Here is a 56,254-nt window from a genome sequence, read left to right on the forward strand (position 1 = left end):
TGTTCAGCATGCTGTTCTCGCCCGGCATCATCCCGACGTACCTCGTGGTCAAAGGCGCCGGGCTGCTGGACAGCATCTGGGCCCTGATCGTGCCGACGATGGTGAGCGCGTTCAACGTGATCGTGCTGCGGGCGTTCTTCATGAACCTGCCGAACGAGATCACCGAGAGCGCCCGGATCGACGGCGCGGGTGAGCTGAAGACCTTCGTCCATATCGTGCTGCCGCTGTCCAAGGCGGTGCTGTCGGTGATCGGGTTGTTCTACGCCGTGGCGTACTGGAACGCGTTCTTCTCCGCGCTGCTGTACCTGAACGACAGCAAGCTGTGGCCGTTGCAACTGGTGCTGCGGACGTACGTCATCAACGACACCCAGCTGGGCAGCGCGGAGCTCGGCACCGAACTGCTCCCACCGCAGGCGTCGATCCAGATGGCGATCCTGGTCGTCTCGATCGTGCCGATCCTGATCATCTACCCGTTCCTGCAGCGGCACTTCGCGAAGGGCGTGCTGACCGGCGCCGTGAAGGGATGATCGCAACGGCGTGACGGATGCGTCACGAACGGTCGCCCTGAGCACGGCCAGGGGTTGCCCAGGGCAAACGCCAGGGTTGCGCCTGGGCAAATCCTGAGCAGACGGCAGGTACCGTCGACAGGTATGGGGACGCAGGCGCTGGAGCGGGTGGGACTGGGTGGGGAGAACGAGAACCGGCGATCGGGGACAGGCCCGGTCGTCTGGCGGGTGGTGCGGGAAGCGGTCCTGCTGGCGACCTTGTTTCTCGTCTACAGCGCCGGACGCCAGATCGCGGCCAAACACACCGGCTCCGCGTTCGACCATGCACGCGACGTACTCGCCGTCCAGAACTGGCTGCACCTGCCGAACGAGGCCTCCATCCAGCACGCGGCGCTGAAGCTTCCGCACCTGGTCGAGGGCGCGAATCTGTACTACGCGTCCGTGCACGCACCACTGACGGCCGCCGTACTGCTCTGGCTGAGCATCTGGCGGCCGAAGGCGTACTCCCACGTCCGCTGGACGATCGTGGCCCTGACCGGCCTCGCGCTGGCCGGGCACATGATCTTCCCGCTGGCACCGCCGCGGATGATGCCCGGGTTCGTCGACACCGGGCTCGCGTTCGGTCAGTCCGTGTACGGCGTGGAGCGGTCCGGCGGGATGGCGAACCAGTTCGCCGCGATGCCGAGCCTGCACGTCGGGTGGGCCGCGCTGATCGCGCTCTCGATGATCCTGATCACCCGGACGAAGTGGCGCTGGCTCTGGCTCGCGCACCCGATCATCACGTTCGCGGTGGTCGTGGTGACCGCGAACCACTACTGGCTCGACGGCATCGTCGTCCTGCTCCTGCTCGCCGTCACGCTGCCGCTGCTGCTCCGCCCCGGCCTGCACGACGACAGGCCGAGGGCCCGTAATTCGATTCCCCCACGGCGGGTGCTCAAGTAACGTGGCTGGGCTTCCCCCACCGTTTGCCGGAGGTTCCGCATGCCCCCCGATTCGTCCGACACCCTCCAGGCCGAGAAGGACTACCTGAAGACCTCGCGCGCCGCGCTCGCGCTGATGCGGGAGAAGACCGGCGCGCTGGAGATCCACAGCGCCGACCGGGTCAACGAGGAGTTCCTGAAGGCCGCGATCTGGCGGCGGATGAAGGAACTCGAGGACGACCCTGAGGTGCCGCTGTTCTTCGGCCGGCTGGACTACCTCGAGCCGACCGACGAGACGTTCCACATCGGCCGCCGGCATGTGAACGACGAGCTCGGCGAGCCACTGGTGGTGGACTGGCGGGCGGACATCTCGGTGCCGTTCTACCGGGCCAGCAAGACCGAGCCGATGGGGGTCGGCATCCGGCGGCGATTCGGCTTCACGCATGGCGAGATGACCGCGTTCGAGGACGAGGACCTGACCTCCTCCGCGGCCGCCGAGCAGCACAGCAACATCCTGGACGCCGAGATCGAGCGTCCGCGCTCCGGCCCGATGCGCGACATCGTGGCCACGATCCAGCCGGAGCAGGACGTGATCGTCCGGGCCGGGGTCGAAGACACCATCTGCGTCCAGGGAGCGCCCGGGACCGGGAAGACCGCGGTCGGGCTGCACCGGGCGGCGTACCTGCTCTATGCGTACCGCGATCAGCTCAGCCGGTCCGGTGTGCTCGTGGTCGGGCCGAACGCGAGCTTCCTGCGCTACATCGGCGACGTACTGCCCGCACTGGGCGAGATCGAGGCGAAGCAGACCACCGTCGAGGAGTTGGTCGGACGGGTGCGCGTGGCCGGGCCGGGTCCCGCGGCGGTCGACGTACTCAAGGGCGATGTGCGGATGGCGGAGGTGCTGCACCGGGCGGTGTGGTCGCAGGTGCAGCTGCCGAGGGAGGCGCTGGTCGTGCCGCGCGGCGCGCACCGCTGGCGGGTGGCGACGTACCAGGCGGAGGAGTTGGTCAACGAGCTCCGCACGCGTGGAGTCCGGTACGGCGCCGGCCGGGCGATGCTGCCGCAGCGGCTGGCCCACGCCGTGCTGCTGCGGATGGAGGCGGCGGGCGACTCCCCCGACGACCGGGTGCAGGACGCGGTCGCACGTAGCCGTCCGGTCAAGCAGTACGCCGAGACACTCTGGCCGGCTGTGGACCCAGCCAAGCTGCTCTTCCGGCTCTTCACCGACCCGGCACTGCTGGCCGAGCACGCCGACGGCATCCTGACTCAGGAGGAGCAGGAGCTGCTCCTCTGGGAGAAGGCACCCCGCTCGGCCGGTGCGGCGAAGTGGTCGGTGGCGGACGCCACTCTGATCGACGAGGTGGCCGATCTGGTCGACCGTACGCCGTCACTCGGCCACGTGGTGCTGGACGAGGCGCAGGACCTGTCGGCGATGCAACTGCGGGCCGTCGGGCGTCGCTGCTCGACCGGATCGATGACTGTCCTCGGCGACATCGCGCAGGGCACCACTCCGTGGGCCACACCGTCCTGGGACGAGGCACTGAAGCACCTGGGCAAGTCCGGCGCCCACACCGAGGAACTGACCGCCGGCTTCCGCGTCCCCGGTCAGGTGATCGAGTACGCCGCCCGCCTGCTCCCGTCGATCGCGCCACACCTCACGCCGCCGACAGCCGTACGACGTGCGCGCGGTGAGCTCACCATCACCCGCGTGCCGGACAGTCTGGCCGCGGCCATGGACACAGTCGCCGATGTGTCGACCCGGCTCGGTTCGATCGGTCTGATCGTGCCGGATGCGCTGGTGCCGGCCACCCGCAAGGCCCTGCTGGCTTTGCAGATCCCGTTCTCCGTGCTCGGCGACGAGGACGATGCCGACGCGCATCTGGACGTCGTACCGGCGTCACTGGCCAAGGGTCTCGAGTTCGACCACGTGGTCCTGGTCGAACCGGCCGGCATCGTTGCCGGCGAGGCCGACGAGCGCACCGGTCTGCGCCGCCTCTACGTCTGCCTCACCCGTGCGGTCACCTCATTGGCCGTACTGCACAGCCAGGACATGCCGGCAGTCCTAGAAACCGCGGGAGCCGCCTGAGCGCCTCGACGAGCGCCGGGAGGACCCGCCACCGCTCGAGCGCGTGCGGGACGACCAGGAGCTGCGACGACGCCGGCTACTGGAATCGCTGGACCAGCTGTCGCTGTCAGAAGAGCCCGAGGACGCCGACCAGGAGCTGACCGAGCTCCCGACGTCGGAGCTCCACCTTCCTAGGCGAGCACCCGGACGACGAGAGCGCCAGCGTGCCCGCATCCGGTCCCTCGTCCGGCGGGCGTCGTCGTCGGGGAACCACCACTGGCGCTCGTCGCCCTGCGACCAATAGCCGTCGATGTACGCCGACATCTTCTCCCCGACCATCCAGTACGGCCGCAGGTTGCCGCTCCACTGTTCGACCATCCGGACCTGCGGCTCCTGCCCGGCCACGGCCCGCTCCTTGCAGGCCGCACAGACCTGGACCTCGCGGACCGCTCCACGCTCCGGCTGCCACTCGACGGACGCCGTACTCGGGCCGTGCCGCGGGTCGAAGAAACAAGGCGGTGTCGGCTCCGGGATCGACTTGCCCGCGCGCACCGCGTCCAGACACACCAGTCCGTACCGCGCCGAGCCGAGCAGCGTCGTCACGGCCTGGACATCGTCATCACCCTCGGCCTCGTCCAGCCGGTGCCGCGCCTTCTCGACCGCGTCCAGCACATCCTTGGACAGCTTGGACTGCTGCGGGTCGGACGTGGTCGGCAGGTCGGACACCTGCTGCGACAGCGCGATGATCTCCTCGTTCAGCAGCGGCTTGGTGAGTTCCAGGTGCTCCTTCTCGTCCTTGCGGCGAGCCCGGCGGGCCCCGAGTGCCGACAGCCCCCACCAGAGCCCGGCCAGTCCGGCCGCTCCACCGGCGTACGGCGCTGCGTCGATGTAGAACGGCTTGTCGACCTGCTGAGCCCGCTCGATGAACTTGGCCAGCATGTCCTCGTAGTCCGGCGCGCAGCAGTCGACGGCCTGGTTCACCGCGTCTTCCACGTGGTACGTCGGCCCGTGGTCAGCCCGCTGTACGGCGTGGAACCCACGGCCGTCAGACTCCGACGACGCGTCCACCAGGACGGCGTACACACCTTCGACACCGACGCGGTCGTACAGCTGGTCCGCGATCTCCTCGCCCTCCCAGGCCAGGTTCACGGAAAAGCCGCTCTCCGAGATGTTGATCTTCTCCGCCGGGATGACAGCGATCCGGATCGGTGCCGCGGCACTCTTGGCCGCCGCGTCGAGCTGCGACGCCTCAGCCGGCGACAGCTCCCTCACGTCCGGGTCGACCCAGATGCCGGTGTCGCCGAGGTGACCGGCCACGGTGCTCATGTAGCCGTCAGGGTCCTCGGCCGCGTGCGCGGGTAGCGCGGGCAGGACCGAGGCAGCGACCAGCGCGAACGCTCCCAGCAGACGTTTCATCGTGAGTCTCCCGAGAGGCGGTCCCGGCAGGCGGCACAGACCGGGACCTCGCGGGACCGGCCACCGGGTGGCTTGTACATCCAGTCCGTCACAGAGATCCCGTGACCTGGGTCGAAGAAGCAGAGTGCTCGCCAGGGCGGCGCGATCTTCCCAGCGATCCGCGCTTGTGCGCAGGCCAGCCGCCAGCGGCCGTAGCCGACCGTGGCACGCACCCCACGCAGCTGTTCGTCGTCGGGCTTGCCGTCGACCACGCGGCCGGCGGCGGCGTACGCGTCCATCGCGGCCTGCACGTCTGCGGTGGTCGCTGTGCCGTCTCCATGGCCATCCAGACGCACGTCCGCCGCATCCAGTTCCTCCCCGAAGCGGGTGACGTCCTCCCGCGCCAGCCGTCTACGCTCCTCCACCGTGTCCGCCTCGTCCGGCAGGACGTCGTACGACGGCCGGTACAACGCGGGGCCTTCGTCCTTGCCCGGCCGGGACCTCCACCAGCGCAGTGCGAAGCCACCGGCGATCAGTACGACGAGGACGATGACCGACGGCCAGAGCCAGCCGGGCGGACCACTCGGCGCCTTGGGTGCGCCGAGCTGGTCCAGCACTCCGTTGAGCGTGCCGACCGGATCGGACCGGCTGTGCTTGCCCAGTTCGTCGGTCAGGATGCTCGCGATCGGGGTGTCGACGCCGACCGCGCTCCCCCAGGTGATCAGCCCGCCGAACACGATCACGTAGATCCCGTCCGCCGACTGCTTGTCGACGACCGAGTCCAGGAACGCCCGGGCCGAGTCCTGCTTGTCCCGTCGGCCGTCGTTGAGCGCCTCCGCCGGGAGTACGGCGATCCGGATGGCCGGGCTGTGGTCCTTGACCCGCTCGGCCAGCTTCGCGGCCTCGTCATCCGGGACCAGTGCGCGCTGCGACGAATCGACGTACACGGGTGATGTGCGCCAGCCTTCGACGACCGCTGCGGGGTCACTGGAGCCCGACACTGTGGACGTGAGCAGCAGGAGGGCGGCCAGAAAACGCATGGCCGCTATCCTGCTCTATCCCGGGTGCGAACCGTCAGTCGGTCGCGGTGACCGGGACGCAGTCCTCTTCGGGCTCCAGGTGCTCGATCTCCTCCAGCTCCGGGTCGCGCCGCAGGGTGAACACCAGGCCGAGCACGATCAGCGTCAGTACGGCGGACAGTGGCGGCAGGAAACGCAGACCGGCCATGTCGATGACCAGACCGCCGACTACCGCGGCCAGTCCGGCACCCAGGTAGATCGCAGAGGCGTTGAGCGAGATCAGCAGGCCGCCACCGAGCTCCAGCAACAGGTTCTGGATCGGCGGGTTGAACGCCCAGGTGAACAGGCCCAGGACGAACAGAGCCGCTGCGGCTCCACCGATCGAGTTCGCGGTGAGGTCGAGTGTGGCGACGACGGCGATGATGCCGACCAGCAGCACGATCAGCGTGCGGATGCTGCCGAACCGATCCGTGGCCCGGCCACCGATCACGTTGCCCAGTACGCCGCCGACGCCGTACAGGAGCAGCAGGATGCTGGTGGCGTTGCCGGCCAGGCCCGCGGTCTCCTTCAGGAACGGGACGATGTAGATGTAGACGCTCAGGGCGGCCAGCACGGCCAGGATCGTGATGGCCAGTACGGTCTGCACGCGCCGGTCGGTGACACCGGCGAACCGCTCGCGGAGTCCGACCTGTGGGGGCGCGTCGACCTTCGGGAGTGCGGCACGCTCGACGATGGCGACCAGTACGGCGACGACAGTGATGAGGGCGAAGACACCCTTGTAGCCGAGTGTCGGGCCCAGGAAACTGCCGGTCGGCACTCCGAGGACCAGAGCGAAGGTGAGGCCGCCGAACACGATGGCGACGGCTCTGCCGCGCTCCTCCGGTGGCAGCAGACCGGTGGCGAACAGAGTGGCGGCCGGCGTGTACATGGCGGCGCCGAACGCGGCCACCACCCGGCCGACGATCAGCACGGGGTAGTTGGTGGCGACGGTGGCGATCAGGTTGCCCAGCGCGGCCAGGACGAGCGCGGCGATGAGCAGAGTACGGCGCTCCCACCGGCCGGTCAGCGTGGACAGGATCGGCGCACCTACGGCGTACGCGAGGGAGAACGCGGTGGCGAGCTGGCCAGCGGCGGTCAGGGAGACATGAAGCTCGGAACTGACGTCAGGCAGCACACCGGACACGACGTACGCGCTGGTGCCGACCGCGAACGCGCCGGCGCCGAGCAGGTAGATCCGTGCGGACATCGAGGACCTTCCGGACGAGGGTTTCTTATTTCGACCGATATCGTACTACGAAGATCATCGAACTTCGATGGGCGTCGTATCATGGACACATGACGAGGAAGGCGCTCCCGCAGCCGGAGCGCGACGAGATCCGGGTCGAGTCGGTCCTGCAGGCCCTCGGCGAGCCGGTGCGGCTGCAGATCATCCGCGCCCTCGCGGACGCCCCCGAAGGCATCGCCTGCGGCGAGATCGAGCTCCCGGTCACCGCCTCCACCCGCGCCCACCACCTGCGCATCCTGCGCGAGGCCGGCGTCCTGTCCACCCACACCGAAGGCACCCGCCGCATCAGCACCCTCCGCCGCGAAGACCTCGAGACCCTCTACCCCGGCCTCCTGACCGGCATCCTCACCGCCCGCCGCTAACCACCGGCGGCTGCGCCGGCCACGCCGGCAGCTCCGTCGAGCCGGACCGGGTCGCCCCGGCCGTCGCCTCCTACTCGACGGGCGGCGGCTCCTCTCACCACCTCTCGCACGCCAGAGCGGGGCCTTCCGCGGACTGGGACTGGGCTGGAAACGTGAGGTCTTGGTGGGGAGATCGAGCGTTTGCTGTGGAGGTGGGGCTGGCAGACTGTGGCAGTGGTGGAGCTTCGTGGGCGGTGGAACGAGCTGGTGCCCGGCTCGGCATCGTTGGCGGACGAGCTGGTCGGCAGGTACGTCGAGCGCACCCGCCGCGCCTATCGCGACCAGTACCTCGAGATCGTCCTGACCGCCCTCGACTCACTCATCCAACTGTCCACCGACCCCACCTCGGTCCGCCTGGCCGCCTGGTTCCACCGCGCCGTCCACGAACCCGGCGGCACCCCGGCCGAGGACGCCGAGGCCTCCGCCCGCCTGGCCGAGCACCTCCTCCCGAGGTACGGCGTACCGCCGATCCGCATCGCCGAAGTCGCCCGCCTGATCCGCCTCACCGGCGACCTCGTCGCTCCCCCGCCCGACTCCTACGCGCCACCCCGCCGCGACGCGAACGGCGACGTACTGCTCGACGCCGTCAACGCGGTCCTCGCCTCCGACCCCAGCCGGTACGCCGTCCACACCGCAGAGGTACGACGAGACGCCGGCGACCGGAAGGTTGCGCTGGAACGGCGGTACGACGAGGTCCGCGAACTCCTCGACGGCCACCTCTACCGGACTCAACTGGCCAGGCAACGCCTCGGCCCGGTCGCCCGCGTCAACCTCGAGACAGAGCTGGCCGGACTCGACAGCGAGCTACCCGCACCGTGGCGTGGCTGGCAACAAGCAGCACTCACCGCCACAGCCACCTTCACCGCAGTCGGAGCCGCGGTCGCCTCCATCGCCGCATCGGGCGCGTCCTGGCAAGTCCCGGCCGCAAAGGACGAGGCCGGCTGGCCCCCCGTCGTACTGGCCGTGGTCGCGTTCTTCAGCGCACCAGTGCTGTTCCGCTGCGCCCGCAGCGTCAGCCAGCGCTCACGCCTCACCGCAGGCGCAATCCTGGCGGCCGCCGTGACCGGTCTGCTTGTCGCCTGGGCCCGAGTCCCCAGCATCAACCCGGCCGTCGGTGTCGGCCTCAGGGTGCCCCTGCTCATCTCCGCTCTGATCCTGCTGCTCGTGGCCGGCACGGCAGCACTTGTCGCTTCGCTCCTCCGCACTCGGACAGCCCGCTTCCTGCCCCCGCGCAACCTCGGACAGCAGCTCGCGTGGCTCGCCGTACCAGGGGTGATCGCACTCATCCTCCTGCTGATCATCCAGCCGCTGGCACGCAACTACGTGATGACCTCCAACGAGCGAGTGGACGGTCCGCGCGAGCCAGCCGGCCAGGCGTCAGCGTCCACCCTCGACGGTTCCGTCGCCTGGGTCAGCAAGTCGCTGCTCGGGTCCGGCGCGGAGGAGGCGATCGGCACCAGGTACGGCATCGCCATCCCACGGCAGAGCGGCGTGGTCGAGATGCTGGACGCCGCCACCGGGGAACTGCGCTGGCGCTACAGCCGCTCCGACTCCGACGAGAAGCCCAACATCACGGCGACCGGGAACGGCGACTACGTGCTCGCCGAGTTCGCCGACATCGGCTACCTCCTGCTCGACGCAAACACCGGTCGCCGCAAGGCCACCTGGCCCGGGGGCACCCGCGACCACCTGATCCAGCAGTCCGAACCGCTGCTGACCGGCGAGCACGTCGCCCGGGGCTCTGACAAGCTCCACGGTGTCGACCCGGACGGCCACCAGCGCTGGACGTTCGAGCCGGGCAACTGCACCGACATCGGCGCGGTCGCGACCATGGACACTGTCGTCGCGTTCCTCGGCCACAGCTGCGGCAACGAGAGTGACGAGATGACCGGCTTCGATCTGAAGTCCGGCAAGAAGCTGTGGTCCAAGCCGTCGACCGACATGTACCGGCGTCCGGTGGTCGTCGCCGGACTGGTCGTCGTCGCCGAGCCCGCCGGGGACTCCGACGTACCCGAGGCTCTGACTGCCATCGACCCACGCTCCGGCGAAATCAAGTGGCGCTGGCCGGTGCCACGGACCTGGGCCTGCCGGACGCTCCTCAACCCAGCCGGCCGGTACCTGGTCGTCGTGGACTGCCCCGGCCCGAGCACGCAGGAGAACCGCAGGACCGTCGTCACCGCCATCGACGCCGGCACCGGGGAGACCGCCTGGCAGATGACCGCACCGGTCAGCCCGAGGGTGAAGGTCACCGTCACCGCGGACGCCCGGGTGATCTCCCTCGGCCGCGGCGTGGGCGGCTGTCAGGCCAACGTGATCAGCCGGCTCGGCTTCCGTCAGGTCCGCCTCCCGACCGGCATCTCCTGCAGCCGCGACGCCCGCGCCATCGGCAACCTCGTCCTCACCTCAGGCAACAACACCGTCATCGCCCTGCGCTGACCGGCTAGCGGGCGAGTTGGGCTTGGGCGGACGCGAGGAGCTCGACTACGCGGACTCCGAAGGCGACGTCGACCGGGTGCGACTCTCCTGACTCCGCGGCTTGGACCAGCTCCTCGACTGCCACCTGGTACACCTCCACCGGTGGTGTGTACCTCTCCGGCATGACCGCCGTACTGGACTCTCCCCAGACGGCTGTTTCGAAGCTGGAGCCGGACGGTGGGGCGGACAGCGTCAGGCTGGCGGTGCTCGTCGCGCCGGATTCGTGCGTGACGACCAGATGGACCAGCCCGCCCGCGCCGCCGACAGCACTCAGCTCGACGATCGGCCCGAGCAGTGCGCTCAGGTTGGACAGTGCGTGCGGTCCGACGTCCCAGAGCGCGCCGCGCTCCTCACGCCGCCACGGCGACTCGGCGTTCGGGTCCATCGCCGCCAGCATGCGGGCCCAGCCGCCCTTCCAGCCTTCCTGAGCCTGCACCTCGGCGAAGAACTGCCGCATGATCGGATCGAAACGGCCGGTGAAGAACACCAGAGTCGCGATCCCCTCGTCGGCCGCTTCGCCAGCGAGCGCCCGGGCGTCGTCGAGCGAGTCGGCCACCGGCTTGTCCAGCAGCAGATGCTTGCCGACGGCAGCGGCCTCGAGCGCCATCGACACCTGCACCTTCGGCGGTACGGCGAACGCGACCGCATCCACTGTCTCCAGTAACTCCGCGTAGTCGCCGTACGCCGGAACCTCCAGCTCGGCCGCGAACTCGGCGGTTTTCGCCGCGTCCCGGCCCCAGACGCCGGCCAGTTCGGCCCCGGAGGCGGCTCGCAGCCCTGGTCCGTGCGCCAGACGAGCCCAGGGACCGGTGCCGACGAGACCGAACCGCATAGTGTCCTCCCGAACCGGAAATGTGACCTGCACCGCAATTTCATCGGTGAGATTCGATGCCTGACGCACCCATCGAAGCGGTCAGGTGACGAGCCGATATCGCTTTGGCCACGACCCTATCCGGGAACCCCGGATCGGTCGGCCGAGGCCTCCACCGAGTGCGAGACTCCTTAGCCATGGACCTGCGCGACCAGTGGAATCGCCTGCTGCCGCACGCGCAGCCGTTGGGCGACGATCTGCTGGCTCGTTACGCAGAGCAACACCGTCATTATCATGACCAGAGGCACCTGACCGAGGTGCTGCAGACCGTCGACATCCTGGCCGGCGCCGCGGATGACCCGGACACGGTCCGGCTCGCGGCGTGGTTCCATGACGCGATCTACGACCCGCAGGCCGACCCCGGCGAGAACGAGGAGGTCTCGGCCCAGCTGGCCGAGCTCGAACTGGCCGCGTACGGCGTCGACGCCGAGCGGGTCGAGGAGGTCGGCCGGCTGATCCGGCTCACCGCCAAGCACGACTGCGAGCCGGACGACGCCAACGGCGCCGTCCTGTGCGACGCCGACCTGCGCATCCTGAGCATGTCGCCGCAGCGGTACGACGAGTACGCCGAGGGCATCCGGCAGGAGTACGGGCACATCGGCGACCGGGACTTCGCCCGCGGCCGGATGTCGTTCCTGCAGAGCCTGGCCGAGACCCGGCTGTACGCGACCGACCGCGGCCACACCGACTGGGAGCAGACTGCCCGGGAGAACCTCCATCGGGAGGTCGAGTCGTTGGGCCCTAAGGCGGCCCGGCCGATCGGCGGGTTGATCCCGATCGTGTACTTCGGTGCTGCCCTCGGAGTCATCGTCGCCGCCTCGGTCCTGCTCGGCCGTGGCCTGGGCGCGGCCGCCAAGTGGCCGGCCGGTCCGGACGACGTCACCGGCTTCCCGGTCTGGACACCGATCGCGGGTACGGCGCTCGCCGCCGGACTGTCGTGTGCATGGTTCCGGCGGACGCAGCAGCGTTTCGTCACTGTCCCGGCTCTGGTCTTCGGAGTGGTCGGGGTGATCGCCGTCGGCATCTGCTGGTGGCGTTGGCCCGCCGCACAGCCCGGTGCGGCGATGTCGGAGCGCTGGCCGTACCTGATGCTCGCGTCCGCCGCGCTGGTGGTCGCCGGTGCGCTGCTGGCCTTGGCGAGACGTCTGCGGCGTGCGCCGCCGTACTCACAAGCTCCACCGCGACTGCTCGGCATCGGTGCGACCGTGGTGTGTGGCGCGATGCTGGCCTGGATCGTGGTGTCGGCCGGCGAGCCGTTCGTGCAGGCCCGGCTGGAGACCGCCAACACGGTCAGCACGACGACTACGACCAAGCCCGACCAGATGCCGGTGCAGCTCGACGGAACCCTCGCCTGGAGCCGTGAGGTCCCGGCAGCCGGTGCCATCGCCGGTACGGCGGGCGGCATCGCCGAACTGCGGCCGGACGGCGTGGTCATGTCCGACGCCACCACTGGCCAGATCCGGTGGCGGTACTCGCGGGCCGACGTCAACGACGCCGCCTCCAGCGGTTCCAAGGGGCTCCTGATCTCCGGCGACGGGCGGATCATCGCCGCGCATCTCCCGTACGCCGGCAACCGTGCACCGGCGGGCATCGACCTGCCGACATACGCCGTACTCGACGCGGTCAGCGGAGAGGTGCTCACCGAGGTCCACACAGACGGCGTGGCTCTCGCGGTCGACGCGAACCAGTTGCTGGTGGCGGAGGGGAACTACGTCGTGGCCCACGGCGTGAGCGGTCCGACGCACTGGCGCTCGCAACTGCGGTGCAACGTGACGCAGGGCGAGCTCATCGGCGACCTGGCTGTGGTCGTGGACGCGTGCGGTGGGAACGGTGCCGTCGTACGCGGACTGGACCTGAAGGACGGCGACCAGCGGTGGGAGGTCGACCTGGGTCTCCGGTTCGACCTGAGTGCCGAGCTGGACCCGACCACCTGGGTCGGCGACCTGGTCGCCGTACCGGACACGCGTGAGGTCTCCGGACTGATCTGGACCGGCGCTGCGGGCGGCACGCTCTTCCAATGGTCCGTCGACGTCGGCGAGGGCCGCGTCATCTGGACGACTCCAGTACCCGGTACGCCGCGGCCTCGGCTCGGGCCGGCCTCGTGCGACGCACAGCTCGCCGCCACCCATGCGTCGCTGGTGCTGATCACCTGCCGGAACGCGACCGACCCCGGCCAGCCTCAGACGTACGACGTGTCCGCGGTGAGCCCGGCGGACGGCACACCGCAGTGGCACCACCTCCTGCAGGTCCCGCCCAGGCTGCAGCAGCCGGAGTACCCGCTTGACGGCTTCGGACTGCTCCCGGACGGGCGTGTCGTCACGCTGATGCCGCAGCCGAACGGCAGTTGCTCCCCCGTCCTGATCGGCACCACCGGCGTCCAGCCCCGCCCGATCCTGGCGGGCCCCACCGCAACCTCGGTCGCCGCCTCCGAAGAGGTCACCTGCAACAAACCAGCCGTCACCGTAGCCGGCGCCCGCCCCGCCTTCTCCGACGGCACCCGCCTCTTCGCCCTCAACTAAACCCCCCGGGAATTCTGTTGCCCGGGGCAGCGTTCCTGTCTACCGTGACGCACATGTTCCGCGTGGTTTTCGAGTACGACCTGTCAGGCACCGGCCTGACGGGCGCTCCCACGTGGGCTGCGTCAGTCGATTCAGCAGCCTTTACCGGCGCGCGAAGCCGACCCTCCTCCTGCTGAGCAGGACCCGCGGAGGAGGGTGGACCGCTCACCGGCCCCCTCCCGTGCGGTGACAGCTGCGGGAGGCCTGCCGGAGGGTCCTGGCTCTTCGAATCTTCTGACCAGCAAAGGAAAACTCATGGCCAAGAGCCAGTTCGTGCGGACCAAGCCGCACCTCAACATCGGAACGATGGGTCACGTCGACCACGGCAAGACCACTCTGACCGCCGCGATCACCAAGGTGCTCGCCGAGCGCGACCCGGCCGTCAACCGGTTCGTCGCGTTCGACGGCATCGACCGGGCGCCGGAGGAGGTCGCGCGCGGGATCACGATCAACATCTCGCACGTCGAGTACGAGACCGCGACCCGGCACTACGCGCACGTCGACATGCCCGGGCACGCCGACTACGTGAAGAACATGATCACCGGCGCCGCTCAGGTGGACGCCGCGATCCTGGTCGTCTCCGCGCAGGACGGCGCCATGCCGCAGACGCGTGAGCACGTGCTGCTCGCGCGCCGGGTGGGCGTGCCGTACCTGGTGGTCGCGCTGAACAAGGCGGACACCGTCGACGACCCCGAGCTGCTCGACCTGGTCGAGCTGGAGGTCCGTGAACTCCTGTCGGAGTACGGCTTCCCGGGCGACGACGTACCGGTCGTGCGTGTCTCCGGACTGCGGGCGCTGGAAGGCGACCCGCGCTGGACCGCCGCGATCGGTGAGCTGCTGGACGCGGTGGACACCTATGTCCCGGTGCCGGACCGTGAGCTGGGCGAGCCGTTCCTGATGCCGATCGAGAACGTCCTCACCATCAGCGGCCGCGGCACCGTGGTCACCGGTGCGGTCGAGCGCGGTTCGCTGAAGCTCGGCGACCCGGTCGAGGTGGTTGGCCTCGGTCCGACAGTCACCAGTACGGCGATCGGTCTCGAGACGTTCGGCAAGTCGCTGGAGTCCGCGGACGCGGGCGACAACGCGGCTGTGCTGCTGCGTGGCATCAAGCGCGACGAGGTCCGTCGCGGCCAGGTCGTAGCCCTGCCGGGCACAGTGCACCCGCACCGGAAGTTCCGGGCAACCCTGCACGCCCTGTCCACAGCCGAAGGCGGCCGCCACAGCCCCTTCGGAGCGGACTACCGCCCGCAGTTCTACTTCCGCACGACGGATGTCTCCGGCGGTATCGACCTGGGCGAAATCACCCTCGTCATGCCAGGCGACACCATCGACCTGACGGTAGAACTGGAGAAGCCCATCGCCATGAACACCGGCCTAGGCTTCGCAGTCCGAGAAGGCGGCCACACCGTAGCCGCCGGCACAGTCACAGAACTCCTCGACTGACCAACGGCCCCCAACCGCACAACGGTTGGGGGCCGTTCTGCTTGTTTGGGGTCAGGGGCGTTTGCGGTGGCGGAGGCCGGCTGTGGTTAGGCGACGGACTAGTTCTCGGCTGGAGACTGGGACTGCGCCGGCGGCGATCAGGGCGTCGTACTGGTCGCTGGGGACGTCGTAGTGGTCTCGGTCGAAGCCTCGAGCGGGGATGCCGGCGGCTTTGGCGAAGGCGTGGAGTTCTTCGTAGGACTCGTCGCTGACGAGGTGGGACCAGACGCGATTCCACGCCGGCCAGGCCGGCGGGTCGATGAGGATCATTCGCGCGGATCCCCGGCGTCGAGGTCAGGATCGTTCTGGTGGCCGCGAGCGTCTTGGGCGTCCAAGAGGTTGCGCCAGGATCGGACGAAACCGGAGTTCACGTAGGCCTTGGTCCAGGAGCCGTCTTGGCGGACCGAGGAGCCGACGTGAAAGCGCCGTACGCCGGACTGGTGGAGCCACGGGACGTGCTCGGGACGGAGTGAGCCGCCGGCCATCATCACCCCGGCGATCGCGGGGTCTTCCTTGGCGAGCTTGCACAGGTCGTCGAGGCCGTGCGTGACGCCGAGAGCTGATCCGGCCGTGAGTACGCAGTCCAACCCGGGCAGCGATCGCAACGCGCGCCACGCCTGAGCTTGCTCCAGTACGGCGTCAATCGCGCGATGGAAGGTCCACGGCGTACTGGCGAAGGTGCTTGCCAACGCCGCCGCAGACTCGACGTCCACCTGGTTGTCCGGGGTCAGGAAGCCCAGCACGAATCCGTCCGCGCCGGCCGCCAGGTAGGACTGCGCCGACGCGGTCAGACGGTTGAGTTCGGCGCCGTTGGTCACGAAGGAGTCGGACAGACGCAACATCACCCGCAGCGGGAGATCGGTCGACCGCCGGATCGCGCTGACCGTGGACACCGACGGGGACAATCCATCGGCCTCCATCGACGCGCACAGCTCCAGCCGGTCCGCCCCACCCTCCTGCGCCGCCTCCGCATCCGCCGGATGCAGCGCGATCACCTCCAGCAACGAACCCATGCACGCCATCATCCCGCACACAACAGAACGCGCGGAGATGGACACGGACAACGCCATCCAACTGCTGCGCCGGCAGGTCGGGGAGTCGGATCACGTACCGACGGACGGGTGGTCCCGCAGTGACGCCGACGCCCGGCCGCCCGATCCACGCCTGACGCCCCGGGCGGGAGCGCACCACCACCCGTTCGTCGGTACATCCAGAAAGGTGTTGCACTCCCGGGGAGCCTTCTGTATCGTTTTTCTAGAACGATCTAGAAGAACGATACAGAAGACTGTCACGAGGCAGTCCACGACCAAGAGGCGGAGAGATGGCGGGAGTCACGCTGAAGACGGTGGCCAAGGCCGTTGGCGTATCACCGTCGACTGTGTCCAACGCGTACAACAAGCCCGACCAGCTGTCCGTCGCCCTGCGCGAGCGGATCCTGGACACCGCCCGGGAGCTGGGGTACTCCGGCCCCGACGCGTCTGCGCGGGCTCTGCGCAGTGGGAAGGCCGGAGCGGTCGGGGTGCTGTTCACCGACAAGCTCGCCTACGCGTTCTCGGACCCGTACGCGGTCGGCTTCCTGGCCGGTCTGGCCGAGGTCGCCGAGGAGTTCAGCACCAGCCTGCTGCTGATGCCGCTCAGCTCGACCGACATCGCGGGCGGCAGCAACGCAGTGCAGCAGGCGGCCATCGACGCGGCGGCGATCTTCTGCGTGCCCGGCGGCCACCCGGCCCTGGACATCCTTGCGAACCGCGGCATCCCAGCCGTGTCCACCGACCGAGGCGACCACCCGGATCTGTCCTGGGTCGCGATCGACGAGGTGGAAGCGGCCGCCCAGCTGGGCGAGCACCTGGCCCGGCTCGGACACCGCGACGTGGTCGTGCTGGTCGACAACGCCGAGGCGGCCGGCGGCAATCCGGTCGAGCTCAGCGTGGACGAGGTCGGCTACACCGACTGCGAGCTGCGGATCCAGGGCCTGCAGAAGGCGATGCCCGATGCCAGGCTGCGGATCGTCTCCGGCGGTCACAACGCGTTCAGTTCCGGCCGCACGGGCGCCGAATGGGTGCTCGACTCACAGGACCGGCCGACCGCGATAGTCGGACTGAGTGACGTCCAAGCGCTCGGCGCACTGGAGGCGATGAGGGTACGCGGACTGGTCCCCGGCCGGGACCTGACGCTGGCCGGATTCGACGACATCCCGGCGGCCGATGCGGCTGGACTGACCACGGTCCACCAACCGATCCGGGAGAAAGGCCGTGCGGTCGGCAGGATCCTGCTGGACCCGGCGGTCACCGAGCGACAGCTCCTGATGCCGACAGAGCTGATCGTCCGCGCCAGTAGCGGACCAGCCCCGAAGGCCTGACAACCACACATCACCACCCAGGACCCACAAGGGTTCCCGGGCCGATACCGCACGACTTCCGACGGCCGCCCGGCCGCCGGCCGACCCAACACGCTCTCAGGAAGGGAGCAGAACCATGACGTACTTCGTCGCCGGTAACACCGCAGTCGAGAACGCCCGCGCCTTGGCGCAGTCGGCACTCCCGAACGCTCCCCAGCAGCCGTACGACGAGCCGGTCGCACGCCACCGCATCACGGTCCGGATCAGCGCAGTACTTCGATCCGCCGCCCAGCGCCAGCTCGGTCTCGCGGAGCGCCTCGACCCGAGTCCCACCTGCCCCACCACCGGCTGAGCCCGGTTGCAGGTGGACACCGAACCCCACGCCCGGCACCGGGCGTGGGGTTTTGTCGGTGCGGTCTGGCACTCTGTAGGGCGATGAGTGAGCCAGGGGTGTTGCTGACCGCCCGTGCCATGGTCCTGCATGACCTGGCCGCGCGGGGGTTCGACGACGCGGTGATGGTGTCGGTGCTCGAGGACGCCGTGGCCGGCCGCCAGTGGTGGCTGGACCAGTGGCCGGACGGCGCCGAGCACATCGCCGGCCTGGTCGCGCAGGACGTGCAGGACCGCCTGGTCGACTCGGGTGTGCGCTGGCCGCGTTGTACGGCGTGCGACGACCTGCACGATCACGAGCTCCGGATCGAGCCCGAGCTCGGCCCCGACCCGCACTGGGTCTGCGAGCGCGCCGGCATCTCGGTCGCGCCCCTCGGCCGCCTCACCTGACCCCGCTCCGCCCAGCGAAGGCACGCTGAAGGGTCATCTTCCGCTTGACCTCAAGAATCCTTGAGGTTTGACGGTGAGGTCCATGACTTCACCCGATCACACCCAGAGTGGCACCCCAGGGATATACCTGATTGCGCTACATGTAGACAGCCTACTATTGTCTGTCTACATGAAGGCTCTCGCCCCTCTCCGCTTGGTCGCCGGGCTGCATGCTGTCGCGATCTGCCTGCAGCCAGTCCTCGCCGGCGCCTACCTCAACGGCGAAGGTCCCGCGTTGCGGATGCACGAGCCGATCGGTCTCTCCCTCGCCGGCCTCGGACTCATCCAGTTGCTCATAGCAACGGCCTGGTGGCGCACCGGCGGCCGTGGGATCGCAGCGTTGGTATCCCTGCTGATCCTGGCCGGCGAGGTGCTCCAGATCGCGATGGGCTACAGCCGCCAGCTGGCCGTCCACATCCCACTCGGCGTCGCTCTGGTGGCCACCACGGTCGCGTTCGCCGTCTGGATCAACCGGCAGCGAACCCCGGCCCGCCGCCGCACCGAGCAGACGGAGGTCAACGCGTGACCACGCTCGCCGTCGAGAAGCAGGTACGACGCCCGCGCGCGACCCTGTGGGCACTCCGGATCACGCTTCTGCTGCACGCCGCACTCGCGATCGCGCAGCCGATCTTCGCCGGCTACTTCCTGTCCGGCGACGTCGATGCGATCACCACGCACGCCGCGATCGGCGGGACCATCTGGATGGTGGCGATGATCCAGATCGTCGTGGCGGTCCTCTACTGGCGCCCCGGCGGTGGGCGGTTCTGGCCGACCTGGTTCACCGTCCTGCTGTTCTTCGCCGAGTTCGCGCAGGCCATCTTCGGCTACCAGCAGAACTTCTCCTTCCACGTCCCACTCGGCACCGCCATCGTCATCAGCATCGTCTGGATGGCTGTCTGGTCGTTCCGCCCCACCGCACGCCTGAGTCGCCAGGAGGCCAAGAAATGAAGCTGTCCCGCCGCGGTTTCCTGGCCGTTGCCGGCGGCACCGGTGCCGCCCTGACTCTGACGAACTGCGGCCTCGAGGCAAGCCCTGGACAGGCGGGCGAACTGCTCCGCAGCAAGGCACCGCTCCCCAAGCCCTTCCAGGTCCCGCTCCCGATCCCGCCGGTGAAGAAGCCGGTCCGCCGCGACGCCCTCGCCGACTACTACCGCGTCGTACAGAAGAAGGCGAACGTCGAGATCCTCCCCGGTCTCAGGACCGAGGTGATGGGGTACGACGGCCTCCTGCCCGGGCCGACGTTCGACGTACGGAGCGGCCGGACAACTGTGATCGAGCAGGTCAACGAACTCGACGTGTCGACCGTCGTCCACCTGCACGGCGGCCACACTCCGGCCGCGAGTGACGGTTGGCCGCTCGATCTCCTCATGCCGGCCGACAGCCAGGGCCAACACGCCGGGCACCACACCATGACTGGTGGCGACATGAAGACGGGCAGCCGGACGTACACCTACCCGAACACGCAACGAGCCGCCATGCTCTGGTACCACGACCACACGATGGACTACACCGCTCCACAGCTGTACCGCGGCCTGTTCGGACTGCACATCGTCCGCGACGACGAAGAGGACCGTTTGCCTTTACCCACAGGCGATCGCGAGATCCCGCTGGTGATCGCGGACCGCGCATTCGACGACAACGGGGCGTTCCTCTACCCCGTGGCCAAGGACGGCGTCGGCGTCGAATCGCAGTACATGGAAGGTGTCATTGGTGACGTGACACTGGTGAACGGCGCGCCGTGGCCGGTGCACGAGGTGGACGCGGTCCGCTACCGGCTGCGCTTCCTCAATGCGAGCAACGCCCGTCGCTACGAGCTTGCCTTCGACAACGGACCGGCGAAGTTCGTCCAGATCGGCAGCGACGGCGGGCTGCTCGACAAGCCGGTCGAACACAAGACGCTGGTGGTCGCGCCCGCGGAGCGCTTCGACGTGATCGTGGACTTCTCGCAGTACCAGCCGGGCGACGAGGTCACGCTGGTGAACAAGCTCGACGGCAGCGCGAACGTGATGCGGTTCAAGGTCGCCCGCAAGGCCGCCGACGAGAGCCGCATCCCGGACAAGCTCTCGTCGTACGCCGCCGTCCCCGAACCGGCCGGCCTGACCAAGCGGCTGTGGCGGTTCCGGCGCGGTGACGCGGGCGGGCACAAAGGGTGGACGATCAACGGCAAGGCGTTCGACCCGAAGGTGATGCAGGCGCAGGTGAAGCTCGACCAGTACGAGGTGTGGTCGTTCGTCACCGACGTCCATCACCCGGTCCACGTCCACCTCGCGCCGTTCCAGGTGCTGCGGCGGGGCGGCGGCGATCCCGGCGAGTACGACGGCGGCTGGAAGGACACCGTCGACATCCGGCCCGCCGAGGTGGTCGACGTACTGGTCAAGTTCACCGCCCACAAGGGCAAGTACCTGATCCACTGCCACAACCTCGAACACGAGGACATGGCGATGATGGCCGCCTTCGAGACGATCTAGGTACGCCGGAGGTCGAGTGATCCGGCCACCAGGCCGCATTGCGGGAGGCGATGCCTGGCGGCCGGACGTGTGTTCGTCAGTGGTCGCCTGCGGCGAGGGCCTCGGCGGCGCGGGCACGGAGGGCGGCGCGGTCGACGCCGGCGGCCTGGAGCGCACGGGCGACCCGGCCGCGTTCGGTGTCGAGGATGCCGACCAGGATGCGCAGAGGGCCGAGCCGGCCGGCCGGCTTCGGGGGTGCGTCCATGGCGCGCTTGAGCAGCAGCCGGGTCGAGTCGCCGATGTGCGGGTTGCGACTCTCGTCCGGTGTTGCCTCGGGCAACAAACCGATCCGGACCGCGATGCCGGCGACGGCCAGGCTCTGCTCCCACTCGCGATCCAGGGCGGCCCGGATCGTCTCCTCGGTGAGACCGGCCTCGGCCAGCATCCGGGCGGCGGACGTGGTCCGGGTCGCGGCCAGCGCGAGCAGCACATGCTCGGCCTCGATCGACCGGGAACCGTCCCGCCGCGCCACCGTGCGGGCTTCGCGCACCAGCAGCGCGCGCACGTCCTTCGCATCCGACGCCATCAACGCCTCCTCAGGGCGACGCCCGCGGCGACCAGCCGCCGGGCGTGCTTCTTGTGCACGGCCTGCCGGGTGACCCCCAGCACCTCGGCCACGTCGGACCAGCTCCAGCCGGCCCGCATCGCCTGCTCCACCTGGCTGTCCTCCAGCCGGTCGGCCAGCCGGCGCAACGCGACCACCGCGGCCAGACCCGCCGCGGGGTCCTCGGGATCCACCAACTCGGTCATATAAGCAACTTAGGTTGACACTCTCGCTCTGTCAACCAAAGTTGCTAAAACCTGGCTCTTGACGCCCCGCGCCGATCGTCCCTATATTCAACATATCGGTTGATCAAGGAGATGGTTGATAAAGATGTCAGTTGATGACGAGCAGCTCGACCGGGCGTTCACCGCCCTCGGTGACCCGGTCCGGCGAGCGATGATCGCGCGACTGTCCCGCGGTCCGGCCACCGTGAACGAACTGGCCGAACCGTTCCCGATCACCAAGCAGGCGGTGTCGCGCCACATCCAGGTGCTGGAGACCGCCGGGCTGATCACCCGGACGCGGGACGGCCAGCGCCGTCCCTGCCATCTGGTGCCGGCCGCGCTCGAGGCACTGACGAGCTGGATCGACGAGTACCGGTTGGAGACCGAACGTCGCTTCCGCCGGATGGACGCCTTGCTCCAGACAGTGCGAGAGCAGGAGCAGTGAAGGAAAGCACAGAGAAGTGATGAGAGCGAACCGCAAAGGAGCAGGAAGATGAGCACCACGATCAACACCCCCGCAGGCACGCCGTTCGTCGAGGTCACCCGCGAGTTCGACGCCACCCCGGCGCAGCTGTTCAAGATCAGCACCGACCCGGACCTGGTCGCCCAGTGGATGGGCCCGCGCAACCTCGAGATGACCGTCGAGAAGTACGACGTACGCCCCGGCGGCAGCTACCGCTACATCCACCGTGACGACTCCGGTGAGTACGCCTTCCGCGGTGTCTTCCACACCGTCGAGCAGGACAAGCTGGTCATCCAGACCTTCGAGTGGGAAGGCGCTCCCGGCGAGGTCTGCCTGGAGAAGATGACCTTGGAGCCGACCGAGACCGGCGTCCGGCTGCACCAGCGCTCGGTGTTCCCGTCGGTCGAGGCCCGCGACCAGTCGATCGAGTACGGCATGGCGGACGGCATCCGCGACTCGATGGACCGGCTGGCCGAGCTGCTCGCGAAGCAGGCCTGACCGATGGGCCAGGTCGTCGTCGACATCTCGGTCTCCCTGGACGGCTACGTCACCGGGCCCAACGTCAGCATCGACAACGGGCTCGGCGACGGCGGCGAGGTCCTGCACCACTGGGCCTTCCAGGGCAACGCCGAGGACAACGCCGTACTGGACGCCGCGTTCGCGGCGACCGGTGCGGTCATCCAGGGCCGGAACCTGTTCGACGTCATCGACGCCCCGCAGGGCTGGAGCGACGAGATGGGGTACGGCGCGAAGCCCACAGGCGAGGTCAATCCGCCGGTGTTCGTCGTCACCCACTCCGCGCCGGCCAAGACCCGGCTGGGCGACCGCTTCCGCTTCGTCGGCAGTCCGGAGGAAGCCGTCGCACAGGCCAAGGAAATTGCCGGAGACAAGGATGTCTTCGTGATGGGCGGCGGGCAGGTCTGCCACCAGGTCCTCGCCGCCGGACTGGCCGACGTACTGCAGTTGCATGTGGCACCTGTTGTGCTGGGTGGCGGGACCAGGTTGTTCCCGGCCGAGCCTGCTCAGGCCGTCGAGGTCGAACTGGTCGAAGCGGTGTCCACGCCGGCCGCGCAGCACCTCACCTACCGAGTCGTGAAGGGAAAGTAGCCATGGGCAACGTCATTGCCTCCGCCGTGGTGTCACTGGACGGGTTCGTCGCGGACACCGAGGACGGCGTCGGACCGTTGTTCGACTGGTACAACAACGGTCCGGTCGAGATCTACGGCACCGACCAGGGCCGGCCGTTCCACGTCAGCCAGGCCAGCGCGGACTACATGAAGTCGACCTGGCCGAACATCGCGTCGTGCGTGATCGGGCGACGGCTGTTCGACATCACGAACGGCTGGAACGGCGTACCCGCGGTGGGTGACCACGTCTTCGTGGTCACCCACGAGCCGCCGACCGACTGGCCTTTCCCGGACGCGCCGTTCACCTTCGTCAACGGGATCGAGAACGCGATCGCGCAGGCCAAGGAACACGCCGGCGACCGCGACGTCAGCGTGACCGGTGGCAACCTCACCGGCCAGGCGATCACGGCGGGGCTGGTCGACGAGATCGCGTACAGCCTGGTCCCGGTGCTGTTCGGCACCGGCCGCAAGTTCTTCGGCGACTATGTCGGGCCGCAGGTCATGCTCGACGATCCGCGCGTGGTCCAGGGCGACCGCGTCACCCACCTGCACTACCGCGTGAGCAAGGGATGATCCGCGATGACGGTCCGGGACCCGGGCTCCACCTCAGTGAAGCCCGCGTCCTGGACCACCGGTAGTCCACTGGCCAGCAAGCTCTCCCACCGCGCCGCGCTCGCAGTGCGCACCGCCAGCGCGAAGTCCGCAGCAGCCCAGGCCTTCTGCCCCACTGTCGACAGCGCCCACCAGGCGAGCTGCGCACCATGACCGCACTGCGCCATCGCCTTGCCGCTGGACATCTCCAGTTCCGGATTGATCCACAGGACGGGTACGCCGGGCTCGGGCGCCGTTGGGTCCTCGGGGTCTTCGAAGTCGGTGCCACTCACCTGCAGGTTGGCTAGTTCCGACGGTACGGCGTCCACCGTGGTCGGCGGGAAGACACGGACTTCCGCGGTCACACCGGTCATCGTGATGCCGGGAACGGATTCGGCCCGGCGCCACTCGACACCACGGCACCGCTTGACGATCTTCCGGATCCGATCGTCCTGCCAGGCGGTCATCGCCTCGGCCCACTCCCCCTCACCGGTCGAGCGGTCGTCGGCCAGGATCGCCAGGACCGCGCGCGCCGCCGTCTCCAGCGCGTCGGTCTGCGCCGGCCGAGCGTTCTTCTCCACCCGAACCACCAGCGTCATCACATGCTCCACGCTGTGAGTCTTTCAAACTTCCTGTCGGTCGATGGGGGTAGGTTGGCGGCATGCAGCAGTACCTGGATCTTCTACGGCACGTGCTGGACAACGGGGTGCGGAAGGGCGACCGGACCGGGACCGGCACGCTGAGCGTGTTCGGCCACCAGTCGCGCTACGACCTCCGCGCCGGATTCCCGGCGGTGACGACGAAGAAGCTGCATCTGCGGTCGGTGATCGGCGAGCTGATCTGGTTCCTCAGTGGCTCGACCAACGTCAAGTGGCTGCACGAGAACAACATCTCGATCTGGGACGAGTGGGCCGACGCCGACGGCGAGCTGGGTCCGGTGTACGGCTACCAGTGGCGGTCCTGGCCGACGCCGGACGGTCGGCACGTCGACCAGATCGCCGGCGTGATCGAGTCGATCAAGAAGAATCCGGACTCCCGCCGGCACATCGTGAACGCGTGGAACGTCGCGGACGTGGACAGCATGGCGTTGCCGCCCTGTCACACCATGTTCCAGTTCTACGTCGCCGACGGCCGGCTGTCCTGCCAGCTCTACCAGCGCTCGGCCGACATCTTCCTCGGGGTGCCCTTCAACATCGCGTCGTACGCGCTGCTGACCCACATGGTCGCCCAGCAGACCGGGCTCGAGGTCGGCGACTTCGTCCACACGCTCGGTGACGCACACCTGTACCTGAACCACCTCGACCAGGCCCGCCTGCAGTTGACCCGGGAGCCCCGCGCGCTGCCGACCTTGCAGCTGACACCACGCGACTCGATCGACTCCTACGAGATCGCCGACGTCGAGCTGACCGGCTACGACCCGCACCCCGGCATCAAGGCCCCGATCGCCGTCTGACCAGGTCGCTGAGCCGTCAGCGACAACGACTACGCAACGGGACCGTCACTTGGGCCTGGAACCGCGTAGATTGTGTGCGCGTCACGGAGGTGACAGTGCGCGCGGGTGACGGGGACGCCGCGCGGAGGCCACCGGAGGGGAACGACGATGACCGAAGCCGACAACACACCAGGTACGCCGGCAGCCGCGGCCGCCGCGCAGCCGGCCATGTCGCCGCTGCAGCCGCCGACCGCGACCGCGCCGGGGCTGATACTGACCGCGCCGCCGCCGTCACAGCCGGTTGCCGCGACCGCCGCACCGAGCCTGGCGCCGGCCGTTGACGCTGCCGCCCTGCCCGGCCTCGACGCGAAGGTGGACACCTTCCTCACCGCGCTGATGTCGGCCGAGCCGCGCTCGCCGGAGTTCGCGGCCAAGGCCAGTGACGTCCGCAGCATGGGTGACGTCGACATCCGCGCCGCCGCCGACAGCTCGAACCGGCTGCTCAAGTCGCCGGTGCGGGCGCTGCAGGAGGGCGGCCTGTCCGAAGGCTCGACCGTCGGCAAGACGCTGCTCGAACTGCGCCGTACGGTCGAGGACCTGGACCCGAAGGAAGCGACCGGGCCGAAGAAGCTGCTCGGGATGATTCCGTTCGGCGACAAGATCGAGGACTACTTCCGCAAGTACCAGAGCGCGCAGAGCCACCTCGAGGGCATCCTGCACGCGCTGCGCAACGGCCAGGACGAGCTCGGCAAGGACAACGCCGCGCTGAACCTGGAGAAGCAGCAACTCTGGGACGCGATGACCCGGCTGAACCAGTACGTGTACGTCGCCGAGCGGCTGGACTCGAGGCTGTCCGCGGCCATCGCCGAACTGGAGGCGACCAACCCGGACAAGGCGAAGGCCTTCCGCGAGGACGTGCTGTTCTACGTCCGGCAGAAGCACCAGGACCTGCTCACCCAGCTGGCCGTGTCGATCCAGAACTACCTGGCCATCGACATCGTGATCAAGAACAACATCGAGCTGATCAAGGGCGTCGATCGCGCGTCGACCACGACGGTCTCGGCGCTGCGTACGGCGGTCATCGTGGCGCAGGCCCTGAGCAACCAGAAGCTGGTGCTGGACCAGATCAGTGCGCTGAACACGACCACCAGCAACATGATCGAGCGCACCTCGCAGATGATGAAGGACAACTCGGTGGCGATCCAGCAGCAGGCCGCGTCGGCGACGATCGGGCTGCCGCAACTGCAGGCCGCGTTCGCGAACATCTACGCGACCATGGACGCGATCGACACGTTCAAGGTGGAGGCGCTGGACAACATGGCCGCCACCATCGGCACGCTGGAGACCGAGGTGACCAAGTCCCGGAGCTACCTGGAGCGGGTCGCCCAGCAGGACCAGCGGGTCGTTCACGGCAGTCTCGATCTCGACCTCGGTCGCTGAGTCGCGGCCGCCGGGGACGACAGCTAGCGAGGGGACTGCATGGCGCTCGGTGACTTCTTGGCGCGGCTGACCGGCCGCAAGCAGGAGCCCGAGCCTGCCCCGACCCCCCGCGCACCGACGAACGACGACCTGTTGGCGGCGCTGGTCCGCGTCGAGCAGTTGGTGGCGGACGGCGCCGTACCGGCCGTGGTCGCGTCGCGGGTCGGACGGGTGGTCCGAGTGGTGCGGGAGACGATCCCGCGGCTGGGGAACCTCGGCGGGAGCGCCCAGGCGTACTCGGTGATGGCGACCGCGACGGACTACCTGCCGGAGGCGATCGGTGGCTACCTACGACTGCCGCGGCAGTGGGCGGACACGCGGCCGGTGGACCGGGGCAAGACGTCGCTGATGATCCTGATCGACCAGTTGGACCTCCTGGGCGCAACGATGGACAAGGTGTTCGACGCGGTGAACCGGGCCGACGCGGCGGCGCTGATCGCCCATGGCCGGTTCCTGCAGGAGAAGTTCGGCACCGGCTCCACCGGTGGCGGCCTGGCCCTCGGGCCGACGGCCTCGACCCCGCCACCAGACATCACCGGACCACTACAACCACCACCGGGACGAGGAGAGGCATGAGCGGCGAGGGGGGACTCCGCGAGGCACTGACCGAGCTGCTGGCCGTGGCCGGCCGGGCCGGTGTCGCCGAGGACCGCGCCCGCTCCGAGGCGCTGTCGCTCGCGGCTGCGCTGGCCGAGTCGGCGCCAGGCGCGCCGGCTGACTGGAGCAAGGTGGTCGAGGGCGCGACGACGCAGGACTTCTTCGACGCCGCCGTCCGCGGCCGTCGCTGGCGCGGTGCGCCGACCGGCGCGCTGAGCGAGCTGATCGCCGACGGCTCGGCCGAGAAGGTCGCCTACGCGGAGGCCCTCGCGGAGGTGGCGTCGGCGGCGTGCACGCTGGGCGAGCCGACGATGCGGGTCGTGGGCAACGCCTCGGTCGCGGCGGCGGCACAGCTGCAGGCAGCAGGCGCCCGCCCGCTGCAGGTCGGCACGATGCCGACAACTCTCCCGACCGGCAACCCGGCGTCGCCCGCCGCGGGCCAAGCACAGGCAGCTGCGCGGACGGCGACGCAGCCGGCCGTGGAGGCCGAGCCGCCGAAGACAGTGGAAGAGCTGCTGGCCGAGCTGGACGAGTTGACCGGTCTGGAGCGGGTCAAGCGGGAGGTGCACCGGCAGGTCGCCGTACTGCGGGTGGAGAAGCTGCGGACCGAGGCAGGACTGAAGAGTCCGACCATCACGCGGCATCTCGTGTTCGTCGGCAACCCTGGCACGGGCAAGACCACGGTGGCGCGGCTGGTGAGCGGGATCTACAAGGCGCTGGGCCTGCTGTCGAAAGGGCAGCTGGTCGAGGTCGACCGGTCCGAGCTGGTCGCCGGGTATCTGGGCCAGACCGCGACGAAGACCGCTGAGGTGGTCGCGTCCGCGGCCGGCGGGGTGCTGTTCATCGACGAGGCGTACAGCCTGACTTCGGGAGACACCGGCGCCGATCAGTACGGGCGTGAGGCGGTCGACACCCTGGTCAAGGAGATGGAGGACCGGCGCGACGACCTGGTCGTGATCGTTGCCGGATACCCCGAGCCGATGGAGACCTTCATCGCCGCGAACCCTGGACTGGCCAGCCGGTTCCGGACCACGATCGCGTTCGACGACTACAGCGACGACGAGCTGACCGACATCCTGACCGGGCTGTCGGAGGGCGCCGACTACGAGTTGGTGCCGCAAGCACTCGAGCGGTTCCGGGAGATCCTGGCCGGCACGCCGCGGGATCGCTCGTTCGGCAACGGGCGGTTCGCCCGGAACGTGCTGGAGGCCGCGATCGGCCGGCATGCCTGGCGGCTGCGCGACGTGACGGCACCCACCAAGGACCAACTGCGTCAGATCCTCGCCGAGGACCTCAGCGACGAAGCCGAGGACCACACCGACGTACCTGAGCAGGTCGAGCAGGACGAGCAAGGAGACGAGGCGTGACCCAGACACAGAGTGCGCCGCAGCCCGCGACCTGGTCGCCGCCGGCCCAGCAGCCCGGTACGCCGGCTGTGCAGCCGGCCACCTCTCAGACCGCGAGCCGGCGGAACGCGATCGCCCGGTGGTTCGACGGCACGCCCGGCCGGATGCGCGCCATCCTGATCCTGGCCGCGGCCATGAGCGTCGTCTTCGGCCTGTGCGCGGCGCAGGGGTTCCGTCAGTCCGACGGCGCCCTCACACGCGCCGAGGAGAACGCCGCCCAACTCGTCCGGATCCAGGAGATCCACACCAACCTGGTCAGCGCCAACGCCGACGCGACGAACGCCTTCCTGGTCGGCGGTCTCGAGCCACCGGCGCAGCGCCAGCACTTCGTCGACTCGATGGCGTCGGCCGCGGGCCTGATCGCCGAGGCCGCCACCGCGCAACCCGCGGACCAGGAGGCGCTCGGCGCGCTCAACAAGACGCTGCTGACGTACCAGGGTCTGATCGAGCAGGCACGGGCGAACAACCGCCAGGGTCTCCCGATCGGATCGCAGTACTTGAGAGACGCGAACGCGGTCCTGCAGAACGACTCGCTCCCGCTGGTCCAGGCGCTGGTCCAGGCGAACGAGGACCGGACCGCCGACGAGTTCGGCGCCGTCAGCGACGGCACCATCTGGGTCCTCGTGAGCGGCGTCCTCACGCTCCTGGTGTTCGCCCTCACCCTCCGCTGGCTGGCCCGGCGTACGCACCGCTACATCAACGTGCCGATCGCGGTCGGCGCCCTCCTCGTCCTGGTGACCGTGATCGTCGGCAGCGTCGCCCTGTCCTCCGCGGCCGGCGACGCCTCCGACACCGAGGCCGATGCCTACGCCGACACCCTGGCGATGTCCCGGGCCCGGATCGCGGCGTACGACGCCCGCTCGAACGAGAGCCTGACGTTGATCGCCCGCGGCTCGGGTGATGCCTTCGACAAGGCGTACCAGGCCGCGGCCGGCCGGGTCGAGGAGCAACTGGGCAAGCTCTCGGGGACGGCCGCCGACGACATCCGCACCGACTGGGATGCCTACCGGTCTGTCCACGCCGAGGTCCGGAAGCGGGACGGTGCCGGCCAGTGGGACAGCGCCGTGGACCTGGCCATCGGTACGTCGAAGGACCCGACCAACTCGGTCAAGACGTTCCAGGCCTTCGACCAGGGCTCGGCGGACGAACTGGCGAACACCAGCGCGGCGGTCACGTCCAACCTATCCGGCTCCCGCAACGGTCTCCCGCCGATCGGCTGGCTCGGCCTGCCGATCGGCATCGCGGCGGCGTTGCTCGTCGCCTGGGGCATGTCGCAGCGACTGGAGGAGTACCGATGAAGAAGCTCACCCCGGTCGTGGTCGTGGCCGCTCTCCTCCTGACAGCCTGCAGCTCCGGCAACTACGACGCCACCCAGATCCCCGCCAAGCCTGCCCCGAAGGCCACCACCGCGGCACCGCCCGCTCAGCCCAAGCCGTGCGCGGACGGCCAGGACCCGTTGGCGTCGTACGCACCCGACGCCAACGTGCCCGCCCCCGGAAGCGCGATGCCGGCCGGGACGATCCTGGAGAAGATCCAGAAGCGCGGCCGCCTGATCGCCGGAGTCTCCGCCGACAGCCTCAACCTCGGCTCGCGGAATCCGATCACGGGCCGGATCGAGGGCTTCGACATCGACATGATCAACATGGTCGCGGACGCGATCTTCGGCCCGCCCGCGCCGGGCGAGCCGCACAAGGTCGAACTGCGGGTGATCTCCAGCCCGCAGCGGATCCCGTTGCTGATGGACGGTGCGGTCGACATCGTCGCCCGGAACATGACCATCAACTGTGCCCGCTGGGACCAGATCGCCTTCTCCGCCGAGTACTACCGCTCCGGCCAGAAGACGCTGGTGCAGTCCGACTCGACGGCGAAGGGCGTCGCCGATCTGTCCGGTCAGACGATCTGCGCGCCGGCGGGGTCGACCAGTCTGGACAACCTGAAGCGCAAGAACCCTGCGGTCAAGCCGATCACCGCCGACTCCGACACCGGCTGCCTGGTGCTGTTCCAGCAGGGCAAGGCGGCCGGCATCTCCGGCGACGACACCGTGCTGGCCGGCGATGCGGCTCAGGACCCGTACGCCAAGATTCTCCCGGAGCGGTTCAGCGACGAGCCGTACGGTCTCGGCTTCCAGAAGGGGCACCCCGAGTTCGTGCGGCTGGTGAACAAGGCGCTCGCGGACATGAAGGCCGACGGCCGCTGGCAGGCCTCGTACACCAAGTGGCTCGGCAAGCTGGGCAAGACGAATCCGCCGGCACCGATCTACGGCCGGACCCAGGGCCTGTCATGACCGTTCGTACGCCGACTGCCTCGGCGCCGGCGCCGCCGGGGAAGATGGGGAGCAGCGTTCCCGCGACGGAGCTGCTCTCGTTCCTCGACGCGCTGGGGACGTGGCGTGACCGGCGGAAGGCGGAGCTGGACGAGCTCGACCAGGCCGCGCTGCACTCCCCCGAGGCCGACGCGCTCAGTGCGGACGTCGTACTCGCGATGGCGGTCTGGAAGGCGGTGTCGGATCGGTACGAGCTGATCCTGATCACCTGGGACTCAGGCCGGGTCGGGTCGAAGGAGACCGAGCGGATCAGCACCTTGATCTGGGGCGGTCTCGACACCGGCGGCGCCGGCGGGTCGCTCGCGGTTTCGTTGCCTGAGGCATGCAAGTTGTCGGATGCGCTGGCGTCCAGTCTGCGGGCCAAACTCGCACTGGAGCCGGGTGACGCCGATCGGGCCGCCCGGCTGCGGCAGTTGCGAGCCCAGGTCGAGCGGATCAACGACCTCGTCAAGCTGGAGCCGGCCGGCACCCGCAACGCCGCGATCGCGGAGCACCACGACCTCGATCGCCGGGTGACCGACCTGGCCGATCGGAACAAGCGCGGCGCGGACATCGGCGGGCTGATCGGCCCACTGGAGATCGACCTGGCCCGCTGCGAGCGGGACCTGATCGTCGGTGCTGCGACCCGCAAGGAGCGCGCGGCCGATGTCGCGCGTGCCCGGTCGCTGCGCAGCGAACTGGAGGCACAGGGTCAGGCAGTGCGCAGTCTTGCCGACAAGGCGGTCGCCACGGTCATGCCGGCCCCGCGGCTCGCCGTACCTGATGTGACTGCGCTCGGACCGGTGCCGAACACGCCGTCCGAACTGGAGAAGTACCTGACCCGGCTGGACGCCGTACGACGTGCGCTCGGTCAGGCACAGGCGGCGTACGGCGCCGTACTGGAACGCCGGGACGAACTGGCTGCCCGGCTGGACGCGTACCAGGTGAAGGCGGCGAGTGTTGCTCCAGGCAATGAAGATCTCGCCGAGCTGTACCGGCGCGGCCGTGCGGTGATCGAGTCGGAACCGGTGGAGCTGGCCCGGCTGGGTGCACTGGTGACGGCTTACCAGGCCTACCTGGAAGCCACAGGAGGGACGAAATGACGACGACCATCGCCTGTACGCAGCCCGGTTGCACCGGGAGCATCCAGGACGGGTACTGCGACGTGTGCGGCTCGCCCGCGACCAGTCCGAGCCCGTCGACCGGCGCGTGCACACAGCCCGGCTGCACCGGCACGTTCGTGGACGGCTACTGCGACGTCTGTGGCACACCGGCACCCTCTGGTGCGGTCAGCCCGTCCGCTGTTGCCGGAGCCCCTAGCGTCACCACGCCAGACATGCCGGACCCGATCAGCAGCGCTTCAACGGTTTCGCGCGCCTCCAACCGGCTCGCATCGACCCCGCTCGGCTCGGCCCGCGCGGTCGCGGCCGGCTCGAAGCTGACCCGCAAACTCGGTACGTCGTCCACACGGCTGCGCGGAGCGAGACTCGGCGCCGGGCTGACCCAGGTGCCGTCGATCCCCGCAATCGACGCCAGCAAAGCGATCCTGGTGAACCCGATGGTCCCCGAGGACCGCCGGAACTGTCCGAGCTGCGGCCATGAGGTAGGTCGCGCCCGCGGCGACCAGCCGGGCCGGACCGAGGGCTTCTGCCCGAAGTGCCGGAGCAAGTTCTCGTTCTCGCCGAAGCTGCACGCCGGTGACCTGGTCGGCGGCCAGTACCAGGTGGCCGGCTGCCTGGCCCACGGCGGCTTCGGCTGGATCTACCTGGCCCGGGACAAGAACGTGTCCGACCGATGGGTGGTTCTGAAGGGCCTGCTCAACTCCGAGGACCCGGACGCGGTCGCCGCCGCGATCGCCGAGCAGCAGTTCCTGGCCCGCGTCGAGCACCCGCTGATCGTCGAGATCTACAACTTCGTCACCCACGACGGCGCCGGCTACATCGTGATGGAGTACGTCGGCGGCACCTCGCTGAAGACGTTGCTCAAGCAACGGATGGCTGCGAACCACGGGCAGTACGACGCCCTGCCGATCGACCAGGCGATCGCGTACATCCTCGAGATCCTGCCCGCGTTCTCGTACCTGCACGACCTCGAGCTGCTGTACTGCGACTTCAAGCCGGACAACATCATCCAGGTCGGCGACGCGGTCAAGCTGATCGACCTCGGCGGGGTCCGGCGGATCGACGACCTCGACTCGGCGATCTACGGCACGGTCGGGTTCCAGGCCCCCGAGGTGGCCGAGGTCGGCCCGTCGGTCGCGTCCGACATCTACACGCTCGGCCGGACGTTGTGCGTGCTGGCGATGGAGTTCCGCGGCTACCAGTCGCGGTACGTCGACTCGCTGCCGCCGGTGAACGAAGTACCGCTGTTCCAGAAGTACGACTCGGTGTACCGGCTGCTGGCGAAGGCGTGTGCGAAGGACCCGGCGGACCGGTTCCAGACGGCCGACGAGTTCCGCGTGCAGCTGCTCGGCGTACTGCGGGAGGTCGTCGCGGACAAGCAGGGCGACAAGGCGGCGCGGCACTCGGCGTCGTCACTGCTGTTCGGCACACCCGGCGACAAGTCGGCGGGGGTGGGAGACCAGGTCGCGCCTTGGCAGCAGCTGCCGTCGCTGGCGCCGGACGACAGCGACAAGATGGCCGGCTGGCTGAAGACTGTGAGCGTCCCGGACGCCGGCAAGCGGCTCGAGCTGCTGGTGGACGCGCCGGAGTCCTCGGCACAGATCCTGCTGGAGATCGCGGAGGCGGCGCTCGAGGTGGGCCAGGAGCGCTACGACATGGTCGACACCGCGGTGTCCGACCTGCTCGCCGAGGACCCGTGGGAGTGGCGGGCGGTCTGGATGGCCGGACTGGTCGCTCTGGCCCGCGGCGACGCGCCCGGTGCGCAGTCGGCTTTCAACGCCGTTTACGGCCAGGTGCCGGGTGAGCTCGGGCCGAAGCTGGCGCTGGCGATCGCCTGCGAGCAGAGCGGCGAGTACGACGTTGCCGAGGGCCTCTACCTCACCTGCGCCCGCACGGACGCCAACTACATCGCGCCCTCGGCGTTCGGTCTGGCCGCCATCCGCACGCAGCGCAACGACCTCGACGGAGCCCTGGCCGCACTCGACCTGGTGCCGCGAACCAGCGGCGCGTACGTGCGGGCCCGTCGCCAGCGAGCCGGTCTGCTGGCAGGATCGGGGCGTGGCCTGCCCGCGCTCGCTCAGGCGATGGACAGCATCGACGCGCTGACCATCGACCCGGTCGACCGGGCCAACCTGGCCGCGGACGTGTTCCGGACCGCGCTGGCCGAGGTCCAGCAGTCCGGTCCGCAGAAAGGACTGCAGATCGACGGACGGGAGGCGACCGAGCCGGCCCTGCGGGACGGGCTCGAGGCCACCTACCGGCAGCTGGCCGACCAGGCCGAGAGCCGGCCGGAACGGATCGCCCTGGTCGACCAGGCCAACGAGGTTCGAGGATGGACGTTGCGATGACGAGTACGACCCAGACGGTCTGCCCCAACTGTGGCGGGCACGTGTCCGAGGCCGATCGCTTCTGCGAGGCCTGCGGCGCCGAGCTCAACCCGACGGCAGCTGCCCCCGCCAGTCCTGCCCTGGACACCGACACCGAGCCAACGGTCGAGATCAGCACCGCCCCTGCGGCCGAGCCGGTCGGGCCGTGCCGGTCCTGTGGTGGTGCGATCGGCGCCGAGGGCTACTGCGAGACCTGCGGCACGAAGGCGAGCAAGCCGCGCGACCACTTCGACGAGCACCCCGCACCGTGGGTGGCCGGCGTGTGCGACCGCGGCATCCGGCACAGCCGCAACGAAGACGCACTGGCCATCGCGGCCGACGCGGAGCCGGGCAGCCGGGCGCTACTGGTCGTCTGTGACGGCGTGAGCTCGTCACTCGACTCGGATGTCGCCAGTCTGGCCGCGGCACGCGCCGCACGCGAGGTGCTGGTGGCCGGGCACGCCCAGGGCATCGGCACCGAGTCGTCGCACAGCAATGCGATCGTGGCCAGGCTGAAAGCGGCCGCCGACGCCGCCAATGACGCCGTACTGGACAACACGAGTCCGGACAGTCCGAACCCTGCGTCGTGCACGTTCGTGGCGGCCGTGCTGGAGGACGGTCTGCTGGTGGCCGGTGCGGTCGGGGACAGCCGCGCGTACTGGTTCCCGGACGAGGACGAAGCGGTCCCACTGACCGTGGACGACTCGTGGGCCGCGGAGCTGATCGCGACCGGTATCCCCCGTGCCGAGGCCGAGTCCGGTCCGCACGCGCACGCGATCACCCGCTGGCTCGGCAAGGACGCACCGGACCACACACCCCGGACCACCACGCTCCGCCCGGCCGGACCGGGCTGGATCCTGGTCTGCTCGGACGGGTTGTGGAACTACTGCTCCGAGGCGGCACCGCTGGCCGACCTCGTACGTCAGACCGCTGCGGCGCACGGTGGCGAGCCGCTGGCCACCGCGTCCGCCCTGGTCGACTGGGCCAACGCCCAGGGCGGCCAGGACAACATCACCGTCGCGCTTGCACGGATCTAAGGAAAGGACGCCGAGATGGCAGAGTTCTCCGCCACCGTCTACCAGAACGAGTTCCTGCCCGACGGCGGAACCGACGTACACGCGATCGTCACGGTGAACTGCAGCGGCGCCGGTGCGGCCGGGCAGTCCGGCAGCGGTGACGCCGGCGAGATCATCATCGTCGACACCTCCGGCTCGATGGGCGCCGACGGCGTCCGGGCCGCCGGGTTCGCCGCGCAGACCGCGCTCGACCAGATCCTCGACGGTGTCTGGTTCGCGGTGATCTCCGGCAACGACCGGGCCCAGTTGGCGTTCCCGCCGTCGCCGGAGCCGGTGATGGTCAGGATGGACCAGTTCACCCGGCAGGCGGCCAAGGACGCGGTGGCCCGGTTCTACGCCGACGGCGGGACCGCGATGGGCACCTGGCTGCGACTCGCGTCGCGGGTGTTCGCGACCGTACCGTCGCTGACCCAGAAGCACGCGATCCTGCTCACCGACGGCGAGAACCAGCACGAGACTCCCGAGGTCCTGACCGAGACCATCAAGGCGGTCACCGGCCAGTTCCAGTGCGACACCCGCGGTGTCGGCGTGGCCTGGCAGGTCGACGAGGTACGGCGGATCGCTCAGGCGCTGCTCGGCACGGTCGACATCATCCCGGCGCCGGACCAGCTCGCGGCCGAGTTCTCCAAGCTGATCCAGAACGCGATGAGCCGCGGTGTCGCGCAGGCCGACCTGCGGGTCTGGGCTCCGCAAGGTGCCGAGGTGCTCTTCGTCCGCCAGGTCGCGCCGACCGTCGAGGACCTGACGTCACGCCGTACGGCGATCAATCCGCTGACCGGCTCGTACCCGACCGGCTCGTGGGGTGACGAGTCACGCGACTACCACGTGGCGATCCGGCTGGCCGCCAAGGGGATCGGGCAGGAGCAGCTGGCCGCCCGCGTGCAGTTGGTGATCGGCGACGACGTGGTCGCACAGGGCCTGGTCAAGGCGCTGTGGTCGGCCGACGAGGCGCTGACCACGCGGATCAGCCCGGAGGTCGCGCACTACACCGGGCAGACCGAGCTGGCCGACGCGATCCAGGAAGGCCTGGCCGCCAAGGCCGCCGGTGACACCGCAACCGCGACCACCAAGCTCGGCCGCGCGGTCCAGCTGGCCGCCCAGACCGGCAACGAGGAAGCGACCACCCGGCTGCGCAAGGTGGTCGACATCGACGACCAGGAGGCCGGGACCGTGCGGCTGAAGCGGACCGTCGAGAAGGCCGACGAGATGGCACTCGATACGGCCTCCACCAAGACCACCCGGGTGAAGAAATGACGACGGTCAACTGTCCGAGCGGACACCCGTCCACCTCCACCGACTACTGCGACGTCTGCGGCCTGCCGATCGGCACCGCGGCAACCCCGGCGGCCGCCTCGGTGCCGGCACCCGCCGTTGCCGCACCGGCGCCTGCGCCCACTCCGGCCGCCCAGACCTGCCCGAACTGCTCGGAGCCGGCCGCCACGGACGCGCTGTTCTGCGAGAGCTGCGGCTACGACTTCACCACCGGCACCATGCCGCGCGCTGCGTCCTCACTCGACCTGTCCGCGCCTGGCGCGCCGGTGCCGCCGATGCCCCCGGCACCACCTGCCGAGGTCGCCGAATGGGTCGTCGAGCGGTGGGTTGATCCGGACTGGTACGCCGTACAGCAGAGCGACGACCCGTGTCCGTCGCCCGGCCTGCCGGTCGTGATCCCACTGAACGACAAGAGCGTGTTGGTCGGCCGCCCATCCCGCAGCCGCGGCATCACGCCCGAGGTCGACTGCGGAGACGACACCGGCGTCAGCCGCCGGCAAGCCCAACTCACGACCGACGGTCAGCGCTGGTGGGTCGAGGACCTCCAGTCCTCGAACGGGACCTACGTCGGGCCCGCGTCCGGACCGCTGCCCGAGGACCCGATCTCCCCTGGGCAGCGACGTGAGCTGAACCCGGACGACCGCGTGTACGTCGGCGCCTGGACACGTCTCGTCGTCCGCAAGTCCACCCCGGAAGAACGAGCCGGCCAAGCCTGAGGTTGTTGGGTGCGGCGGGTGGGTGGTGTTGTGAACACATGAGTGAATTCGAGCGCTTCCTGGCTCAGCTCCCGGCGGCCGAGGCGGCGTCCGGTCGCGAGGTGTTCCGGCCTGCGCGGGTCGAACGGGGTGAGCTGATGGTCCGAGCCGGCGACCGGCCCGACCGGGTCGGATTCGTCGAACGTGGGCTCTTCCGGCTGTATGCCACCGACCCGGCGGGGACCGAGCGGACGATGGGATTCCGTGCGGAGGGCGAGCTTGTCTGCGCCTACAGCGCGGCGCTGCGCAAGGAGGCCTCGCAGCTCACGATCGAGGCGCTCGAGCCGGCCGAGCTCATGGTCGCCCCGCGGTCCGGATACGACGCGATGGTCGCGGCGAACCCGGGCTGGCAGCGGCTCGTCGCCCGGCTCACCGAGGAGCTCTACCTGCGCGTCGAACAGCGGCAGAGCGAGCTGCTGCTGACCGACGCGACCGCACGGTACCGGCAGTTCCTGGCCGACCACGGCGCCCTCGCGACCCGGCTGACCCAGCGCCAGATCGCGTCGTACGTCGGTGTCACCCCCGAGGCCCTGAGCCGGATCCGGCGGCGATTGATCTCGATCAACGACGACCGGCCCGGCAGTGCCTACGGTCGGGAACATGACGACGATGCGCGTGATGGCAACCGATCGAGTCGGCCCCGGAGCGGTCCTTCGGCCGCACGCCCTTCCGGTGAGGCAGCCGGCTGACGGCGAGGTCCTGATCAAGGTCATGGCCGCGGCGGTCAACCAGGCCGACCTCGGCATGGTGGCTGGGAACTACCGCTGGTACGACGAACTCCGGCTGCCGCTCGTCCCCGGGTACGACGTGGCCGGCGTGGTCGAGGCGGGCGACTGGGAGGTCGGTGCCGCGGTGATCGCGAGCACCGGTCACTCCCGGACGCAGGTCGGCGGCTATGCGGAGTACGTGACGCTTCCGGCAGGACACGTGGCCGCGGCGCCGGCGAACCTCGACTCGGTCGAGGCCGCCACGCTGCCGCTGGCCGCACTCACCGCCCACCAGGCGCTGGACCTCCTCGATCTCGGAGCCGGCCAGACGCTCTTGGTCAACGGAGCACGTGGTGCGGTCGGACGGTTCGCGGCCGAGCTGGCTGTCGCTCGGGGAATCAGCGTCAACACACCAGACTCGACGACCACGCCCGCGCCCTCCTCGGCCGACGCCGCCTTGGACGTCGTCGGCGGCCCGCGGGCCCGTGCGGCGTTCGCCGCGGTCCGTGACGGCGGCAGGTATGTCACGGCGGTCCCGGAGTTCTGGGTCCCTGGCGGTCAGTTCACCCCGGCGCGCGGCATCGAGCCCACGATCGTCCGGGCCGAGCCCGACGGCCGGCGCCTGGCTGAGATCGCGCGTGCCGCCGAGGCCGGCCGCATCACCACGACCGTCGCCAAGACCTTCGCCCTCACCGAAGCCGCCGCTGCCCTTGACCTGCTGGGAGCAGGCGGCGTCCGCGGCAAGCTGGTCCTGATCCCCTGACCTCCTTCAGAACGACTTCTATTGCGGAAGGAAGCTCGCCGCGATGCTCCCTAGTGTGGAGGTATGACGACGAACACGGACATCAGGCCCTTCCGGATCGAGATTTCGCAGGCGGAGGTGGACGACCTCAAGGCGCGGCTGACCAACGCACGGTGGCCCGCCACGCCGCCGGTGGACGACTGGAGCCGCGGGGTTCCTGTCGGCTACCTGAAGGAGCTGGCCGAGTACTGGGCCAACGACTACGACTGGCGGGCCGCTGAGGCCGCGCTGAACGAGATTCCGCAGTTCACGACCGAGATCAACGGTCAGCGGATCCACTTCTTCCACCAGCGGTCCGCGTCGCCGGACGCGTTGCCGCTGATCCTGACTCACGGATGGCCGGGGTCGCCGGTGGAGTTCCAGCAGATGATCGGGCGGCTGACCGATCCGGCGGCGTACGGCGGTGATCCGGCTGACGCGTTCCACGTCGTCGTACCGTCGCTGCCTGGCTACGGGTTCTCCACTCCCCTCGGACCCGGTGGATTCAACCTGTTCGGGGTGGCGCAGATGTGGGCCGAGCTGATGAGCCGGCTCGGGTACGAGCGGTACGCCGCCCATGGCACGGATGCCGGATCGGGTGTGGCGGGGATGCTGGCGATGGTGGATCCGGCGCACGTGGTCGGCGTACACCTGGCCGGCGTGAGTGCCGGTACGCCGTTCGGCGACCCGCTGTCCTTGGACGGGTTGTCGGTGTCGGATCGGGCGCGGGCGGAGCGGTTCAACAAGATGCTGGACGAGGGGTTCGGCTACCTGGTGCTGCAGTCGACGCGGCCGCAGACGCTGGCGTACTCGCTGAACGACTCGCCGATCGGGCAGCTCGCTTGGATCGTGGAGAAGTTCGCGGAGTGGACCGACCCGATCCACCCACTGCCGACCGAGGCGGTCGACCGGGATCAGTTGCTGACCAACATCAGCCTCTACTGGTTCACCGGTTCCGGCGCATCGTCGGCGCATGCGGTGTACGACGGCATGCGGGCCTGGAAGGCGATGGTCGCGCAGCAGGGACAGGGTGACTCGGAAGGCTGGGGCGGCCACGAGGTCAGCGGGCCTCCGACCGGAGTCGCGGTGTTCGGTGCCGAGAGCGCGATCCGCAGCCTGGCGGATCCGGCCGGCAAGATCGAGCACTGGAACGAGTACGAGCGCGGCGGCCACTTCGCCGCGATGGAAGTCCCCGACCTCCTGACCTCCGACCTGCGATCCTTCTTCGCACCACTTCGCTGAGGCCACTGAGGGACGCCATCAGTTGCCGGGCTGGGCCTCGCGGGTCCAGCCCGGCGACGGCTTGAAGCAGAGCCATTCGATGACGGCGGAGCCGACCACGATCGGGATCACCCAGGACCAGGCCTGGTTCGGCAGGCTTACCACCGCAATCGCTGTCCACAAGGCGATCCAGCCACCGCCGTAGCCGCGCAGCACACCGCGGTACCACAGACCTCCGGGTGCTTCCGCGGCCCGCTGGCCGAGGTACACGAACAGGTACGTCGCGACCGAGATCGGCCAGAACACCCACAACTGCGACCAGTTGTACGGCACCATCACGAGTGCGGTCAGGCAGACCAGTGCGATCGCCCAGTGGTAGACCTCACCGGCCCAGGTCAGCCCGTGCCGCCGCAACGTGAGCACGATCGCAAGTGGGCCGAACACCACCGCCACCACTCCCGCGACGACGTGCAGGATGAGCGCGATGTCACGCATCGCCGGGCCTCCCCGACTCCGGGCAGGCACCGGAGCTCTCTGACATGTCACGGAGCATAGGGGTCGGAACGGCGGCCGTCTGCCCCTCGGCGCACCCAGTTGGGAACGCCGAGGGACAGTACTCAGGCCTCCGGGAAGGACAGGACTCTGCGGACCGCGAAGTTCCGGTATCCCAGCCGTTCGAAGCTCTTGGCCATCGGGACATTGCCGAAGTCGGTGTCCGCGCGGATGTGTTCGGCACCGGTCTCGGCCAGCAGGTGGGTGATCTCGGCAAGCAAGTCGTCGATGTACCCGTGCCCGCGGTGCTCGGGCACCACACCCAGGTAGCCGACGACCGGGCCGCCCGCGTTGGCCGACGGGATCGCGAACCCGATCAGCTTGCCGTCGGCGTCGTACGCGAGCCGCCACCAGCTCCGGTCACCCGGCATCGACTTGTACAGGGCGAGGTCGTCGCGGGCCGCGCCCTCGACTCCGAGCCGGGCGATCTCCCGCGCGGTCGCGGCATCCAGGCTGCCCTCACTGACGCGGACGAACACCTGGACGAACGCCTCGTCGTCGGCCGGTTCGAACCGCACTCGGGTGGACCGCTCAGGCAGTCCGTACCCCGGCTTCCACTCGTACCGCAGCCGGTCGGTGACCTGAGTCAGCCCGAGTGCGGCGACCGCACGCGAGCGGGGCTCGAGCGCGGCGACGACGTCGGGCTGGTCCTGCCAGTCGCTGTCCAGGAAGAAGTGGTACTCCGGCGGCTCGGCATCGGCCGGCCGCGCCTTCAGGCCTTGCTCGATCAGCGCCGTCCAGACCGGCACCGGGTCGCCGTCGCCGGCGTAGTACAGGCCGTCGATGCTGAACGGGTGGTCCTCGTCGGGCGCGCCCCACCAGATGGCGAGCGCCTGGATCTCGCCGTTCTCCTCGGCGACCCAGGTCCAGTCGTCGCGATACATGCCCCCGGCAACGTACTCGCCGTAGCGCTCGGCCGTCACGGTGTTGACGGACTTCTGCTCGATCAGAGCGTGGATGGTGTCGAGGTCGGCCTCGACGATGGTGCGGATGGTCACAGATCCTCCAGCAGGAGGCGCGCTTCCGCTCAGTGCGAGCTGTGCGAGCGGATCGGTCGCGCCGGGAAACAAGTCAGTGTGTTCATCGGCCGCTCCTTCCGCTCCGTCATGCTCTCTCGCCGGGCCAGACACTAGAGCCTGGAGGGGGTCATAGTCCAGCTGTTATTCACAGGTGGGATGTACCGCGGTTGCCTGAGCAGGGAAGCCTCCGGGCATGAGAACCCTCATCGCCGCCCTCACCCTCGTCACCGCGACCGCCCTCGGCTCCACGGCGTACGCCGTACTGACGCCCTCCCAGACCACGGCGTACGCCGTACCCACGCAGTCCGCGGCCGCCATTGCGGACTGTGCGCTCAGTTCGTTGCCTTCGCAGGCATCCGACACGCTCGAACTCATCTACTCCGGTGGGCCGTTCCCGTACCCCCAGGACGGCACCGTGTTCCAGAACCGGAAGGCATCCTGCCGGACGAGTCGACCGGCTACTACCACGAGTACACCGTCAAGACGCCTGGATCGCCCGACCGCGGCGCGCGCCGGCTGATCGGCGGCGGCGCGACCACCGACCCCGCGCACGTCTACTACACCGCCGACCACTACGCGTCGTTCTGTGAGGTCGACGAAGAGAGCTAGTCCCAACCGCCGACGGTACTGTCGTCGACACGTTGAGTAACCAGTCCGCCCCTGACGGAAGGACTCATCCTCGATGTCGACCCTGCGCAGGGTGGTCGTGATCGGCCTGCTCGCCGTCGGACTGGTCGCCGGCGGCCGGCCCGCACCCGGGCTGGCCATCGCGACCGGCAACCCACTGAAGCTGACCAGCGGTTTCTACGTCGATCCGGACTCCAGCGCGGCTCGCTACGTGCAGCGGCACCCGGGTGAGACCGAGATCAAGACCAAGATCGCGGATCAGGCGGGTGCGCGGTGGTTCGGTCGTACGAGCGGTGATGTCAAGCAGGCCGTGACGGCGTACACCGCGGCTGCCGACAAGCTGGACAAGCTGCCGGTGCTTGTCGCGGGCAACATCCCGGGCCGCGACTGCGGTGGTCGCTGGAGTGGTGGGGCCGAGTCGCCATCGGCGTACCGGACCTGGATCAGCCAGTTCTCCGACGGGATCGGCGCCCGGCCGGCGATCGTGGTGATCGAGCCGGATGCGCTGGCACGGCTCGACTGCCTGCCGGCGAAGGACCGGCCGGCGCGGATCGCGCTGCTCAAGTACGCCGCCAACCAGTTCGCGACGACGAACCCGAACACCTGGGCCTACATGGACGCCGGTACGGCGACCACGCTCGAGACCAAGGAGATGGCACGGCGGCTGCGGCTGGTCGACATCGGCAAGCTTCGCGGCTTCGCGCTGAACACGTCGAACTACTACACGACCGAGGAATCCGCTGCGAGGGGCACCGCGATCAAGGCGGCGCTCGGCGGCGCCGGTGAGTTCGTCATCGACACCAGCCGCAACGGCAACGGCTCCAACGGCACCTGGTGCAACCCCGCGGGCCGGAAGCTGGGCGCGCCGACGCAGGTTGGCGCCGCACCAGACGAGTCCGCCCCCACCACCCGCACACCCGCCGACCTGCTGCTCTGGCTCACCACGCCCGGCACTTCCGACGGCCTCTGCGGGCTCACCCCAACCGTCCCCCTCGGCACCTTCTCCCCCACCCTCGCCACCCACCTAATCACCGCCACCTAACCAAACACCACCGGTCCCCTACTGCCTGACTTTCACCACACCCACAACAGAAAGCGGCCCCGGGTCGGAACCCGGGACCTGTCCCGCCTTGCGCTGTCGGACTTCACCGCACCCACAACCCCCACCTACAACGGAAAGCGGTCCCGGGTGGGGACCCGGGACCGCTTTTGTCCTGCTGTGTGCTGTCGGACTTCCTAGCTCAGAAGTCCATGCCGCCCATGTCGGGCGCGCCACCCGGAGCGGCCGAGGCCTTCTCCGGCTTGTCGGCGATGACGGCCTCGGTGGTGAGGAACAGGGCCGCGATCGACGCCGCGTTCTGCAGCGCCGAGCGGGTCACCTTGGCCGGGTCGATGATGCCGGTCGCGATCAGGTCGACATACTCGCCGGTCGCGGCGTTCAGGCCGTGTCCGGTCGGGAGGTTGCGGACCTTCTCCACCACGACGCCGCCCTCGAGGCCGGCGTTGATCGCGATCTGCTTCAGCGGGGCCTCGACGGCGTGGCGCACGATCTGCGCTCCGGTCGCCTCGTCACCCTCGAGCTCCAGCTTCTCGAACGCCGCCACGGACGCCTGCAGCAGAGCCACGCCACCACCGGCGACGATGCCCTCCTCGACGGCCGCCTTCGCGTTGCGAACGGCGTCCTCGATGCGGTGCTTGCGCTCCTTCAGCTCGACCTCGGTGGCCGCGCCGACCTTGATCACCGCAACGCCACCGGCCAGCTTGGCCAGCCGCTCCTGCAGCTTCTCGCGGTCGTAGTCGGAGTCCGACTTCTCGATCTCGGCGCGGATCTGGTTCACCCGGCCGGAGATCTGGTCGGCGTCACCCTCGCCCTCGACGATGGTCGTCTCGTCCTTGGTGACGACGATCTTGCGGGCCTGGCCGAGCAGCTCCAGGTCGACGGAGTCGAGCTTGAGGCCGACCTCCTCGGAGATGACCTCGCCGCCGGTGAGCACGGCGATGTCGACCAGCATGGCCTTGCGGCGGTCACCGAAGCCCGGCGCCTTGACGGCGACGGCCTTGAAGGTGCCCTTGATCTTGTTGACGACCAGGGTGGCCAGGGCCTCGCCCTCGATGTCCTCGGCGATGATGGCCAGGGACTTGCCGGTCTGCATGACCTTCTCCAGCACCGGGACCAGGTCCTTGATGCTCGAGATCTTGCTGTTGACGATCAGGATGTACGGGTCGTCGAGGACCGCTTCCATCCGCTCCGTGTCAGTCACGAAGTACGGCGAGATGTAGCCCTTGTCGAAGCGCATGCCCTCGGTGAGCTCGAGCTCGAGGCCGAAGGTGTTGCTCTCCTCGACGGTGATGACGCCTTCCTTGCCGACCTTGTCCATCGCCTCGGCGATGATCTGGCCGACCTGGTTGTCAGCGGCCGAGATGGACGCGGTCGACGCGATCTGCTCGCGGGTCTCGACGTCCTTGGCCAGCTTGAGCAGCTGCTCGCTGACCGCCTCGGTCGCCTTCTCGATGCCCTTCTTCAGGCCCATCGGGTTGGCGCCGGCGGCGACGTTGCGCAGTCCCTCGCGGACGAGAGCCTGAGCCAGCACGGTGGCGGTGGTAGTGCCGTCACCCGCGACGTCGTCGGTCTTCTTGGCAACTTCCTTGACGAGCTCGGCCCCGATCTTCTCGTACGGGTCCTCGAGCTCGATCTCCTTGGCGATGGAGACACCGTCGTTGGTGATCGTGGGGGCGCCCCACTTCTTCTCCAGGACGACGTTGCGGCCCTTCGGGCCAAGCGTCACCTTGACGGCATCGGCGAGGGTGTTCATACCCCGCTCGAGGCCGCGGCGCGCCTCTTCGTTGAAAGAAATCAGCTTGGGCATTCTCCGCGAGTCCTCCCGCGTCGAGTCTTGGTGGTTCAGCCGGCCGGATGCCCGCGACGGACGGCGCCGGCAGCGCGGCGGTCACGTCCCGCCACAGTCCCAGCACCTCATCGAGGCCGTCTTCTGTCCCACTCCATGAGCACGAGTCTTATCACTCTCACCCATGGAGTGCTAACCAAGTATTAGCACTCGCCCCAAACGAGTGCAAGCCAGCCCTCGCTACCGTGAGCGCATGGTGGAGGTGCGACCGGCGGGGCCGGACTCGTGGCGGGACGTGGCAGCGGTGATGGGTGAGCGCGGCGATCCGTCGCGCTGCCTGTGCCAATATTTCCGCCTCCGCGGCCGCGCCTGGTCCGACGCTACCCCGGACGACAATCGTCAGGCCTTGCGCTCCCAGGTGTGTCACGGTGAGCGACCACCCGGAGTCCTTGCGTACGACGGCGATACGCCGATCGGCTGGTGCGCGGTCGCCCCACGTACGTCGTACCCACGGGTCCTGGCCTCACCCCACTGGCGCACCGACCACCCCGACTCGTGGGTGATCACCTGCTTCGTCGTACCGGTCGGGAAGCGCCGGAAGGGCGTTGCGGGTGAACTGGCCGCCGGTGCCGTCGCCATGGCCCGCGAGTACGACGCTCCGTCCGTGGAGGGCTGCGCGGTCGACACCGCACTGGCCGGTCGCACTCCGTCGGCGGATCTGTACCGCGGCCCGCTGTCGGTCTTCCTGGACGCCGGCTTCACCGAGGTCAGCCGCACCAGCCCGCAGTGGGTCCTGGTCCGCAAGCTCCTCGGCGGGACTGAACGCGCTGTCCACGGTGTTATGGGAGGCGTAGATAATTGAAGACTTGAGGAGTTGAGATGTCCGTCGAGCACTGGTTCGACTTCGTCTGTCCCTTCTGTTACGTCGCGCAGGACCGCAACCGGGTACTACGGGAGCACGGGATCGAGGTCGTCGAGCACGGCATGCGGATCCACCCGGAGATCCCGCCGGGCGGTACACCGGCCGGACCGCGCGTCGGACCGACGTACGACTTCCTCGCCCAGCAGGCTGAGGAGGCCGGTCTGCCACTGCACTGGTCGGACCGGATGCCGCACACCCGCACTGCACTGGCTGCCTTCGAGTGGCTGAACAGCGTCGACTCCGAGGTCGCCGAGCGGTTCGCCACCTCGGTCTTCGCCGCGTACTTCGCCGAGCAGCTCGACATCGAGTCCGTGGACCTGCTGAGCACCCTGGCCGAGGCAGCCGGCGGTGACGCTGCCCGACTCCGCGCAGCTCTCACCGACGGAACGGCGTACGACGCTCTGACACGGTCGGAGCAGCGCGCCGCTGAGTACGGCGTGATGGGTACGCCGACCTGGATCGTCGGCGGGCAGGCCGTGAGCGGTCTGCGGCCGCGGGAGTGGTTCAAGGACCTGGCCGGAGTGCTGGCGGCCTAGGACTCGAGTTGGGCGACCAGGAACTTCGGTGCGGTCAGGCGCCAGGCCTCGGTGATCAACTCCTGCACCTCGTCGGCGTCAGCCGCGGCCAGGTCGATCTCCAGCCAGGCGAACCGGCCGCCCTCCCAGGAAGGTGAGTAGACCTCTGGGCTCTCCGCGACCAGCGCCTGCTGCTCCTCGCGGAGCGCCTTGAGCATCAGCCTGCTCTCGTCCTCGGACATGTAGGCGAAACCCTTCTTGCGGACCTTGAAGGCCGGTTGGCCGGCCCAGCCCTCGTGCTCCTCGGTCCCCGGCAACCCCTGCATCACCTTCAGCACCGTCTGCGCGTCCATCCCCCGACGGTAAATGCGGCCACCGACAGTCCGAACGTCTGCTGATCCGGGCCGAAAGTGGTAAGGGCCGCCGGATCAGGGACACCGGGGTCAGGCCAGGGGTCAGGTCGGTACCGATCCTGATGTGGCGGACCGCCTCCGGGCGGGAGAGTAGAGCCATGACGAACTCCAACGCACCGTTCCAGAACCTCTCCGGCAAGGTCCTCCGCCGGTCCCAGTCCCAGCGGATGCTGTCGGGTGTCTCCGGCGGACTCGCGGAGTACTTCAACATCGACGTGACCCTGGTCCGTCTCGCCATCGTCGGCCTGACCGTGATCACCGGCGGTACCGCGCTGCTCGGCTACGCGGTCGCGTGGATCGTGATCCCCGAGGCCGACGGCAAGGCGGTCTGGCAGAACGTCCAGCAGTCCGTGAACCAGCCCAGCTCCCCGGAGGCCGACATCGCCTCCCGCATCTACGACGACAACAACAGCAAGCCCCCGGCGGCGTGACCACCCCTGCGCCGTACCCCGGCGCAGCCACCCCCGGACGCAGCGCGGCAGGGTGACCACAACCACCGTCACCCTGCCGCCCTGCATCGGCGACCGACACCCGTCATGACGAGTTCTCGCCAGCCGGATCGATTGCCGGTGTCCCTCCGGGCTCCTTACGTTCCAAAGCGTGCTCCCACGACTACTTCCCGCCCTCGCCCTCGCCGGATCACTGGCCCTCGCGCCAGTGACAGCAACCGGCAGCGCCGCGGCCGCGTCCACCGCCGCGCACGAACAGTCAGCCGCAGTCACCAGGACTGACCTGGTCACACTCGTGACCGGTGACGTCGTACGCCTGGAGACCCTGGCAGACGGCAAGCAGCAAGCCACTGTCGTCGCCACCGCGCCCGGCAGCTCCAACGCCGGCACCCACACCTATCTCCAGGACGGCGACGTGTACGTCGAGCCGGCCTCGGCGCTGGACCTGATGGCCGCCGGCAGACTCGACCGGCGGCTCTTCAACGTCAGCGCCCTCGTGCGCCAGGGGTACGGCGACAACGACCGGAGCACGCTTCCGCTGATTGTCTCGTACCGCACCGGCGCGACCTTCAAGGCCGTCAGCCAGCCGAAGGACGCCAAGGCCGGCTTCCTCACCGACATCCAGAAGCGGCCCGACGTCGAGAAGGTGTGGCTGGACGCCCGCACGCGGCCGGTCGGCACGCAGCTCACCAAAGGCACCAAGGACTCTGCCGCAACGAAGACCACCGGCGCGTACGACGGAACGGGTTCGCTGATCGCGGTCCTGGACACCGGCATCGACGCGTCTCACCCGGACTTCGCCGGCCGGATCGACCTGACCCGCGACTTCACCGGCGGCAACGACACCACCGATCGGTTCGGCAGTGGCACACACTCCGCGTCGCTCGCCGCCGGCAGCGGCGCCGCGTCCGACGGACAGTACGCCGGTGCCGCCCCGGGCGCTCACCTCGCGGTCGGCAAGGTCTTCGACGACAGCGGTGCCGGCTACGAGTCCTGGGCCATCGCCGGGTTGCAGTGGGCGGTGGACTCGGGGGCTGACGTCATCGACGTCAACATCGCCGGCAGCATCACCCGTGGCGAGGATCCGCTGACCCAGGCGGTCGACGACCTCGGCCGGCAGTCCGACGCCCTGTTCGTCGTACCGACGAGCTCCAAAGGCTATGCCGAACCAGGTACGACGAACGTGGTCGCACCCGGCGCGGCTCCAGCCGCCCTCACCGTCGGTGGCACCAACCGTGGCAACTGGTGGGACCAGGCGAGGCACGGCGTCATGGCGGACCGCGGGGCCATCAAGCCTGAGCTCGTCGCACCGGCGTTCGGCGTCATCGGCGCCTACCCGGGTGGCGGGTACGCGTCTGCTGCCAGCACCTCTGCCTCTGCTGCGTACGCCGCCGGTGCGGCTGCCGTCCTTCACCAGGAGCACCCGGAGTGGTCGCCGGGCTTGCTCAAGGCAACTCTTGCCTCCAGCGCCGATCCGGTCGAGCGCAGCACGGCCTTCACCGTCGGCGCAGGAGCGGTCGACGTCGCTCGTGCCACCGCCCAGCAGATCAGTGTCGACCAAGGCGTGGTGAGCTTCGGGCACATCACTCGGCCCTACCGCGCCGACCAACTGCGGCAGCAGAAGACCCTGACCTATCAGAACCACTCAGAGACTGCGGTGACCCTCGATCTGGCCGCCGACCTGGCCGGCGTGACTGTCACACCGGCCACGACCACCATCGCGGCAGGCGCATCGGCCGACGTCACGCTGACGCTGGATGCGACCGCACTGGCGGCCGACGACTACAGCGGACGGGTCACCGCGACCGGTCCCGGTGTGGAGCTCGCAACGACCGTCGGCTTCGTCAAACAGGACGACACGGTCGATGTGACCATCCGTCTGCTCGACCGGAACGGCAAGCCGGCCAGCGGCCGGGCCCGCATCGCGCCGTACCAGGAGTCCGACGGACGGTACTACCCGGAGGATCTCCTGTTCTCACCGAACCAGAAGGAGTGGACGCTGCGGCTGCCTGAGGGCAACTACAACGTCTTCGGCCTCATCACCACCCCGGACGGCTCCGGCGACACGACGTCAGAGATCAGTATCGTCGGACTGCCCAAGATGTCCGCCCACGCGCCGAACTACACCGTCACGCTCGATGCCCGCACTGCGCGGCCGATGACTCTGACGACCCCGAAGCCGTCGGCACCGCACTCCGTCTCGGTGCGGTGGAACCGGGGCGATCCGGGCGACACCCACGCGATCTACGACGAGTGGACGACCGACCTGACCACGGGCACGCCGCTGCGGCTGTCCATGTCGCCGACCGAGCGGGTCACGGATGCGGGCTTCTCGGTCATGACGACGTGGGACTCCGGCGTGCCGCTGTTGCAGGCGCGGTCCGGTGGAGGGCGGGTGAGTGCGTCGTACGCCGGAGGTCCCCTCACCGACGGGAAGCGCCGGTACCGGCTGGTCGACGCCGACGCCCAACCGAAGCAGGTGGCGGGGGCGGTGGCGCTGATCCAGCAGCCCGAAGACCGGTCGGTCGATGAGGTGGTCCAGCAGTTGACCGACGCCGGAGCCGTCTCTGTGGCCGTCTACCCCGTGCACAACGCAGACCTGGTTCCGCACCTCTACGGTCCCGGGGTCGTGACGATGGCGCTGTCGCGGTCCGACGGTCTCGAGTTGCGGTCCGAGGCCCGCAGCCCGCGGGCGTGGATGGAGCTGACCCAGACTCCGCGTTCGCCGTACGCCTACGACGTGAGCTTCGTCGAGAAGGGTCAGGTCGGGCGCGATCTGTCCTACCGCTCGTCCGACCTGGCGACGGTCACGACCCGGATCTACTCCTCCGGGACCGGCGAAGCGGGGGCCGGCTGGGTCCTGAACCAGCACTCGGACGCGTCCTGCGGCTGTTCCACGTCGCCCGTCGGGGACTGGGTTCCGACGACCGGTTACACGCGGACCCAGTACGTGACGGCCGACCGGGACGTGAAGGCGACGACGGCCTGGGAGTTCTACGCCAAGAAGACCCTGGTCCGGCCGCGGGAGTTCCCGACGTACCGCCGGGGAGAGCACGCCGATCTGGAGTTCCTCAAGGCGCCCTACTCGCCTGGGGTCGCGGCCGGCGCCCGGAACGACAGCCAGGGCACGACCAACCGTCGGGGCGACGTCATCGACTTCGACTACGCGCCGTTCACCGACGCCGCCGGGAACTGGGCGCGGTCGCTGCCTGGTACCTCGGTGAACACCACGCTGTACGCCGACGACACCGAGGTCTACAACAGCGGCTTCACGGTCGGCAACGTGCCGGTCCCGGCAACCTCCAGCCGCTATCGGCTCGTGTCCGACGTGGCCAACGACCGGAGTGTCGTCGGACTGACGACCAACGCCCACACCGAGTGGACGTTCGGCTCGACCACCGTCGCGGCGGGCAGCAAGGTCCTACCGCTGCTCGACGTCGACTACACCGACGTCACCGACGCCCGCTCCGGCCACACCGCTCTCGACCTCGCGAACACCGCACGCCTCGGTCAGCGCGTCTCGCTCAACCTGTCGGTCGGCCACCAGCCCGGCGCCACCGCAGGTCCGATCCGCTCCCTGACCGTCGAGTTCTCCACCGACGAGGGCGCCACCTGGCAACCCACCTCGATCCGCAACCTCCACAACGGCCGCTACCAGGCCACCTACACCCACCCCCACAAGGGCCAGTCCGTCTCCCTGCGCATCCACTCCACCGACACCGACAACAACACCATCACCCAGACCCTCACCAACTCCTACAACCTCCACTAACCCCCGAACAGGCGGCAGGGTGACCCCCTCCACCCTGCCGCCACCCCTCTACACGTTCAGGGCGGACTGTTTGAGGGTGGCGGTGGCTATGTCGGGGTGGTCGGCGAAGACGCCTTGGATGCCCAGGGCGGCGAAGCGGCAGAGTTCGGCGGGGAGGTCGAGGGCCGTGGGGAGGAAGCGGCGTTCGGCGCGGAAGGTCCAGATCTGGACGTTCAGGCCGACGCGGTGCGACTGGTCGACCAGTCGGGTCGGCTCACCCAGGTTGCCGGCCGCGGTGCGCGGGATGACCAGGTCCTTGTGCGGCGCCAGCACCTGCGCGTACGTCGACACCTCGCGCAGCCCGGCCGGCTCGATCAGGTCCGCGAAGGTGCGGCCGTCGCCGGTACGGCGGAAGTCGTTCGGGGCACCGTCGGCATCCACCAGCTGCACCAGCGGCACCCGGGTCATCACCGACAACCGCCGCAGACTGGTCGGCTCGAAGGACTGCACCATGATCTCGTCGTCGCGCAGCCGCAGGGCCAGGATCCGCTCGGTCAGCAGCTCCTCCAGCGGCAGTCCGAGCCGCCGGAAGTACGCCGGGTGCTTGATCTCCGGGATCACGCCGATCGGCCGTCCGTACCGGAGCGACTCCTCCCGGGCCAGCGCCACCACGTCGTCGAACGTGGGGATCTCCTCGTGCCCGTCGTACGCCGTGTTGGCCGCGCGCAGCCCGGGCATCCGCTCCCGCGTCCGCAGTGTCCGCAGCTCGTCGTAGGTGAAGTCCTCCACGAACCAGCCGGTGACGGCGGTCCCGTCGACGATCTTGGTGATCCTCCGGTCCGCGAACACCGGGTGGTCCGCGACGTCCGTCGTACCGGAGATCTCGTTCTCGTGCCGGCAGACCAGGACGCCGTCGAGAGTGGCGACCAGGTCGGGTTCCAGATAGTCGGCCCCTTGGGCCGCGGCCAGACGGTACGCCGCCGGCGTGTGTTCCGGGCGGTAGCCACTCGCTCCCCGATGCGCGATCACCAGCATGAATCCAGGACAGGCGGCGGACATGGCCCGTCGGGAACTCGTTGCCCAACGCAAGGTGAAGGTCTTTTGATGCGCGGGCAGATACGAAAACTGTACCGACCGTCACCACTTCGGCGGGCTAGTGCTGGACCACCGGCTCAGAAGACGCTGTACGCCGCAAGCACGACAGGCGACCGGTGCGTCGTACGGCGGGTGAACAGCACGATGTAGCAGACATGTGCGACGCCGAACGCCGCCATGCCTGGCAGCAACTGATCGATCTGCAGAAGGAAGTCACCGGCGAGTGACGCGGCCAATGCGACAAGCAGAGCGACCGGTCCACCCTGCATGCGGACCCACACCGCGAGGGTCGGCATCAGCGCGACCTTCGTCAGCACCATCGACCACGTCTCATCCACCGCGATCGCAATCAGATGAGCCACCGACAGAACCCCGTACGCGGCCAACCAACCCGCTCCTTTTCGCATCCCCCGATGGTGCCGCCGGTGGGGTTCACCTGCGATTAATTCGCATGCGGTTGTCGGTGGGGGCACCTAGCCTGAAAAGCGCTATGAGACAGCTTCCTGTCGCCGATCCGGGCGTCCCCGATCATCGCTCGCCGACCCTCTATCTGTTGTGGGTGGCGCGCGGTCAGTCCCGCACGCTCGCGGGCGGGATGGCGTTCGGCATTCTCTGGATGGGCGCGCAGGCGTTCATCCCGGCGATCCTCGGGCTCGCGATCGACGAGGGCATCGCGGCGGGCGACGGCAAGCGGCTGCTGCAGTGGACCGCGGCGCTGTTCGTCGTCGGCGTGGTGCAGGCGCTGGCCGGCATCATGCGGCACCGGTTCGCGGTGACGAACTGGCTGACCGCCGCCTACCGCACGGTCCAGGTGATCACCCGGAAGTCCGCCGACCTCGGCGCGACGCTGCCGAAGCATCTGGCCACCGGTGAGGTGGTCAGCATCGGTGCCGGCGACCTGTCCTACATCGGCAACCTGATGGAGATCTCGGCCCGCTTCACCGGCTCGATCGTCGCCTTCGTCGTGGTCGCGTCGATCCTGCTCTCCTCGTCGACCACGCTCGGCCTGGTGGTGCTGATCGGCGTACCGGTGATGCTGTTCTGCCTCGGCCCGATGCTGCGGCCGCTGCACAAGCGGCAGTCCGCGCAACGCGAGGCGGTCGGCGAGCTGAACTCGCTGGGCTCCGACATCGTGGCCGGTCTGCGGGTGCTGCGCGGCATCGGTGGCGAGGACTCCTTCTCGCGCCGGTATCGCGTCGAGTCGCAGCAGGTCCGGCAGGCCGGTGTGCGGGTCGCGCGGATCCAGTCCGTGCTGGACGCCGCGCAGGTTCTGCTGCCGGGCATCTTCGTCGTGCTCGTGGTCGGCCTCGGCGCGCACTTCGCGCTGCGCGGCGACCTCAGTGCGGGCTCGCTGGTCGCCTTCTACGGCTATGCGACGTTCCTCGTGCTGCCGCTGCGCACCGCCACCGAGTTCGCCAACCAGCTGATGCGCGGTCTGGTCGCGGCGGGGCGAGTCATTCGTGTTCTGGAACTGCAGTCCGACGTCACCGAGCCGAAGACGGCGTTGCACCTGCCCGACCACGGCGACTTGGTCGACCCGGTGTCCGGCATCCGCGCCCGCGACGGCCTGCTCACCGCGATCGTCTCCGCCGAGGCGGACAGCAACGGCGAGCTGGCCGACCGCCTCGGGCGGTACGACGACACCAGCGAGGTCCGGTACGGCGGGGTCACCCTGGTCAGTGCGACGCGCGAGGACGTGCGTGCGCGCATCCTTGTCAGCGACACCGGCTCACAGCTGTTCACCGGCACACTGCGCCAGGAGCTCGACCCGGACAACCGTCGTACCGACGAGGAAGTGATGGCGGCGATGCGGACGGCGTCCGCCGAGGACGTCCTGGTCGCACTGTCCGACGGGCTCGACTCCGAGGTCGAGGAGAAGGGCCGTTCGTTCTCCGGTGGACAGCGGCAGCGACTGGTGCTGGTGCGTGCGCTGCTGGCCGACCCGTCCGTGCTGGTGCTCGTCGAGCCGACGTCCGCGGTCGACGCACACACCGAGGCGCGGATCGCGGAGCGGTTGCGTGAGCAGCGTGCCGGCCGCAGCACGGTCGTGCTGACCGCGAGTCCGTTGCTGCTGGACCACGTCGACGAGGTCATCTTCGTCGCCGCCGGCCGAGTGGTTGCTTCCGGCAAGCACCGCGAGCTGCTCGCGACCGAACCGCAGTACCGCAGGACAGTGACCAGGCAGACGGAAGAGGAGGAGGTGCTCACATGAGGCAGATCCTGCCTGTGGCGGGCCCGACCGAGATCCGTCGGCACGCACGCCGGCTGGCCCGGCGGCATCCGCGCACCCTGTCGGTCGCGCTGGTGCTGCACGGGCTGGCGGCGATCACCGGTCTGGCCGCGCCGCGGCTGATCGGCGGCCTGGTCGAGGACGTCCAGAACGGCACGACCGTGGCCAAGGTCAATCAGGTGATCCTGGTGATCGCGGTGTTCATCGTGGCGCAGTCGCTGCTGACCCGATGGGCCCGGTTCAAGTCGTTCGCACTCGGCGAGCAGGTGCTGGCCGAGCTGCGTGAGGAGTTCGTCGACAACGCGCTCGCGCTGCCGATCGGCACGGTCGAGCGGGCCGGTACGGGAGACCTGCTCTCCCGTACCTCGCGTGACGTCGACACGCTGTCGCGGACGGTGCGCTTCGCCGTACCGGAGACGATCATCGCGTCCGTCACCGTGCTGTTCACGGTCGCGGCGACGGTGCTGGTCGGCGTCTGGGTGTTGCTGCCTCTGCTTGCGATGACTCCGCTGCTCTGGCTCAGCACGAGGTGGTATCTGCGTCGCGCCAAAGACGGATACCTGCGTGAGAACGCGGCGTACGCGCAGATGACCAGCTCGCTGGCCGAGACGGTCGAGGGCGCCCGGACGGTCGAGGCACTGCAGCGGTACGACGAACGGGTCCGCCGCGGCGATGCGGACATCCGGGGCTCCTACCTGGCCGAGCGGTACACGCTGTTCCTCCGGACGGTCTACTTCCCGGTCGCCGAGGTCAGTTACCTTGTGCCGGTCGTCGGGACCCTGCTGTTCGGCGGCTGGCTGCACCTCAACGGGCACGTCTCGCTGGGTGCGGTCACGGCTGCGGTGCTGTACGTCAACCAGCTGATCGATCCGGTCGACCGGTTGCTCTCCTGGCTGGACGAGTTGCAGTCCGGTGGTGCCGCGTTCGCCCGCTTGCTGGGGATCAGCGACGTACCGGACGACCGCACGCCGTCGGGCCGGATGCCGTCCGGTGACCTGGTCGAGGCGCGCGACGTACGGTTCTCGTACGTCGACGGCCGCGACGTACTGCACGGTGTCGATCTCACGGTCCAGCCCGGCGAGCGGATCGCCATGGTCGGGCCGTCCGGTGCCGGGAAGTCGACGCTGGGCCGGCTGGTCGCGGGCATCCATCCACCACGGACGGGTTCGGTGACGGTCGGCGGCGTCGGGATGACCGAGCTGCCGCTGGACGAGCTGCGCAAGCAGGTCGCGCTGGTCACCCAGGAGCACCACGTGTTCGTCGGGACGCTACGCGACAACCTGTCGATGGCGCGCCCCGCCGCGTCGGACGGGGACCTGCTGGACGCTCTGGCCGCGGTTGACGCGCGGGAATGGGCGGATGCGTTGCCGGACGGTCTGGACACGCGAGTCGGCTCCGGTCAGCTCGCGCTGACGCCGGCGCAAGCGCAGCAGTTGGCGCTGGCCCGGTTGGTGCTGGCGGACCCGCACACCTTGGTACTGGACGAGGCGACGTCGTTGATCGACCCACGCGCCGCGCGGCACATGGAGCGCTCGCTTGCCGCCGTACTCGAGGGCCGCACGGTGATCGCCATCGCTCACCGCCTCTACACCGCGCACGACGCCGACCGCGTCGCGGTGGTCGAGGACGGCCGCATCAGCGAGCTCGGCAGCCACGACGAACTGGTCGCCCGGCAGGGCTCGTATGCGGCGCTGTGGACCTCCTGGCACGGGTGATAGTTGCTGACAGCA

General features: G+C 69.2%; 55 protein-coding genes (1 of these 55 only partly in view). 40 read left to right on the forward strand and 15 right to left on the reverse strand.

Annotated features, from left to right (window positions below; translation table 11 throughout):
* The 3 genes from ACGFH6_RS03100 to ACGFH6_RS03110 all read left to right on the forward strand — a co-directional run.
* A protein-coding gene (locus ACGFH6_RS03100) for a carbohydrate ABC transporter permease (RefSeq protein ID WP_393380018.1) crosses the window boundary here: on the forward strand, positions 1–527 show its 3' portion. It extends 391 nt beyond the left edge of the window; the window shows 527 of its 918 coding nt (coding positions 392–918); the start codon falls outside the window, past its left edge; it ends in the stop codon at positions 525–527.
* A 123-nt stretch (positions 528–650) separates the two neighbouring features.
* Positions 651–1,448: a phosphatase PAP2 family protein gene (locus ACGFH6_RS03105; RefSeq protein WP_393380020.1), complete on the forward strand. Its 798-nt coding sequence runs from the start codon at positions 651–653 to the stop codon at positions 1,446–1,448.
* Between the two features lie 39 nt (positions 1,449–1,487).
* Entirely contained in the window at positions 1,488–3,512 is a 2,025-nt protein-coding gene (locus ACGFH6_RS03110; protein WP_393380022.1) for a HelD family protein, read from the forward strand.
* Here the strand turns inward: ACGFH6_RS03110 and ACGFH6_RS03115 are convergent.
* Genes ACGFH6_RS03115 through ACGFH6_RS03125 form a run of 3 tightly spaced genes read right to left on the reverse strand, consistent with a single transcriptional unit; the run spans position 3,489 to position 7,151 of the window.
* Entirely contained in the window at positions 3,489–4,907 is a 1,419-nt protein-coding gene (locus ACGFH6_RS03115) for a hypothetical protein (RefSeq protein WP_393380023.1), read from the reverse strand. The two genes, ACGFH6_RS03110 and ACGFH6_RS03115, sit on opposite strands and share 24 nt — an antisense overlap.
* Positions 4,904–5,926 (reverse strand): hypothetical protein, encoded by a 1,023-nt coding sequence (locus ACGFH6_RS03120; protein WP_393380024.1) that lies wholly within the window; start codon positions 5,924–5,926, stop codon positions 4,904–4,906. The genes ACGFH6_RS03115 and ACGFH6_RS03120 overlap by 4 nt, the downstream gene beginning before the upstream one ends.
* A gap of 34 nt (positions 5,927–5,960) precedes the next feature.
* Positions 5,961–7,151 (reverse strand): MFS transporter, encoded by a 1,191-nt coding sequence (locus tag ACGFH6_RS03125; protein WP_393380026.1) that lies wholly within the window; start codon positions 7,149–7,151, stop codon positions 5,961–5,963.
* Between the two features lie 89 nt (positions 7,152–7,240).
* Here ACGFH6_RS03125 and ACGFH6_RS03130 point away from each other — a divergent pair, with 89 nt between their 5' ends.
* Positions 7,241–7,552, forward strand: a complete 312-nt coding sequence (locus ACGFH6_RS03130) for an ArsR/SmtB family transcription factor (protein WP_393380027.1) — start codon at positions 7,241–7,243, stop codon at positions 7,550–7,552.
* A gap of 213 nt (positions 7,553–7,765) precedes the next feature.
* Positions 7,766–10,027, forward strand: a complete 2,262-nt coding sequence (locus ACGFH6_RS03135) for a PQQ-binding-like beta-propeller repeat protein (protein WP_393380029.1) — start codon at positions 7,766–7,768, stop codon at positions 10,025–10,027.
* Positions 10,028–10,031: 4 nt separating this feature from the next.
* Here the strand turns inward: ACGFH6_RS03135 and ACGFH6_RS03140 are convergent, their stop codons facing one another.
* Positions 10,032–10,898, reverse strand: coding sequence for a Gfo/Idh/MocA family protein (locus ACGFH6_RS03140; RefSeq protein ID WP_393380031.1), 867 nt, complete (start codon positions 10,896–10,898; stop codon positions 10,032–10,034).
* Positions 10,899–11,074: 176 nt separating this feature from the next.
* On the opposite strand from ACGFH6_RS03140, the gene ACGFH6_RS03145 reads away from it, so the two are divergent.
* The gene (locus tag ACGFH6_RS03145) at positions 11,075–13,456 is read left to right on the forward strand and encodes a hypothetical protein (protein ID WP_393380033.1); all 2,382 of its coding nucleotides are present in this window, start codon (positions 11,075–11,077) and stop codon (positions 13,454–13,456) included.
* A gap of 294 nt (positions 13,457–13,750) precedes the next feature.
* On the forward strand, positions 13,751–14,938 hold the full coding sequence (gene tuf / locus ACGFH6_RS03150; protein ID WP_393380034.1) for an elongation factor Tu: 1,188 nt from the start codon (positions 13,751–13,753) through the stop codon (positions 14,936–14,938).
* A gap of 51 nt (positions 14,939–14,989) precedes the next feature.
* On the opposite strand, the gene ACGFH6_RS03155 is transcribed toward tuf, so the two are convergent.
* A complete protein-coding gene (locus tag ACGFH6_RS03155) occupies positions 14,990–15,247 on the reverse strand; it encodes a DUF4031 domain-containing protein (RefSeq protein WP_393380036.1) in 258 nt (85 codons plus the stop codon).
* Positions 15,244–15,990, reverse strand: coding sequence for a copper homeostasis protein CutC (locus ACGFH6_RS03160; RefSeq protein ID WP_393380038.1), 747 nt, complete (start codon positions 15,988–15,990; stop codon positions 15,244–15,246). Before ACGFH6_RS03160 ends, ACGFH6_RS03155 begins: the two co-directional genes overlap by 4 nt.
* Positions 15,991–16,298: 308 nt before the next feature.
* Between ACGFH6_RS03160 and ACGFH6_RS03165 the strand changes: the two genes are divergently transcribed.
* From ACGFH6_RS03165 to ACGFH6_RS03190, 6 genes are all read left to right on the forward strand, one after another.
* Complete coding sequence (locus ACGFH6_RS03165; RefSeq protein ID WP_393380040.1) at positions 16,299–17,336, forward strand: LacI family DNA-binding transcriptional regulator; 1,038 nt, start codon at positions 16,299–16,301, stop codon at positions 17,334–17,336.
* A 115-nt stretch (positions 17,337–17,451) separates the two neighbouring features.
* Complete coding sequence (locus ACGFH6_RS03170; RefSeq protein WP_393380041.1) at positions 17,452–17,667, forward strand: hypothetical protein; 216 nt, start codon at positions 17,452–17,454, stop codon at positions 17,665–17,667.
* 83 nt (positions 17,668–17,750) lie between these two features.
* Positions 17,751–18,095, forward strand: a complete 345-nt coding sequence (locus ACGFH6_RS03175) for a hypothetical protein (RefSeq protein ID WP_131360716.1) — start codon at positions 17,751–17,753, stop codon at positions 18,093–18,095.
* A 169-nt stretch (positions 18,096–18,264) separates the two neighbouring features.
* Complete coding sequence (locus ACGFH6_RS03180) at positions 18,265–18,660, forward strand: hypothetical protein (RefSeq protein WP_393380042.1); 396 nt, start codon at positions 18,265–18,267, stop codon at positions 18,658–18,660.
* The gene (locus ACGFH6_RS03185; protein ID WP_393380044.1) at positions 18,657–19,082 is read left to right on the forward strand and encodes a hypothetical protein; all 426 of its coding nucleotides are present in this window, start codon (positions 18,657–18,659) and stop codon (positions 19,080–19,082) included. Before ACGFH6_RS03180 ends, ACGFH6_RS03185 begins: the two co-directional genes overlap by 4 nt.
* Positions 19,079–20,602, forward strand: coding sequence for a multicopper oxidase domain-containing protein (locus ACGFH6_RS03190; RefSeq protein WP_393380045.1), 1,524 nt, complete (start codon positions 19,079–19,081; stop codon positions 20,600–20,602). The genes ACGFH6_RS03185 and ACGFH6_RS03190 overlap by 4 nt, the downstream gene beginning before the upstream one ends.
* A gap of 76 nt (positions 20,603–20,678) precedes the next feature.
* On the opposite strand, the gene ACGFH6_RS03195 is transcribed toward ACGFH6_RS03190, so the two are convergent.
* Together ACGFH6_RS03195 and ACGFH6_RS03200 are read right to left on the reverse strand one after the other, a co-directional pair.
* Complete coding sequence (locus tag ACGFH6_RS03195) at positions 20,679–21,167, reverse strand: Clp protease N-terminal domain-containing protein (RefSeq protein ID WP_393380046.1); 489 nt, start codon at positions 21,165–21,167, stop codon at positions 20,679–20,681.
* On the reverse strand, positions 21,167–21,391 hold the full coding sequence (locus ACGFH6_RS03200; protein WP_360444900.1) for a hypothetical protein: 225 nt from the start codon (positions 21,389–21,391) through the stop codon (positions 21,167–21,169). The genes ACGFH6_RS03195 and ACGFH6_RS03200 overlap by 1 nt, the downstream gene beginning before the upstream one ends.
* A gap of 124 nt (positions 21,392–21,515) precedes the next feature.
* On the opposite strand from ACGFH6_RS03200, the gene ACGFH6_RS03205 reads away from it, so the two are divergent.
* From ACGFH6_RS03205 to ACGFH6_RS03220, 4 genes are read left to right on the forward strand one after another with little or no spacing between them, the layout of a single operon-like run.
* Complete coding sequence (locus ACGFH6_RS03205; RefSeq protein ID WP_360444897.1) at positions 21,516–21,854, forward strand: metalloregulator ArsR/SmtB family transcription factor; 339 nt, start codon at positions 21,516–21,518, stop codon at positions 21,852–21,854.
* 48 nt (positions 21,855–21,902) lie between these two features.
* Positions 21,903–22,370: an SRPBCC family protein gene (locus ACGFH6_RS03210; RefSeq protein WP_393380048.1), complete on the forward strand. Its 468-nt coding sequence runs from the start codon at positions 21,903–21,905 to the stop codon at positions 22,368–22,370.
* 3 nt (positions 22,371–22,373) lie between these two features.
* On the forward strand, positions 22,374–22,979 hold the full coding sequence (locus ACGFH6_RS03215) for a dihydrofolate reductase family protein (RefSeq protein ID WP_393380049.1): 606 nt from the start codon (positions 22,374–22,376) through the stop codon (positions 22,977–22,979).
* A 2-nt stretch (positions 22,980–22,981) separates the two neighbouring features.
* A complete protein-coding gene (locus tag ACGFH6_RS03220) occupies positions 22,982–23,572 on the forward strand; it encodes a dihydrofolate reductase family protein (RefSeq protein WP_393380051.1) in 591 nt (196 codons plus the stop codon).
* Here the strand turns inward: ACGFH6_RS03220 and ACGFH6_RS03225 are convergent.
* Positions 23,551–24,189, reverse strand: a complete 639-nt coding sequence (locus ACGFH6_RS03225) for a peptidyl-tRNA hydrolase (RefSeq protein WP_393380053.1) — start codon at positions 24,187–24,189, stop codon at positions 23,551–23,553. The genes ACGFH6_RS03220 and ACGFH6_RS03225 overlap by 22 nt on opposite strands.
* Positions 24,190–24,251: 62 nt before the next feature.
* Here ACGFH6_RS03225 and ACGFH6_RS03230 point away from each other — a divergent pair, with 62 nt between their 5' ends.
* The 14 genes from ACGFH6_RS03230 (at position 24,252) to ACGFH6_RS03295 (ending at position 40,126) form a co-directional block, all read left to right on the forward strand.
* Entirely contained in the window at positions 24,252–25,043 is a 792-nt protein-coding gene (locus ACGFH6_RS03230) for a thymidylate synthase (protein ID WP_393380054.1), read from the forward strand.
* 147 nt (positions 25,044–25,190) lie between these two features.
* A complete protein-coding gene (locus ACGFH6_RS03235; RefSeq protein ID WP_131360734.1) occupies positions 25,191–26,462 on the forward strand; it encodes a toxic anion resistance protein in 1,272 nt (423 codons plus the stop codon).
* A 39-nt stretch (positions 26,463–26,501) separates the two neighbouring features.
* Positions 26,502–27,077, forward strand: coding sequence for a hypothetical protein (locus ACGFH6_RS03240; protein WP_131360736.1), 576 nt, complete (start codon positions 26,502–26,504; stop codon positions 27,075–27,077).
* A complete protein-coding gene (locus tag ACGFH6_RS03245) occupies positions 27,074–28,465 on the forward strand; it encodes an AAA family ATPase (protein ID WP_393380056.1) in 1,392 nt (463 codons plus the stop codon). The genes ACGFH6_RS03240 and ACGFH6_RS03245 overlap by 4 nt, the downstream gene beginning before the upstream one ends.
* A complete protein-coding gene (locus ACGFH6_RS03250; protein WP_393380058.1) occupies positions 28,462–29,802 on the forward strand; it encodes a hypothetical protein in 1,341 nt (446 codons plus the stop codon). Before ACGFH6_RS03245 ends, ACGFH6_RS03250 begins: the two co-directional genes overlap by 4 nt.
* Complete coding sequence (locus ACGFH6_RS03255) at positions 29,799–30,788, forward strand: transporter substrate-binding domain-containing protein (protein WP_393380060.1); 990 nt, start codon at positions 29,799–29,801, stop codon at positions 30,786–30,788. Before ACGFH6_RS03250 ends, ACGFH6_RS03255 begins: the two co-directional genes overlap by 4 nt.
* Positions 30,785–31,909 carry a hypothetical protein gene (locus ACGFH6_RS03260; RefSeq protein WP_393380062.1) on the forward strand — a complete coding sequence of 375 codons (1,125 nt, stop codon included), beginning with the start codon at positions 30,785–30,787 and terminating at the stop codon, positions 31,907–31,909. Before ACGFH6_RS03255 ends, ACGFH6_RS03260 begins: the two co-directional genes overlap by 4 nt.
* A complete protein-coding gene (locus tag ACGFH6_RS03265) occupies positions 31,906–34,275 on the forward strand; it encodes a tetratricopeptide repeat protein (protein WP_393380063.1) in 2,370 nt (789 codons plus the stop codon). The genes ACGFH6_RS03260 and ACGFH6_RS03265 overlap by 4 nt, the downstream gene beginning before the upstream one ends.
* On the forward strand, positions 34,260–35,330 hold the full coding sequence (locus ACGFH6_RS03270) for a protein phosphatase 2C domain-containing protein (protein ID WP_393380065.1): 1,071 nt from the start codon (positions 34,260–34,262) through the stop codon (positions 35,328–35,330). Before ACGFH6_RS03265 ends, ACGFH6_RS03270 begins: the two co-directional genes overlap by 16 nt.
* A 15-nt stretch (positions 35,331–35,345) precedes the next feature.
* Positions 35,346–36,623 carry a VWA domain-containing protein gene (locus tag ACGFH6_RS03275; RefSeq protein WP_393380066.1) on the forward strand — a complete coding sequence of 426 codons (1,278 nt, stop codon included), beginning with the start codon at positions 35,346–35,348 and terminating at the stop codon, positions 36,621–36,623.
* Positions 36,620–37,357: an FHA domain-containing protein gene (locus ACGFH6_RS03280; protein ID WP_393380068.1), complete on the forward strand. Its 738-nt coding sequence runs from the start codon at positions 36,620–36,622 to the stop codon at positions 37,355–37,357. Before ACGFH6_RS03275 ends, ACGFH6_RS03280 begins: the two co-directional genes overlap by 4 nt.
* Before the next feature lie 38 nt (positions 37,358–37,395).
* Positions 37,396–38,085 (forward strand): Crp/Fnr family transcriptional regulator, encoded by a 690-nt coding sequence (locus ACGFH6_RS03285; protein ID WP_393380069.1) that lies wholly within the window; start codon positions 37,396–37,398, stop codon positions 38,083–38,085.
* Positions 38,069–38,866, forward strand: a complete 798-nt coding sequence (locus ACGFH6_RS03290; protein ID WP_393380070.1) for an NADP-dependent oxidoreductase — start codon at positions 38,069–38,071, stop codon at positions 38,864–38,866. The genes ACGFH6_RS03285 and ACGFH6_RS03290 overlap by 17 nt, the downstream gene beginning before the upstream one ends.
* 63 nt (positions 38,867–38,929) lie before the next feature.
* Entirely contained in the window at positions 38,930–40,126 is a 1,197-nt protein-coding gene (locus ACGFH6_RS03295; protein ID WP_393380072.1) for an epoxide hydrolase family protein, read from the forward strand.
* A gap of 18 nt (positions 40,127–40,144) precedes the next feature.
* On the opposite strand, the gene ACGFH6_RS03300 is transcribed toward ACGFH6_RS03295, so the two are convergent.
* Positions 40,145–40,600: a hypothetical protein gene (locus tag ACGFH6_RS03300; protein ID WP_393380074.1), complete on the reverse strand. Its 456-nt coding sequence runs from the start codon at positions 40,598–40,600 to the stop codon at positions 40,145–40,147.
* A gap of 122 nt (positions 40,601–40,722) precedes the next feature.
* Positions 40,723–41,655, reverse strand: a complete 933-nt coding sequence (locus ACGFH6_RS03305; protein WP_393380076.1) for a GNAT family N-acetyltransferase — start codon at positions 41,653–41,655, stop codon at positions 40,723–40,725.
* Between the two features lie 214 nt (positions 41,656–41,869).
* Here ACGFH6_RS03305 and ACGFH6_RS03310 point away from each other — a divergent pair, with 214 nt between their 5' ends.
* The 3 genes from ACGFH6_RS03310 (at position 41,870) to ACGFH6_RS03320 (ending at position 43,345) form a co-directional block, all read left to right on the forward strand.
* A complete protein-coding gene (locus ACGFH6_RS03310; RefSeq protein ID WP_393381162.1) occupies positions 41,870–42,196 on the forward strand; it encodes a hypothetical protein in 327 nt (108 codons plus the stop codon).
* Positions 42,115–42,285, forward strand: coding sequence for a ribonuclease domain-containing protein (locus tag ACGFH6_RS03315; protein ID WP_393381146.1), 171 nt, complete (start codon positions 42,115–42,117; stop codon positions 42,283–42,285). The genes ACGFH6_RS03310 and ACGFH6_RS03315 overlap by 82 nt, the downstream gene beginning before the upstream one ends.
* A gap of 73 nt (positions 42,286–42,358) precedes the next feature.
* Complete coding sequence (locus ACGFH6_RS03320; protein WP_393380078.1) at positions 42,359–43,345, forward strand: glycoside hydrolase family 6 protein; 987 nt, start codon at positions 42,359–42,361, stop codon at positions 43,343–43,345.
* A 199-nt stretch (positions 43,346–43,544) separates the two neighbouring features.
* On the opposite strand, the gene groL is transcribed toward ACGFH6_RS03320, so the two are convergent.
* Complete coding sequence (gene groL, locus ACGFH6_RS03325) at positions 43,545–45,170, reverse strand: chaperonin GroEL (RefSeq protein WP_393380079.1); 1,626 nt, start codon at positions 45,168–45,170, stop codon at positions 43,545–43,547.
* Positions 45,171–45,402: 232 nt separating this feature from the next.
* Here groL and ACGFH6_RS03330 point away from each other — a divergent pair, with 232 nt between their 5' ends.
* Positions 45,403–46,011, forward strand: a complete 609-nt coding sequence (locus ACGFH6_RS03330; protein WP_393380080.1) for a GNAT family N-acetyltransferase — start codon at positions 45,403–45,405, stop codon at positions 46,009–46,011.
* A gap of 17 nt (positions 46,012–46,028) precedes the next feature.
* Entirely contained in the window at positions 46,029–46,607 is a 579-nt protein-coding gene (locus ACGFH6_RS03335; protein WP_393380082.1) for a DsbA family protein, read from the forward strand.
* On the opposite strand, the gene ACGFH6_RS03340 is transcribed toward ACGFH6_RS03335, so the two are convergent.
* On the reverse strand, positions 46,604–46,939 hold the full coding sequence (locus ACGFH6_RS03340) for an MmcQ/YjbR family DNA-binding protein (RefSeq protein ID WP_393380084.1): 336 nt from the start codon (positions 46,937–46,939) through the stop codon (positions 46,604–46,606). The genes ACGFH6_RS03335 and ACGFH6_RS03340 overlap by 4 nt on opposite strands.
* Before the next feature lie 158 nt (positions 46,940–47,097).
* Between ACGFH6_RS03340 and ACGFH6_RS03345 the strand changes: the two genes are divergently transcribed.
* Both ACGFH6_RS03345 and ACGFH6_RS03350 read left to right on the forward strand, forming a co-directional pair.
* The gene (locus ACGFH6_RS03345) at positions 47,098–47,430 is read left to right on the forward strand and encodes a PspC domain-containing protein (protein ID WP_393380085.1); all 333 of its coding nucleotides are present in this window, start codon (positions 47,098–47,100) and stop codon (positions 47,428–47,430) included.
* 169 nt (positions 47,431–47,599) lie between these two features.
* Complete coding sequence (locus ACGFH6_RS03350; protein WP_393380086.1) at positions 47,600–51,220, forward strand: S8 family serine peptidase; 3,621 nt, start codon at positions 47,600–47,602, stop codon at positions 51,218–51,220.
* A 48-nt stretch (positions 51,221–51,268) separates the two neighbouring features.
* Here ACGFH6_RS03350 and ACGFH6_RS03355 read toward each other — a convergent pair whose 3' ends face one another.
* Both ACGFH6_RS03355 and ACGFH6_RS03360 read right to left on the reverse strand, forming a co-directional pair.
* Positions 51,269–52,234, reverse strand: a complete 966-nt coding sequence (locus tag ACGFH6_RS03355) for a glycerophosphodiester phosphodiesterase family protein (RefSeq protein WP_393380088.1) — start codon at positions 52,232–52,234, stop codon at positions 51,269–51,271.
* Positions 52,235–52,371: 137 nt separating this feature from the next.
* Positions 52,372–52,656: a lysoplasmalogenase family protein gene (locus ACGFH6_RS03360; RefSeq protein ID WP_393380089.1), complete on the reverse strand. Its 285-nt coding sequence runs from the start codon at positions 52,654–52,656 to the stop codon at positions 52,372–52,374.
* 128 nt (positions 52,657–52,784) lie between these two features.
* Here ACGFH6_RS03360 and ACGFH6_RS03365 point away from each other — a divergent pair, with 128 nt between their 5' ends.
* A complete protein-coding gene (locus ACGFH6_RS03365) occupies positions 52,785–54,506 on the forward strand; it encodes an ABC transporter ATP-binding protein (protein ID WP_393380091.1) in 1,722 nt (573 codons plus the stop codon).
* Entirely contained in the window at positions 54,503–56,239 is a 1,737-nt protein-coding gene (locus tag ACGFH6_RS03370; protein WP_393380093.1) for an ABC transporter ATP-binding protein, read from the forward strand. The genes ACGFH6_RS03365 and ACGFH6_RS03370 overlap by 4 nt, the downstream gene beginning before the upstream one ends.
* Positions 56,240–56,254: the final 15 nt, after the last annotated feature.

Source organism: Kribbella sp. NPDC049227 (assembly GCF_043197265.1).
Taxonomy (GTDB): Bacteria; Actinomycetota; Actinomycetes; order Propionibacteriales; family Kribbellaceae; genus Kribbella.

Coding starts and splice junctions, on each gene's coding strand:
- ACGFH6_RS03105 (WP_393380020.1), top strand. CDS start 651: ATGGGGACGCAGGCGCTGGAGCGGGTGGGACTGGGTGGGGAGAACGAG.
- ACGFH6_RS03110 (WP_393380022.1), top strand. CDS start 1,488: ATGCCCCCCGATTCGTCCGACACCCTCCAGGCCGAGAAGGACTACCTG.
- ACGFH6_RS03115 (WP_393380023.1), bottom strand. CDS start 4,907: ATGAAACGTCTGCTGGGAGCGTTCGCGCTGGTCGCTGCCTCGGTCCTG.
- ACGFH6_RS03120 (WP_393380024.1), bottom strand. CDS start 5,926: ATGCGTTTTCTGGCCGCCCTCCTGCTGCTCACGTCCACAGTGTCGGGC.
- ACGFH6_RS03125 (WP_393380026.1), bottom strand. CDS start 7,151: ATGTCCGCACGGATCTACCTGCTCGGCGCCGGCGCGTTCGCGGTCGGC.
- ACGFH6_RS03130 (WP_393380027.1), top strand. CDS start 7,241: ATGACGAGGAAGGCGCTCCCGCAGCCGGAGCGCGACGAGATCCGGGTC.
- ACGFH6_RS03140 (WP_393380031.1), bottom strand. CDS start 10,898: ATGCGGTTCGGTCTCGTCGGCACCGGTCCCTGGGCTCGTCTGGCGCAC.
- ACGFH6_RS03145 (WP_393380033.1), top strand. CDS start 11,075: ATGGACCTGCGCGACCAGTGGAATCGCCTGCTGCCGCACGCGCAGCCG.
- tuf (WP_393380034.1), top strand. CDS start 13,751: ATGGCCAAGAGCCAGTTCGTGCGGACCAAGCCGCACCTCAACATCGGA.
- ACGFH6_RS03155 (WP_393380036.1), bottom strand. CDS start 15,247: ATGATCCTCATCGACCCGCCGGCCTGGCCGGCGTGGAATCGCGTCTGG.
- ACGFH6_RS03160 (WP_393380038.1), bottom strand. CDS start 15,990: ATGGGTTCGTTGCTGGAGGTGATCGCGCTGCATCCGGCGGATGCGGAG.
- ACGFH6_RS03165 (WP_393380040.1), top strand. CDS start 16,299: ATGGCGGGAGTCACGCTGAAGACGGTGGCCAAGGCCGTTGGCGTATCA.
- ACGFH6_RS03170 (WP_393380041.1), top strand. CDS start 17,452: ATGACGTACTTCGTCGCCGGTAACACCGCAGTCGAGAACGCCCGCGCC.
- ACGFH6_RS03175 (WP_131360716.1), top strand. CDS start 17,751: ATGAGTGAGCCAGGGGTGTTGCTGACCGCCCGTGCCATGGTCCTGCAT.
- ACGFH6_RS03180 (WP_393380042.1), top strand. CDS start 18,265: ATGAAGGCTCTCGCCCCTCTCCGCTTGGTCGCCGGGCTGCATGCTGTC.
- ACGFH6_RS03190 (WP_393380045.1), top strand. CDS start 19,079: ATGAAGCTGTCCCGCCGCGGTTTCCTGGCCGTTGCCGGCGGCACCGGT.
- ACGFH6_RS03195 (WP_393380046.1), bottom strand. CDS start 21,167: ATGGCGTCGGATGCGAAGGACGTGCGCGCGCTGCTGGTGCGCGAAGCC.
- ACGFH6_RS03200 (WP_360444900.1), bottom strand. CDS start 21,391: ATGACCGAGTTGGTGGATCCCGAGGACCCCGCGGCGGGTCTGGCCGCG.
- ACGFH6_RS03205 (WP_360444897.1), top strand. CDS start 21,516: ATGTCAGTTGATGACGAGCAGCTCGACCGGGCGTTCACCGCCCTCGGT.
- ACGFH6_RS03210 (WP_393380048.1), top strand. CDS start 21,903: ATGAGCACCACGATCAACACCCCCGCAGGCACGCCGTTCGTCGAGGTC.
- ACGFH6_RS03215 (WP_393380049.1), top strand. CDS start 22,374: ATGGGCCAGGTCGTCGTCGACATCTCGGTCTCCCTGGACGGCTACGTC.
- ACGFH6_RS03220 (WP_393380051.1), top strand. CDS start 22,982: ATGGGCAACGTCATTGCCTCCGCCGTGGTGTCACTGGACGGGTTCGTC.
- ACGFH6_RS03225 (WP_393380053.1), bottom strand. CDS start 24,189: ATGACGCTGGTGGTTCGGGTGGAGAAGAACGCTCGGCCGGCGCAGACC.
- ACGFH6_RS03230 (WP_393380054.1), top strand. CDS start 24,252: ATGCAGCAGTACCTGGATCTTCTACGGCACGTGCTGGACAACGGGGTG.
- ACGFH6_RS03235 (WP_131360734.1), top strand. CDS start 25,191: ATGACCGAAGCCGACAACACACCAGGTACGCCGGCAGCCGCGGCCGCC.
- ACGFH6_RS03240 (WP_131360736.1), top strand. CDS start 26,502: ATGGCGCTCGGTGACTTCTTGGCGCGGCTGACCGGCCGCAAGCAGGAG.
- ACGFH6_RS03245 (WP_393380056.1), top strand. CDS start 27,074: ATGAGCGGCGAGGGGGGACTCCGCGAGGCACTGACCGAGCTGCTGGCC.
- ACGFH6_RS03255 (WP_393380060.1), top strand. CDS start 29,799: ATGAAGAAGCTCACCCCGGTCGTGGTCGTGGCCGCTCTCCTCCTGACA.
- ACGFH6_RS03260 (WP_393380062.1), top strand. CDS start 30,785: ATGACCGTTCGTACGCCGACTGCCTCGGCGCCGGCGCCGCCGGGGAAG.
- ACGFH6_RS03265 (WP_393380063.1), top strand. CDS start 31,906: ATGACGACGACCATCGCCTGTACGCAGCCCGGTTGCACCGGGAGCATC.
- ACGFH6_RS03270 (WP_393380065.1), top strand. CDS start 34,260: ATGGACGTTGCGATGACGAGTACGACCCAGACGGTCTGCCCCAACTGT.
- ACGFH6_RS03275 (WP_393380066.1), top strand. CDS start 35,346: ATGGCAGAGTTCTCCGCCACCGTCTACCAGAACGAGTTCCTGCCCGAC.
- ACGFH6_RS03280 (WP_393380068.1), top strand. CDS start 36,620: ATGACGACGGTCAACTGTCCGAGCGGACACCCGTCCACCTCCACCGAC.
- ACGFH6_RS03285 (WP_393380069.1), top strand. CDS start 37,396: ATGAGTGAATTCGAGCGCTTCCTGGCTCAGCTCCCGGCGGCCGAGGCG.
- ACGFH6_RS03295 (WP_393380072.1), top strand. CDS start 38,930: ATGACGACGAACACGGACATCAGGCCCTTCCGGATCGAGATTTCGCAG.
- ACGFH6_RS03300 (WP_393380074.1), bottom strand. CDS start 40,600: ATGCGTGACATCGCGCTCATCCTGCACGTCGTCGCGGGAGTGGTGGCG.
- ACGFH6_RS03310 (WP_393381162.1), top strand. CDS start 41,870: ATGAGAACCCTCATCGCCGCCCTCACCCTCGTCACCGCGACCGCCCTC.
- ACGFH6_RS03320 (WP_393380078.1), top strand. CDS start 42,359: ATGTCGACCCTGCGCAGGGTGGTCGTGATCGGCCTGCTCGCCGTCGGA.
- groL (WP_393380079.1), bottom strand. CDS start 45,170: ATGCCCAAGCTGATTTCTTTCAACGAAGAGGCGCGCCGCGGCCTCGAG.
- ACGFH6_RS03330 (WP_393380080.1), top strand. CDS start 45,403: ATGGTGGAGGTGCGACCGGCGGGGCCGGACTCGTGGCGGGACGTGGCA.
- ACGFH6_RS03335 (WP_393380082.1), top strand. CDS start 46,029: ATGTCCGTCGAGCACTGGTTCGACTTCGTCTGTCCCTTCTGTTACGTC.
- ACGFH6_RS03340 (WP_393380084.1), bottom strand. CDS start 46,939: ATGGACGCGCAGACGGTGCTGAAGGTGATGCAGGGGTTGCCGGGGACC.
- ACGFH6_RS03345 (WP_393380085.1), top strand. CDS start 47,098: ATGACGAACTCCAACGCACCGTTCCAGAACCTCTCCGGCAAGGTCCTC.
- ACGFH6_RS03355 (WP_393380088.1), bottom strand. CDS start 52,234: ATGCTGGTGATCGCGCATCGGGGAGCGAGTGGCTACCGCCCGGAACAC.
- ACGFH6_RS03365 (WP_393380091.1), top strand. CDS start 52,785: ATGAGACAGCTTCCTGTCGCCGATCCGGGCGTCCCCGATCATCGCTCG.
- ACGFH6_RS03370 (WP_393380093.1), top strand. CDS start 54,503: ATGAGGCAGATCCTGCCTGTGGCGGGCCCGACCGAGATCCGTCGGCAC.